General features: G+C 64.5%; 56 protein-coding genes (2 of these 56 running past the window's edge). 28 read left to right on the forward strand and 28 right to left on the reverse strand.

All coding sequences use genetic code 11. From position 1 onward, the window contains the following. The 6 genes from ileS to arfB form a co-directional block, all read left to right on the forward strand. Nucleotides 1-2418, forward strand: partial view of an isoleucine--tRNA ligase gene (gene ileS / locus BM190_RS13180; protein WP_092255128.1) — the 3' portion only. The gene continues 591 nt to the left of window position 1, outside the view; the window shows 2418 of its 3009 coding nt (coding positions 592-3009); its start codon lies off the left edge, out of view; it ends in the stop codon at nt 2416-2418. A 10-nt stretch (nt 2419-2428) separates the two neighbouring features. Further along, on the forward strand, nt 2429-2923 hold the full coding sequence (gene lspA / locus BM190_RS13185) for a signal peptidase II (RefSeq protein ID WP_092255131.1): 495 nt from the start codon (nt 2429-2431) through the stop codon (nt 2921-2923). A 95-nt stretch (nt 2924-3018) separates the two neighbouring features. Continuing rightward, nucleotides 3019-3744 (forward strand): hypothetical protein, encoded by a 726-nt coding sequence (locus BM190_RS13190; protein WP_092255207.1) that lies wholly within the window; start codon nt 3019-3021, stop codon nt 3742-3744. Between the two features lie 194 nt (nt 3745-3938). Next, nucleotides 3939-5330: a M16 family metallopeptidase gene (locus BM190_RS13195; RefSeq protein ID WP_092255908.1), complete on the forward strand. Its 1392-nt coding sequence runs from the start codon at nt 3939-3941 to the stop codon at nt 5328-5330. After that, a complete protein-coding gene (locus BM190_RS13200) occupies nt 5327-6694 on the forward strand; it encodes a M16 family metallopeptidase (RefSeq protein ID WP_177237059.1) in 1368 nt (455 codons plus the stop codon). Before BM190_RS13195 ends, BM190_RS13200 begins: the two co-directional genes overlap by 4 nt. Before the next feature lie 117 nt (nt 6695-6811). Then, on the forward strand, nt 6812-7228 hold the full coding sequence (gene arfB, locus BM190_RS13205) for an alternative ribosome rescue aminoacyl-tRNA hydrolase ArfB (RefSeq protein ID WP_018321949.1): 417 nt from the start codon (nt 6812-6814) through the stop codon (nt 7226-7228). A 62-nt stretch (nt 7229-7290) separates the two neighbouring features. On the opposite strand, the gene BM190_RS13210 is transcribed toward arfB, so the two are convergent. Continuing rightward, nucleotides 7291-7599, reverse strand: a complete 309-nt coding sequence (locus BM190_RS13210; protein WP_026202641.1) for a hypothetical protein — start codon at nt 7597-7599, stop codon at nt 7291-7293. Between the two features lie 301 nt (nt 7600-7900). On the opposite strand from BM190_RS13210, the gene BM190_RS13215 reads away from it, so the two are divergent. Genes BM190_RS13215 through BM190_RS13230 form a run of 4 tightly spaced genes read left to right on the forward strand, consistent with a single transcriptional unit; the run spans nt 7901 to nt 10870 of the window. Further along, nucleotides 7901-8287, forward strand: coding sequence for a c-type cytochrome (locus tag BM190_RS13215; protein ID WP_092255213.1), 387 nt, complete (start codon nt 7901-7903; stop codon nt 8285-8287). After that, complete coding sequence (locus BM190_RS13220) at nt 8288-8683, forward strand: VOC family protein (protein ID WP_092255216.1); 396 nt, start codon at nt 8288-8290, stop codon at nt 8681-8683. Between the two features lie 39 nt (nt 8684-8722). Next, nucleotides 8723-9271, forward strand: coding sequence for a Twin-arginine translocation pathway signal (locus BM190_RS13225; protein WP_092255219.1), 549 nt, complete (start codon nt 8723-8725; stop codon nt 9269-9271). 30 nt (nt 9272-9301) lie between these two features. After that, on the forward strand, nt 9302-10870 hold the full coding sequence (locus BM190_RS13230) for a GMC family oxidoreductase (protein ID WP_092255222.1): 1569 nt from the start codon (nt 9302-9304) through the stop codon (nt 10868-10870). Nucleotides 10871-10994: 124 nt separating this feature from the next. Here the strand turns inward: BM190_RS13230 and BM190_RS13235 are convergent, their stop codons facing one another. After that, entirely contained in the window at nt 10995-11312 is a 318-nt protein-coding gene (locus BM190_RS13235) for a ribbon-helix-helix domain-containing protein (RefSeq protein ID WP_018321943.1), read from the reverse strand. Between the two features lie 240 nt (nt 11313-11552). Between BM190_RS13235 and mutL the strand changes: the two genes are divergently transcribed. Continuing rightward, on the forward strand, nt 11553-13367 hold the full coding sequence (gene mutL / locus BM190_RS13240; RefSeq protein ID WP_092255225.1) for a DNA mismatch repair endonuclease MutL: 1815 nt from the start codon (nt 11553-11555) through the stop codon (nt 13365-13367). Between the two features lie 116 nt (nt 13368-13483). On the opposite strand, the gene rsmD is transcribed toward mutL, so the two are convergent. Both rsmD and BM190_RS13250 read right to left on the reverse strand, forming a co-directional pair. Further along, the gene (gene rsmD / locus BM190_RS13245; RefSeq protein ID WP_092255227.1) at nt 13484-14038 is read right to left on the reverse strand and encodes a 16S rRNA (guanine(966)-N(2))-methyltransferase RsmD; all 555 of its coding nucleotides are present in this window, start codon (nt 14036-14038) and stop codon (nt 13484-13486) included. A 174-nt stretch (nt 14039-14212) separates the two neighbouring features. Next, nucleotides 14213-16276: a pseudouridine synthase gene (locus BM190_RS13250; RefSeq protein WP_177237060.1), complete on the reverse strand. Its 2064-nt coding sequence runs from the start codon at nt 16274-16276 to the stop codon at nt 14213-14215. Nucleotides 16277-16396: 120 nt separating this feature from the next. On the opposite strand from BM190_RS13250, the gene BM190_RS13255 reads away from it, so the two are divergent. Next, nucleotides 16397-16855, forward strand: coding sequence for a nucleoside deaminase (locus tag BM190_RS13255; protein ID WP_092255233.1), 459 nt, complete (start codon nt 16397-16399; stop codon nt 16853-16855). Nucleotides 16856-16953: 98 nt separating this feature from the next. Here BM190_RS13255 and BM190_RS13260 read toward each other — a convergent pair whose 3' ends face one another. Next, nucleotides 16954-17856, reverse strand: coding sequence for an alpha/beta fold hydrolase (locus tag BM190_RS13260; RefSeq protein WP_092255236.1), 903 nt, complete (start codon nt 17854-17856; stop codon nt 16954-16956). Nucleotides 17857-18086: 230 nt separating this feature from the next. Then, entirely contained in the window at nt 18087-19370 is a 1284-nt protein-coding gene (gene purD, locus BM190_RS13265; protein ID WP_092255239.1) for a phosphoribosylamine--glycine ligase, read from the reverse strand. Nucleotides 19371-19914: 544 nt separating this feature from the next. Between purD and BM190_RS13270 the strand changes: the two genes are divergently transcribed. After that, entirely contained in the window at nt 19915-20232 is a 318-nt protein-coding gene (locus BM190_RS13270) for a helix-turn-helix transcriptional regulator (protein WP_143109039.1), read from the forward strand. Nucleotides 20233-20570: 338 nt separating this feature from the next. On the opposite strand, the gene BM190_RS13275 is transcribed toward BM190_RS13270, so the two are convergent. The 6 genes from BM190_RS13275 to BM190_RS13300 form a co-directional block, all read right to left on the reverse strand. Next, nucleotides 20571-21062: a hypothetical protein gene (locus tag BM190_RS13275; protein ID WP_092255245.1), complete on the reverse strand. Its 492-nt coding sequence runs from the start codon at nt 21060-21062 to the stop codon at nt 20571-20573. A 192-nt stretch (nt 21063-21254) separates the two neighbouring features. Then, nucleotides 21255-23315: an ATP-binding protein gene (locus BM190_RS13280; protein ID WP_092255248.1), complete on the reverse strand. Its 2061-nt coding sequence runs from the start codon at nt 23313-23315 to the stop codon at nt 21255-21257. Nucleotides 23316-23787: 472 nt separating this feature from the next. Further along, complete coding sequence (locus BM190_RS13285) at nt 23788-24087, reverse strand: winged helix-turn-helix domain-containing protein (protein WP_092255251.1); 300 nt, start codon at nt 24085-24087, stop codon at nt 23788-23790. 2 nt (nt 24088-24089) lie between these two features. Beyond that, nucleotides 24090-24680 (reverse strand): hypothetical protein, encoded by a 591-nt coding sequence (locus BM190_RS13290; protein ID WP_092255254.1) that lies wholly within the window; start codon nt 24678-24680, stop codon nt 24090-24092. Nucleotides 24681-24745: 65 nt separating this feature from the next. Beyond that, the gene (locus BM190_RS13295; protein WP_092255257.1) at nt 24746-25300 is read right to left on the reverse strand and encodes a hypothetical protein; all 555 of its coding nucleotides are present in this window, start codon (nt 25298-25300) and stop codon (nt 24746-24748) included. Continuing rightward, entirely contained in the window at nt 25297-26403 is a 1107-nt protein-coding gene (locus tag BM190_RS13300; protein ID WP_092255260.1) for an alpha/beta hydrolase, read from the reverse strand. Before BM190_RS13300 ends, BM190_RS13295 begins: the two co-directional genes overlap by 4 nt. A 139-nt stretch (nt 26404-26542) precedes the next feature. On the opposite strand from BM190_RS13300, the gene xseA reads away from it, so the two are divergent. Next, nucleotides 26543-28165 carry an exodeoxyribonuclease VII large subunit gene (gene xseA / locus BM190_RS13305; RefSeq protein ID WP_092255264.1) on the forward strand — a complete coding sequence of 541 codons (1623 nt, stop codon included), beginning with the start codon at nt 26543-26545 and terminating at the stop codon, nt 28163-28165. 191 nt (nt 28166-28356) lie between these two features. Here xseA and BM190_RS40390 read toward each other — a convergent pair whose 3' ends face one another. Together BM190_RS40390 and BM190_RS13315 are read right to left on the reverse strand one after the other, a co-directional pair. Further along, on the reverse strand, nt 28357-28500 hold the full coding sequence (locus tag BM190_RS40390) for a hypothetical protein (RefSeq protein WP_018321928.1): 144 nt from the start codon (nt 28498-28500) through the stop codon (nt 28357-28359). Between the two features lie 270 nt (nt 28501-28770). Beyond that, nucleotides 28771-29595, reverse strand: a complete 825-nt coding sequence (locus BM190_RS13315) for a dienelactone hydrolase family protein (RefSeq protein ID WP_092255911.1) — start codon at nt 29593-29595, stop codon at nt 28771-28773. A gap of 190 nt (nt 29596-29785) precedes the next feature. Here BM190_RS13315 and BM190_RS13320 point away from each other — a divergent pair, with 190 nt between their 5' ends. Then, the gene (locus BM190_RS13320) at nt 29786-30013 is read left to right on the forward strand and encodes a DUF2093 domain-containing protein (RefSeq protein ID WP_018321926.1); all 228 of its coding nucleotides are present in this window, start codon (nt 29786-29788) and stop codon (nt 30011-30013) included. A 130-nt stretch (nt 30014-30143) separates the two neighbouring features. Here BM190_RS13320 and BM190_RS13325 read toward each other — a convergent pair whose 3' ends face one another. Continuing rightward, complete coding sequence (locus BM190_RS13325) at nt 30144-30452, reverse strand: hypothetical protein (protein ID WP_026202638.1); 309 nt, start codon at nt 30450-30452, stop codon at nt 30144-30146. Between the two features lie 507 nt (nt 30453-30959). Between BM190_RS13325 and BM190_RS13330 the strand changes: the two genes are divergently transcribed. Then, nucleotides 30960-31157 (forward strand): hypothetical protein, encoded by a 198-nt coding sequence (locus BM190_RS13330; protein ID WP_084674967.1) that lies wholly within the window; start codon nt 30960-30962, stop codon nt 31155-31157. A 372-nt stretch (nt 31158-31529) separates the two neighbouring features. Here BM190_RS13330 and BM190_RS41115 read toward each other — a convergent pair whose 3' ends face one another. From BM190_RS41115 to BM190_RS13365, 7 genes are all read right to left on the reverse strand, one after another. Further along, on the reverse strand, nt 31530-32132 hold the full coding sequence (locus BM190_RS41115) for a GYD domain-containing protein (protein ID WP_244550644.1): 603 nt from the start codon (nt 32130-32132) through the stop codon (nt 31530-31532). Then, nucleotides 32129-33145: a tetraacyldisaccharide 4'-kinase gene (gene lpxK / locus BM190_RS13340; protein ID WP_092255267.1), complete on the reverse strand. Its 1017-nt coding sequence runs from the start codon at nt 33143-33145 to the stop codon at nt 32129-32131. Before lpxK ends, BM190_RS41115 begins: the two co-directional genes overlap by 4 nt. Further along, nucleotides 33138-34472, reverse strand: coding sequence for a 3-deoxy-D-manno-octulosonic acid transferase (locus BM190_RS13345; RefSeq protein ID WP_092255270.1), 1335 nt, complete (start codon nt 34470-34472; stop codon nt 33138-33140). The genes lpxK and BM190_RS13345 overlap by 8 nt, the downstream gene beginning before the upstream one ends. Continuing rightward, entirely contained in the window at nt 34435-35154 is a 720-nt protein-coding gene (locus BM190_RS13350) for a lysophospholipid acyltransferase family protein (RefSeq protein ID WP_018321920.1), read from the reverse strand. Before BM190_RS13350 ends, BM190_RS13345 begins: the two co-directional genes overlap by 38 nt. Continuing rightward, a complete protein-coding gene (locus BM190_RS13355) occupies nt 35151-35393 on the reverse strand; it encodes a DUF4170 domain-containing protein (RefSeq protein WP_018648410.1) in 243 nt (80 codons plus the stop codon). Before BM190_RS13355 ends, BM190_RS13350 begins: the two co-directional genes overlap by 4 nt. A 63-nt stretch (nt 35394-35456) precedes the next feature. Beyond that, complete coding sequence (locus tag BM190_RS13360; RefSeq protein ID WP_092255273.1) at nt 35457-36275, reverse strand: 3'(2'),5'-bisphosphate nucleotidase CysQ; 819 nt, start codon at nt 36273-36275, stop codon at nt 35457-35459. Further along, a complete protein-coding gene (locus BM190_RS13365; RefSeq protein WP_177237061.1) occupies nt 36262-37680 on the reverse strand; it encodes a TldD/PmbA family protein in 1419 nt (472 codons plus the stop codon). The genes BM190_RS13360 and BM190_RS13365 overlap by 14 nt, the downstream gene beginning before the upstream one ends. A 265-nt stretch (nt 37681-37945) precedes the next feature. Here BM190_RS13365 and BM190_RS13370 point away from each other — a divergent pair, with 265 nt between their 5' ends. Continuing rightward, nucleotides 37946-38464, forward strand: a complete 519-nt coding sequence (locus BM190_RS13370) for a DUF6101 family protein (protein WP_092255279.1) — start codon at nt 37946-37948, stop codon at nt 38462-38464. 103 nt (nt 38465-38567) lie between these two features. Here BM190_RS13370 and ubiA read toward each other — a convergent pair whose 3' ends face one another. Together ubiA and BM190_RS13380 are read right to left on the reverse strand one after the other, a co-directional pair. Then, the gene (gene ubiA, locus BM190_RS13375; RefSeq protein ID WP_092255282.1) at nt 38568-39521 is read right to left on the reverse strand and encodes a 4-hydroxybenzoate octaprenyltransferase; all 954 of its coding nucleotides are present in this window, start codon (nt 39519-39521) and stop codon (nt 38568-38570) included. A 141-nt stretch (nt 39522-39662) separates the two neighbouring features. Next, nucleotides 39663-40325, reverse strand: coding sequence for a hypothetical protein (locus BM190_RS13380; RefSeq protein ID WP_018321914.1), 663 nt, complete (start codon nt 40323-40325; stop codon nt 39663-39665). Nucleotides 40326-40535: 210 nt separating this feature from the next. Here BM190_RS13380 and BM190_RS13385 point away from each other — a divergent pair, with 210 nt between their 5' ends. From BM190_RS13385 to BM190_RS13410, 6 genes are all read left to right on the forward strand, one after another. After that, complete coding sequence (locus tag BM190_RS13385; protein ID WP_092255285.1) at nt 40536-41294, forward strand: 16S rRNA (uracil(1498)-N(3))-methyltransferase; 759 nt, start codon at nt 40536-40538, stop codon at nt 41292-41294. A 359-nt stretch (nt 41295-41653) separates the two neighbouring features. Next, nucleotides 41654-42805: an ATP phosphoribosyltransferase regulatory subunit gene (locus BM190_RS13390; protein WP_092255288.1), complete on the forward strand. Its 1152-nt coding sequence runs from the start codon at nt 41654-41656 to the stop codon at nt 42803-42805. 3 nt (nt 42806-42808) lie between these two features. Next, entirely contained in the window at nt 42809-43786 is a 978-nt protein-coding gene (gene hisG / locus BM190_RS13395) for an ATP phosphoribosyltransferase (RefSeq protein ID WP_018321910.1), read from the forward strand. A gap of 98 nt (nt 43787-43884) precedes the next feature. Then, nucleotides 43885-44922: a glycosyltransferase family 2 protein gene (locus BM190_RS13400; protein WP_018321909.1), complete on the forward strand. Its 1038-nt coding sequence runs from the start codon at nt 43885-43887 to the stop codon at nt 44920-44922. Next, a complete protein-coding gene (locus tag BM190_RS13405; protein ID WP_092255291.1) occupies nt 44919-45764 on the forward strand; it encodes a ChbG/HpnK family deacetylase in 846 nt (281 codons plus the stop codon). The genes BM190_RS13400 and BM190_RS13405 overlap by 4 nt, the downstream gene beginning before the upstream one ends. Before the next feature lie 115 nt (nt 45765-45879). Continuing rightward, complete coding sequence (locus tag BM190_RS13410; RefSeq protein WP_018321907.1) at nt 45880-46704, forward strand: DUF2076 domain-containing protein; 825 nt, start codon at nt 45880-45882, stop codon at nt 46702-46704. Nucleotides 46705-47347: 643 nt separating this feature from the next. On the opposite strand, the gene BM190_RS13415 is transcribed toward BM190_RS13410, so the two are convergent. Then, nucleotides 47348-48157: a L,D-transpeptidase family protein gene (locus BM190_RS13415; protein ID WP_092255294.1), complete on the reverse strand. Its 810-nt coding sequence runs from the start codon at nt 48155-48157 to the stop codon at nt 47348-47350. Nucleotides 48158-48474: 317 nt separating this feature from the next. On the opposite strand from BM190_RS13415, the gene BM190_RS13420 reads away from it, so the two are divergent. Further along, nucleotides 48475-49260, forward strand: coding sequence for a protein phosphatase CheZ (locus BM190_RS13420; protein WP_026202637.1), 786 nt, complete (start codon nt 48475-48477; stop codon nt 49258-49260). Between the two features lie 190 nt (nt 49261-49450). On the opposite strand, the gene BM190_RS13425 is transcribed toward BM190_RS13420, so the two are convergent. Continuing rightward, nucleotides 49451-49972 (reverse strand): hypothetical protein, encoded by a 522-nt coding sequence (locus tag BM190_RS13425; RefSeq protein ID WP_026202636.1) that lies wholly within the window; start codon nt 49970-49972, stop codon nt 49451-49453. Nucleotides 49973-50287: 315 nt separating this feature from the next. On the opposite strand from BM190_RS13425, the gene BM190_RS13430 reads away from it, so the two are divergent. From BM190_RS13430 to BM190_RS13440, 3 genes are all read left to right on the forward strand, one after another. Then, a complete protein-coding gene (locus tag BM190_RS13430) occupies nt 50288-50584 on the forward strand; it encodes a co-chaperone GroES (RefSeq protein WP_018321905.1) in 297 nt (98 codons plus the stop codon). Nucleotides 50585-50730: 146 nt separating this feature from the next. Beyond that, nucleotides 50731-52362, forward strand: coding sequence for a chaperonin GroEL (groL, locus tag BM190_RS13435; RefSeq protein WP_018321904.1), 1632 nt, complete (start codon nt 50731-50733; stop codon nt 52360-52362). A gap of 200 nt (nt 52363-52562) precedes the next feature. Then, the gene (locus BM190_RS13440; RefSeq protein ID WP_092255297.1) at nt 52563-53774 is read left to right on the forward strand and encodes a hypothetical protein; all 1212 of its coding nucleotides are present in this window, start codon (nt 52563-52565) and stop codon (nt 53772-53774) included. 149 nt (nt 53775-53923) lie between these two features. On the opposite strand, the gene BM190_RS13445 is transcribed toward BM190_RS13440, so the two are convergent. After that, a complete protein-coding gene (locus BM190_RS13445) occupies nt 53924-54322 on the reverse strand; it encodes an META domain-containing protein (protein ID WP_177237062.1) in 399 nt (132 codons plus the stop codon). Nucleotides 54323-54481: 159 nt separating this feature from the next. Next, nucleotides 54482-56146, reverse strand: coding sequence for an L-lactate permease (locus BM190_RS13450; protein ID WP_092255303.1), 1665 nt, complete (start codon nt 56144-56146; stop codon nt 54482-54484). Between the two features lie 315 nt (nt 56147-56461). On the opposite strand from BM190_RS13450, the gene BM190_RS13455 reads away from it, so the two are divergent. Further along, nucleotides 56462-56539: the 5' end (the start) of an ABC transporter ATP-binding protein/permease gene (locus BM190_RS13455; RefSeq protein ID WP_092255306.1), read on the forward strand. Its footprint extends 1683 nt past the window's final position; 78 of the gene's 1761 nt are visible here — the first part of the coding sequence; it begins with the start codon at nt 56462-56464; its stop codon lies beyond the right edge, outside the window.

The raw sequence follows: 56539 nt of genomic DNA on the forward strand, positions 1-56539 counted from the left end.
CTCTATCGCGGCTCCAAGCCGGTGATGTGGAGCGTGGTCGAGAAGACCGCATTGGCCGAAGCCGAGGTCGAGTACGAGGACTACACCTCCGATACGGTGTGGGTGAAATTCCCGGTCACCTCGCCCGCGCACGGTGCGCTCGCTACCGCAAGCGTCGTGATCTGGACCACCACGCCGTGGACGTTGCCGGGCAACCGCGCCATCTCGTTCTCGCCGAAGATCGCCTACGGCCTGTACAAGGTGACGGACGCGCCCGCCGACAATTGGGCCAGGACCGGAGATCTCCTGATCCTCGCCGACGCGCTCGCTGAAGAGGTCTTCAAGCAGGCGCGCGTGACGGCCTTCGAGAAGGTGCGCGACGTGCCCGGCGACACCATGGACGCGATCGAATGCGCCCATCCGCTGAAGGGTCTTGCCGGCGGCTACGACTTCATCGTGCCGCTGCTGCCCGGCGACCACGTCACCGACGACACCGGCACCGGCTTCGTGCACACCGCGCCCGGCCATGGCCGCGAGGACTTCGATGCCTGGATGGCGCAGGCGCGCGAGCTCGATGCGCGCGGCATCACCACGGCAATCCCCTACACCGTCGACGAGAACGGCGCCTACACCGATCATGCGCCGGGCTTTGCCGGCAAGCGCGTCATCAACGACAAGGGCGAGAAGGGCGACGCCAACGAGGCCGTGATCAAGGCGCTCGTCGAAAAAGGCATGCTGCTAGCGCGCGGCCGGCTCAAGCACCAATATCCGCACTCCTGGCGCTCCAAGAAGCCGGTGATCTTCCGCAATACGCCGCAATGGTTCATCGCGATGGACAAGGACGTGGCGCAGGGCGGCAAGACCAAGAGCGGCGACACGCTGCGCGCCCGCGCGCTGCACGCGATCTCGGTGACGCAATGGGTGCCGCCGTCAGGCGAGAACCGCATCAACGGCATGATCGAGGCGCGGCCCGACTGGGTGATCTCGCGTCAGCGCGCCTGGGGCGTCCCGATCGCCGTGTTCGTGCGCGAGAAGGGCGACGGCTCCGCCGAGATCCTCCAGGACGAGGCCGTCAACACCCGTATCGGCGATGCCTTCGAGCAGGAAGGCGCCGATGCCTGGTACGCGAAGGGCGCGCGCGAGCGCTTCCTGGGCGCACGGGCCAATGAAGACTGGCAGAAGGTCGACGATATTCTCGACGTCTGGTTCGATTCCGGCTCGACGCACGCCTTCGTGCTCGAAGACCCCGTGCAGTTTCCCGGGCTCGCTGGCATCAAGCGCAAGGTCGACGGCGGCACCGACACGGTGATGTATCTGGAAGGCTCGGACCAGCATCGCGGCTGGTTCCACTCCTCGCTGCTGGAGAGCTGCGGCACCCGCGGCCGCGCGCCCTACGACGTCGTGCTGACCCACGGCTTCACCCAGGCCGAGGACGGCCGCAAGATGTCGAAGTCGCTCGGCAACACCATCGAGCCGCAGGCCGTCATCAAGGAATCCGGCGCCGACATCTTGAGGCTCTGGGTCGCGTCCTGCGACTACACCGACGACCAGCGCATCGGTCCCGAGATCCTGAAGAACACCGTCGAGACCTACCGCAAGCTGCGCAACACCGTGCGCTGGATGCTCGGCACGCTGCATCATTACAAGCCGGCCGACGCAGTGGCGCCTGCCGAGATGCCCGAGCTCGAACGGCTGATGCTGCACGAGCTCGCGGTGCGCGCGGCTGCGGTCGACAAGGCCTATCGAGAGTTCGACTTCAAATCGGTGGTCGCGATCCTGTCCGCTTTCCTGAACAGCGAGCTCTCGGCGTTCTATTTCGACATCCGCAAGGACACGCTTTATTGCGATCCGCCGTCGTCGCCGACGCGCAAGGCGGCGCTGACGACGATCGACCTGTTGTGCGCCTCGGTCCTGAAATGGCTGGCGCCGATCCTCAGCTTCACCGCGGAGGAAAGCTGGCGCATGTATCGGCCAGATGCCGAGCCATCGGTGCATCTGACGCTGTTCCCGACCGATCTCGAAGCCTTGCGCGACGACAAGCTCGCCGCGAAATGGGAAGCGATCCGCAACGTCCGCCGTGTCGTCACCGGCGCGCTCGAGCTCGAACGCGCCGCCAAGAACATCGGCTCCTCGCTGGAGGCTTCGCCGGTGATCTACGTCGCCGACCGGGACATGCTGATGACGCTGTTCGACGTCGACCTCGCCGAAATCTGCATCACCTCGAATTACGAGGTGCGCGAAGGCGAGGCGCCCGCCGATGCGTTCCGGCTCGATGCCGTGCCCGGTGTCGCGGTCGTGGTGGAGAAGGCGGTCGGCACCAAATGCGCCCGCTCCTGGAAGATCTCCCCAATGGTCGGCGAAGACGCTGAATATCCCGACGTCACCCCGCGCGATGCACAGGCGCTGCGCGAGTGGAAGGCGTTGGGCGTGAGCGTCTGATCCCGCGGCCATGACCCCGCTCCGCGCCGGCATCCTCGCGGCCCTGGTCACCCTCGTGGCGGACCAGGCCTCAAAGCTCTGGCTGCTGAACGGGTTCGACCTCGCCCGTCGCGGCGTGGTCAAGGTGACGCCGTTCTTCGACCTGGTGCTGGCCTGGAACATCGGCATCAGCTTCGGCTGGTTGCAGAACGACGGCCAGGCGGCGCAGCTCGCGCTGATGGCCGTCAAGGCCATCGCCGTGGTCGCGCTGGCGATCTGGATGGCCCGCTCGCACACCCGACTGGCCACGATCTCGTTGGGCCTCATCATCGGCGGCGCCATCGGCAACGGCATCGACCGCCTCGCCTATGGCGCGGTGGTCGATTTCGCCCTGCTCCACATCGAGATCGGCGGAAATACCTATAATTGGTATGTGTTTAACCTCGCCGACGTGGCCATCGTTGCTGGGGTGGCGGGGCTATTGTATGATTCCTTCCTGGGGGTACCCGCCGCAAAAGCGCCCTGATCCCGGCCGATACGGACCGGCAGGTGGAACCCGGCCTTTGCGAGGGTTTGCCGCGTGCGAGCGGCGATCTGACACAATATGGAACAGGTACAGTAATGCGCAGCTCGAAGACCAGCATTTCGATGGTTCGAGACCCCCGATTGGGGCTTTGGCGGGCGTTGAGATTGTCCGCCGTCGCGCTCGGCATCGGCCTCGTCATGTCGGCCGGCGCAGCACGCGCCGGTGACGACGACGATGAAGATGACGGGATGACCTTCGAAGAGAAGATCATCGACAATCTGATGTCCGGCATCGGCGCCAAGAGCATGGAAAAGCCCGGCATCGAATACCGCGAGCGCTCGCCGCTGGTCGTGCCGCCCAAGCTCGACCTGCCGCCTCCCGCGACCCAGGCCAAGGCCGCGCCGAACTGGCCCAAGGACCCCGAGGAGAAGCGCCGCAAGGAAGCCATCGCCGCGCGCAAGAAGGCAACCAAGGAAACGGAAAACTGGCAGGCCGCCCGACAGCTGACGCCCGCCGAGATGAAGGCCGGCCAGGTCGCCGCAGCCCCCCGGACAAGCAATGACCCGATCCAGCCGGGCACCAACGGCAATCCGTCACTCAGCCCCGCCGAACTCGGCTTTTCCGGCGGCCTGTGGAATATGATGAAGGGCGGCAACGCCACCGAAGAAAAGAAATTCACCGAGGAGCCGCCGCGCCAGTCGCTGGTCGAGCCGCCGCCGGGCTATCAGACGCCGTCTCCGAACTACGCCTATGGCGCCGGGCCGGACAAGTCGCGACGGACCTATTTCGACATCATGTCCGGCAAGGACAAGGAACAATAGCGTTCCTGTTCCACAGACCCGAAATCCCGCGCCGGCGAGTCATGCACGCCGGCCGAGGCGCATAAATTGCTGATCAGTAACTTGCCATCGCGTTGAGTTCTCTGCTTCGTGACGCGAAGCCTCAGCCGCACGGTGTAGCATGCCGTGCCGTCCGAGCCGGACATCCGGACCTCGGCCTTTCACTAGGGATCATGATGTCCGCAAACCGATCGGCTGCCTGCCTCCTTGCCGCGCTGCTTTCGACCAGTGTCCTGACATCAGGCGCGGCCCTTGCCCAGACCACGGTCACATCGGCCCCGCCCGCCAGCTTCACGCTCAGCAACGGCATGCAGGTCGTGGTGATCCCCGATCACCGCACGCCCGTCGTCACCGAGATGATCTGGTACAAGGTCGGCTCGGCCGACGAGACGCCGGGCAAGTCCGGCCTCGCCCACTTCCTCGAGCACCTGATGTTCAAGGGCACCTCGAAGCACCCCGTCGGCGAATTCTCCCAGACCGTGCTTCGCGTCGGCGGCAACGAGAACGCCTCGACCTCGGTCGACTACACCAACTATTACCAGCGCGTGCCGAAAGAGCAGCTGCCGACCATGATGGAGTTCGAGGCCGACCGCATGACCGGCCTCATCCTCAAGGACGAGAACGTGCTGCCCGAGCGTGACGTCGTGCTCGAAGAATACAATATGCGCGTCGCCAACAATCCGGACGCGCGGCTGAACGAGCAGATCATGGCCGCGCTCTATCTCAATCATCCCTACGGCCGTCCGGTGATCGGCTGGCACCAGGAGATCGAGAAGCTCGACCGCGAGGACGCGCTCGCCTTCTACCGCCGCTTCTATGCGCCGAACAACGCGATCCTGGTGATCGCCGGCGACGTCGAGGCCGCCGACATCCGCCCACTGGTCGAGCGCAATTTCGGCTCCATCCCGGCGCAAGCAGCGATCCCGGCGCGGCGAGTCCGTCCGCAGGAGCCGGAGCCCGCCGCCCCGCGCACCGTCACGCTGGCCGACCCGCGCGTCGAGCAGCCGAGCATGCGGCGCTATTATCTCGTGCCCTCGGCAACCACGGCCGCGGCCGGCGAGAGCGCCGCCCTCGACGTGCTGGCGCAGCTGATGGGCAGCGGCAGCAATTCCTATCTCTACCGCGCCCTCGTCGTCGACAAGCCGCTCGCGGTCTCCGCCAATGCCAGCTATTCGAGCATCTCGCTCGACCCGACCCAGTTCGCGATCTCTGCCTCACCGAAACCCGGCGTCAGCTTTGCCGAGGTCGAGCAGGCGGTCGACGGCGTCATCGCCAATGTCGCGCAGAACCCGATCCGCGCCGAGGATCTGGAGCGGGTCAAGACCCAGCTCATCGCGGAAGCGATCTACGCCCAGGACAACCAGGCGGTGCTGGCACGCTGGTATGGCGGCGCGCTGACCACCGGCCTGTCGATCGAGGACATCAGGAGCTGGCCCGATCGCATCCGCGCGGTCACCGCCGAGCAGGTCCGCGCCGTTGCGCAGAAATGGCTCGAGAAGAAGCGCTCGGTCACGGGCTATCTGATCAAGGACACCAGTGCCGCCAAGCGCGAGGAGAAGCGTTCGTGACCTATCCCTTCCTTCGACGCGTTGCCTTCTCGTTTGTCACGGGCGCTGCGCTTTCCCTCGCCGCCATCACGCCATCGCAGGCGGCCGCAAAGATCCAGCACCTGGTCTCGCCGGGTGGTATCGAGGCCTGGTTCGTGCAGGACGCAACCGTGCCGCTGATCGCCATGGAATATTCCTTTGCCGGCGGCTCGGCGCAGGATCCCAAGGACAAGCCGGGCGTCGCCAACCTGGTCGGCGATCTCCTCGACGAAGGCTCCGGCGATCTCGACTCCAAGACCTTCCACGAGCGGCTCGACCGCCGCGCCATCGAGCTCTCCTTCAGCGCCACCCGCGACACTTTCCGCGGCAGCCTGCGCATGCTGCGCGACAACAAGGACGAGGCCTTCGACCTGCTCAGGAGCGCGCTGACCTCGCCGCATTTCGACCCCGCCGATGTCGAACGCATCCGCTCGCAGGTCGTCTCGGGCCTGCGCCGCGAGACCACCAATCCGACCTCGCTGGCGAGCCGCAAATTCCTGGAGGTCGCCTTCGGCGATCATCCCTACAGCCGGCAGAGCAACGGCAACCTCGACAGCGTGCCGACCATCACGATCGCCGACATGAAGGACTATGTCGGACGGGTGATCGCCAAGGACGGGCTGAAGATCGCAGTCGTCGGCGACGTCGATCCGGCGACCCTCGGCAAGCTGCTCGACCACACCTTCGGCAGCCTGCCCGCCAAGGCCAACCTCACGCCGGTCCCCGACGTCGAGGCCGCAAAGCCGCCGCAACGCGCCTTCGTGACGCTCGACGTGCCGCAGACCGTGATCACCTTCGGCGGCCCGGGCGTGAAGCGTAGCGATCCCAACTTCATGGCGGCCTATGTCGTCAATCACATCCTCGGCGGCGGCGGATTGTCGTCCAGGCTCTATCGTGAGGTGCGCGAGAAGCGCGGCCTGGCCTATTCGGTCTATGAAGCGCTGCTCTGGATGGAGCATTCGGCGGTGTTCATCGGCAATACCGGCACGCGCGCCGACCGCGCCGGCGACACCATCGATGCCATTGAAAAGGAAGTGCGCCGGATCGCCGAGGAAGGCCCGACGCAGAAGGAGCTCGACGAGGCCAAGTCCTACCTCAAGGGCTCGCAGATGCTGGCGCTCGATACCTCCTCCAAGCTGGCCCAGGCGCTGCTGCAGTACCAGCAGGACAAGCTGCCGATCGACTATATCGAGAAGCGCAACGCCATCGTCGACGCCGTGACGCTGGACGACGCCAAAGCCGCCGCCAAGCGCCTCTGGGGCCAGGGCCTCCTGACCGTCGTCGTGGGCCGCGCCCCCCAGGCTGCGGCGCAGCCCTCCGCGGCTCCGGCGACGAAGTCGAACTGACATCCCTCTCAGATGTCCTGAAATGGCCGGGCTCGCCCGGCCATTTGCGTTTCCACCAAGCACCATTGCCCAACGCAGACGTCCGCGATATGTCCGGACATCACGAATGGTGCCATCATGCTGCGGATATCCCGCGATCTCGTCATCGACGAGGACGACATCGAGATCGGCTTTGTCCGCGCCTCCGGCCCGGGCGGGCAGAACGTCAACAAGGTCGCGACCTCGGCGCAGTTGCGCTTCGACGCGCGCAAGCTGACCCTGCCGGAGGATGCGGCGATCCGGCTCGCCCGCCTCGCCGGTCAGCGCATGACCAAGGACGGCGTGATCGTGATCCAGGCGCAGCGCTTCCGCACCCAGGAGCGCAACCGCCAGGATGCCATTGACCGCCTCACGGAGATGCTGCGCGAAGCCATGGTGCGGCCAAAGCCGCGGCGGGCGACAAAGCCGACTTTTGGCTCAAAGCAACGCCGGCTCGAGGGCAAGAAGCGCCGCAGCGACGTCAAGGCCGGACGCGGCGGGCGCTTCGACGACTAATTAGCGCGGCAAAAAAACTCCGGCCGCTGGGCGACCGGAGTTTTGCCGTTTCACCGGCGAGACTAGTAACGCTTGGAAGGGGCTGCGCCGCCCGTCGTGGCATCGTCGGCCGTTCCCTTGTGCGCAGCGCTACCCGTGGTGCCGACCGTGCCCCTGGTGCCTTTGGTCGATTTCATGCCGGTCTTCTCGCCCGCCGCGCCCGGCTGAGCATTCATCTCCTCGTCGCCGCTGCCCATCGTGCTGCCTTGCATGGGTTTGCTCTGCACGGTGCCGCCCGGTTTGGCGGTGGGGGGCGCGCTTTGCGCGAGAACGGGCGTCGCAATGAGAGCCGACAGAGCGCATGCGATCATCGAGGTCTTCACCAACTTCATCCATTTCTCCTGGATTTTTTCGCGACGAATGGCTCGGCGGCGCACACGCCGCTGATCTGCACCGGGCCATTGCATCGCGTCGAGAGTTCAAGCGGCGCAATCGTCATGCAATGCGCATGGTGTGGTGATCGTTTAGGGATTTGACGGCGGTTTCGCGGAATTGTGCTCCGCATATAAGGCAGCGCGGAACACCGCGCATCACGAGCATCTCCGCACGCAGCGAAACAGCCCGCTACTACCACCGCCCATCTGACGCCGCCTAGAGTTTGCGCAGGTTGATGTCGATGGGCGGCTCTAGACGATGCGCGCGTTCGTGCTGGGATTGTGCACCGCGATGGTGCTGGTGGTGCGGGTTGCCGACGCACAGATGCCTTTGCCGGCCGCAAAGCCGCCGGACGGTGCGACACTCTTCAAGCAACAATGCGCGGCGTGCCACACCACGAACCTGTCGGAGCCGGTGCGCCAGGGACCGCCGCTGCTCAAGGTCGTGGGCCGTCTCGCCGGCAAGGTCGAAGGCTTTCGGTATTCGCAAGGCCTCGCCAACGCAGATTTCACCTGGGACGAAGCCCGGCTCGACGCCTGGCTGACCAATCCGCAAGCCGTCATTCCCGGTGTCGTCATGGCCTATCGGCAAGGTAAGCCGGAGACGCGCGCCGCCATCATCGCTTACCTGAAGGGGCAGAACTGAATGGCAAAGCCGGTCCATTCCATGATCCGCGTGCTCGACGAGGCGCGCTCGCTCGACTTCTACCGGCGTGCCTTCGGCCTCGAAGTCGCAGACCATCTGAAATTCGCGGACTTTGCCCTGATCTATCTGCGTCACCCCTCCTCACCTTTCGAGGTCGAACTGACGGTGAATTTCGATCGCAAGACGCCGTACCAACTCGGCGACGGCTACGGCCATCTCGCCGTCGTGGTCGAGGATCTCGAGGCCGAGCATGCCCGCTTCGAGCGCGAGAAGCTCGCGCCGGGGCCCTTACGCGATTTCAAGCACGACGGCAGGACGCTGGCGCGCTTCTTCTTCGTCAGCGATCCCGATGGCTACAAGATCGAGGTGATCCAGCGGGGCGGACGGTTCGGCTGACACAAAGGTCCAAATCATAAAAATCCACGGAGGAATGCCATGAGAGAAGTCGATCGTCGAAGCAAGCACAGCCGTCGCGTCTTTCTCAAGGGTGCGGCGACCGCCGTGCCGGTCGTAGCCGTCGCGACCAGCGTCACCGTGAGCATCGAAGATGCGTGGGCCGATGATGCCAGCGCACTCTCGCCCGCGACGATGAAGACACTGCTGAAAGTCGCGCGCGACATCTATCCGCACGACGTGCTCGGCGACAGCTATTACATCACCGCGGTCAAGCCGTGGGACGGCAAGGCGGCGAAGGATCCCGCCGTCAAGTCGCTGATCAGCGACGGCATCACGCGGCTCGATCAGAATGCGCGGGATCGCCACAAGGTGCCCTATGTCGAAGTGCCATGGGAAGCCGACCGTGTGGTGCTCTTGAAGGAGATCGAGGGAAGCGACTTCTTCCAGAAGGTGCGCGGCGACCTCATCGTCTCGCTCTACAACCAGAAAGAGGTCTGGCCGCGGTTCGGCTACGAGGGCTCCTCCGCCGAGCACGGCGGCTACATCAACCGTGGCTTCGCCGACATCGACTGGCTGCCGAAGGCTTGAGACCCACCCCAACGGTTCAGGAGAACGCATATGGCAAAATTCGATCTGAACGACTCCAGCGTTGTGGTGATCGTCGGCTCCGGTGCCGGCGGCGGCACGCTGGGCAACGAGCTCGCGCAGAAGGGCGTCAAGGTGGTCATTCTCGAAGCGGGTCCCCGCATCGAGAACCACGACTTCGTCAACGACGAGTGGGAGAGTTTTTCCCAGCTTGCCTGGACCGATGCGCGCACCACCTCGGGGACGTGGCGCGTCGCCAAGGATTTTTCCGGCCTTCCCGCCTGGATCGTCAAGGCGGTCGGCGGCTCGACGACCCATTGGGCCGGCGCCTCGCTGCGCTTCGATGAGCACGAGTTCAGGGTGAAGAGCACCTACGGCAACCTTCCCGGCGCCAATCTCCTGGACTGGCCGGTCACGCTCGCCGAGATGGAGCCGTGGTACGCCAAGGCCGAGAACAAGATGGGCGTGACCCGCACCAACGGCATTCCCGGCCTTCCCGGCAACAATAATTTCAAGGTGCTGGAAGCCGGCGCCAAGAAGCTCGGTTACAAGACGGTGCACACCGGCAATATGGCGATCAACAGCCAGCCGCGCGACGGCCGCGGCGCCTGCCAGCAGATCGGCTTCTGCTTCCAGGGCTGCAAATCCGGCGCGAAATGGTCGACACTCTACACCGAGATCCCGAAGGGCGAGGCGACCGGCAATCTCGAAGTGCGACCGAGCAGCATGGCGATCAAGATCGAGCATGATGCCGGCGGCAAGGTGACCGGCGTGGTCTACGCCGACGAGAGCGGCGCGATGCAGCGCCAGAAGGCGCGCATCGTCGCGGTCGCCGGCAACTCGATCGAGAGCCCGCGGCTGCTGCTCAACAGCGCCTCGACCATGTTCCCCGACGGCCTTGGCAATTCATCGGGCCAGGTCGGCCGCAACTACATGCGGCACATGACCGGCAGCGTCTATGCCGTGTTCGAGAAGTCGGTGCACATGTATCGCGGCACAACCATGGCCGGCATCATCCGCGATGAAGCCGCCAACAACCCGAAGCGCGGCTTCGTCGGCGGCTACGAGATGGAGACGCTATCGATCGGGCTGCCGTTCATGGCGGCGTTCCTCAATCCCGGCGCCTGGGGCCGTCCATTCACCGCGGCGCTCGACGGTTATCCCAGGATGGCCGGCATGTGGCTGGTCGGCGAGGACATGCCGCAGGAGACCAACCGCATCACGCTCGACCCTCGCGTGAAGGACAAGTTCGGGCAGCCGGTCGCGAGTGTGCATTTCGACGATCATCCCAACGATCTCGCGATGCGCGCGCACGCCTACAAACAGGGCGCTGCGGTCTACGACGCCGTCGGCGCCACCGTGACCTATCCGACGCCGCCCTATCCGAGCACCCACAATCTCGGCACCAACCGGATGAGCGAGAAGCCCAGGGATGGCGTCGTCAACAAGTTCGGACAGAGCCACGACGTCAAGAACCTGTTCGTCTCGGACGGCAGCCAGTTCACCAGCGGTGCGGCCTGCAACCCGACCCTGACCATCGTCGCGCTGGCGATCCGGCAGGCGGACTACATCGCGGGCGCGATGCAGAAGAAGGAGATTTGATCGTACGTTGGCGTCGCTCGCCAGGACGACGTTGAGGAGGGATTGCGTATCCACACTCAAGGTGTCGTCCCGGCGCCCGTGCGCAATTGCGCACTAGGCCGGGACGACCCCGAAGGTGCGGAAGCTATTCCGCCGCATCGAGAATCGGCGCCACCGTGGCCTTGAACTCCGGCACCGTCGCCATGCTCTTCGAGCGATAGATCAGACACGAGCAGCGCAGCAGCGAGGCGAAATTGTTGACCTCGCCATGATGGTCGAGCACCTCGTTGTAGAGCGTCGTCAGGAACTTGCCGAGGCTCATGGCCTCCCTGGCCGCGATCTCCTCCAGCGTATCCCAGAACGCCATTTCCAGCCGGATCGAGGTGCAATGGCCATCGATCCGCAGGGAGCGGGTCTGGGATTCGTAATCGCGTTGGGGCTGATGCGCGAAGAGATGGCACATGGCGTCCTCCCGTCCTGTTGCCATTTTTTCACGATGCTACACCGCTGCCCGGCGCCTCACAATCCGGACCGTCGTCGGATGTCGGCAGGTGCCGGCCTGCGCAATTTTCTCGAACGCTCAATGTCTTCAATGCGATAGGTAGCCCTCTTCCCCAGGCGGCCACACGGCTGTTGCCCAACACATGCTTTTGACGCAACACGGCCTAGAATAGCGCTGTCCGCGAATCCAGATCAGAACCTCATGCCCGTCCGCCAGCTTCCAGAACAGGTCGTCAACCGCATCGCCGCCGGCGAGGTGGTCGAGCGTCCGGCGAGCGTGGTCAAGGAGCTGGTCGAGAACGCCATCGATGCCGGCGCCAGCCGGATCGACGTCTTCACCGATGGCGGCGGGCGGCGCCGGATCGGCATCACCGACGACGGCGGCGGCATGACCGCGAAAGACCTCGCGCTCGCGGTCGAGCGCCACGCCACCTCCAAGCTCGACGACGAGGATCTGCTCCAAATCCGCACGCTCGGGTTCCGCGGCGAGGCGCTGCCCTCGATCGGCTCGGTGGCACGACTGTCCATCACCACCCGGCATGCGGGTGAGCCGCACGCCTGGGCGCTCACGGTCGAGGGCGGCGAGAAGTCCGAGATCATGCCGGCGGCGCTGGCGCATGGCACCCGCGTCGAGGTTGGCGACCTCTTCTATGCGACGCCAGCCCGGCTGAAATTCCTCAAGACTGACCGCACCGAGGCGGAAGCGATCCGCGAGGTGGTCAGGCGCCTCGCGATGGCGCGGCCTGATATCGCCTTCACGCTCGCGGGCGAAGAGCGCGCACCGGTGACCTGGGCTGCCGCGCTGCCCGGCGCCGCCGGCCGCCTGACGCGGCTCGGCGACATCCTGGGCGCTGAGTTTCGCAGCCATGCCTTCGAGATCCACGCCGAGCGCGAGGGCGTCGTCGTCGCCGGCTATGCCGCTGCACCTGCGCTGACCAAGGCCAACGCGCTCGGGCAGTATCTCTTCGTCAACGGCCGCCCGGTCCGCGACAAGCTGATCCTCGGCGCGGTGCGCGGAGCCTATGCCGACTATTTGCCACGCGACCGGCATCCCGTGCTGGCGCTGTTCGTTACGCTCGACCCACGCGAGGTCGATGCCAACGTCCATCCGGCCAAGACCGAAGTGCGCTTCCGCAACGCCGGCCTGGTCCGCGCGCTGATCGTGCACGGGCTGAAGGAAGGTCTCGCGCGTGAGGGGCGTCGCACCGCTGCCAACAGCGGCGAGAGCGCGTTGTCCGCGTTCCGGCCGGCCTTCACGCCGCCGCGTCCCGCAAGCTGGGACTGGCGGGCTTCGCCGTCCGCCCCAGTCGCGCCGATGCCGTCCTTCGAAGGATCGGCCGCACCCGCTTTCGCCGAGCGTGCGCAGGCCACCTTCGACGTCGGTGCGCCCAGCGCGGACGTGCGGATCGAGTCCCAGCCCGTCAGCGATCTGGTCGATCGTCCGCTTGGCGCCGCGCGCACGCAGATCCACGAGACCTATATCGTCTCGCAGACCCGCGACGGATTGATCATCGTCGACCAGCATGCCGCGCATGAGCGCATCGTCTATGAGCGGCTGAAGGCCTCGCTGGCGGCGAACGGCGTGCAGCGGCAGATCCTCTTGATCCCCGAGATCGTCGAGATGGACGAGGCGACGGTGGAGCGCCTCCTGGAGCGCAGCGAGGAGCTCGCATCGTTCGGCCTCGCCATCGAATCCTTCGGCCCCGGCGCGGTCGCGGTGCGCGAGACGCCCTCGCTGCTCGGCAAGACCAATGCCGGCGGCCTCTTGCGCGATCTCTCGGAGCACATGGCCGAGTGGGACGAGGCGCTGCCGCTCGAGCGCCGCTTGATGCATGTCGCGGCGACCATGGCCTGCCACGGCTCGGTGCGCGCCGGCCGAAGGCTGCGGCCGGAAGAGATGAACGCCCTGCTCCGCGAGATGGAGGACACCCCGAACTCCGGCCAGTGCAATCACGGCCGGCCGACCTATGTCGAGCTGAAGCTCAGCGATGTGGAGAAGCTGTTCGGGCGGCGGTGAGCCGTGGTGAAGGTGCCGTAGGGTGGGCAAAGCGAAGCGTGCCCACCACCTATCGCGATTGTGCAGAGTGCGTGGGCACGGCGCGACGCACCTTTGCCCACCCTACGGCAGTGCAGCTACGGCCGCTTCAAAAACACGAACTCCGTATCGTCATACGCCCGCCGCTCCAATTCCTCGTACCCTTCCGGCGTCACGAACTGCGCGGCCTTGGCCTCCTCGACCACCAGCAGCGCGCCGGGCGTGAGCCAGCCTCCGTCGCGCAAGCTCGCCAGCGCCTTCTCCGCAAAACCCTTGCCATAGGGTGGATCGAGGAACACCAGCGAGAACGGCTCGACGGGATGCGCGGGCCCGAGATCGGTGGCATCGCGGCGGTAGACCTTGCTCACGCCGCCGAGGCCGAGCGACTCGACATTGTTGCGCAGCAGCGCCCGCGCCTCGGCGCCATTGTCGACGAACAGCGTGAACTTCGCGCCGCGCGACGACGCCTCGATGCCGAGCGCCCCGGTACCGGCGAAGAGATCGAGCACGCGCGCGTCCGCAATCGGATCATCATAGGCGTGCACGAGGATGTTGAAGACGGACTCGCGCAAGCGGTCCGCCGTCGGGCGGATGTCGCGCGAGGACGGTGAGGCGAGATTGCGCCCCTTCAAACGACCGCCGACGACGCGCATTATGAGACTCGAATAGTAGAGGAACGGAAGGTGAGCTCCCTTCCCCCTTGTGGGGAAGGGTTGGGGAAGGGGGTGCCACAAGCAGCGACCTCTCGTGGGGTACCCCCCTCCCTAACCCTCCCCCACAAGGGGGGAGGGAACGAGAGAGTGCGGAGCGAATGACCGCGCTCCACCTCAGTCCTCCCGCGGCGTCAGGTCGCGCTTGCCGTGATAGCCGCGCTTGGGACGGCGCGGCGGGCCGTAGCCGTTGGCCTCTTCCTCGTTGCGCTCGCGCGCCTCCTCGCTGCCGGTGCGCTGCACCAGCACGCGGCGGCCCTTGCGGTCGTTGATCACGGCACGCTTGCTGGTGGGCTTCTTCTCGTCATCACCTGCAGAAGATTTCTGCGGCACGTCGAACTGCGCACCCGACTTCTCGATCACCTTGTCGCCGAGCTGGTCGCGCAGCACGCGCGAGCGGATCTCCTCGACCTGACCTTCGGGCACCTCGCCGAGCTGGAACGGACCGTAGGAAACCCGGATCAGGCGATTCACCTCGAGCCCGAGATGAGCGCAGACATTGCGCACCTCGCGGTTCTTGCCTTCGCGGATCGCGAACACCAGCCAGACATTGGCGCCCTGATCGCGCTCCAGCGTCGCTTCGATCGGACCGTATTTGACGCCCTCGACCTCGATGCCGTTCTTGAGCTCGTCGAGCTGCGCCTGGGTGACGTCGCCATGGGCACGAACGCGATAGCGGCGCAGCCAGCCGGTGTCGGGCAGCTCGAGCGTGCGCGCGAGCCCGCCGTCGTTGGTCAGCAGCAGCAGGCCTTCGGTGTTGAAATCGAGCCGGCCGATCGAGATCAGGCGCGGCAGGCCTTCGGGCAGGTTGTCGAACACGGTCGGACGACCCTCGGGGTCGTCATGCGTGGTCATCAGTCCGCGCGGCTTGTGGTAGAGGAACAGCCGCGTGCGCTCGCGCTCCGGCAACGGCTTGCCGTCGACCAGGACGACGTCGTTCTTTGTGATGTCGAGCGCCGGCGAGTTGATCACCCGGCCGTTGACGGTGACGCGGCCCTGCGTGACCATCTCCTCGGCATCGCGGCGCGAGGCAAGCCCCGCGCGGGCCAGCGCTTTCGCGATGCGCTCGCCGGCCTTCTTCGGCTTCGGCGCTTCTTCGCGGCGCGGACGGCGGTCGAAATCGCGGTCCCGCTCGCGATAGGCGCCGCGGCCGCCGAAAGCGGGACGCTTCTCGAAAATCCTGCTGTCGTCCTCGTTGTCACGGCGCGGGCGATCGCCGAAACGACCTTCGCTGCGCGGATGCTCGTGCCAATCGGAACGGCCTTCCGAGCGCTCGCGCGGACGGTTGAATTTCGGCCGGTCGCCGCCACGCCCGCCGCGGTCGCCATCGCCGTCGCGACGGGGCCGATCGAACTTCGGACGATCCTCGCGCGGGCGATCGAATTTGGGCCGCTCGCGGAACGGACGGTCGCCCGACGCGCGATCGTCGCGGGAGCGCGAGAAGCGCGGACGGTCCTCGCCGCCTTCGCGCTTTTGCCAGGGCTTGTCCTCGCCGCGATCACGGCCACCGAAATCCTTGCGCGGGCCTTTGCCAAAATCCTTGCGCGGCGGACGATCGCCACGCGGACGGTCGTCGCGCTTCTGCCACGGCTTGGAATCACCGCGCTCGCCGCGGTCGCGATCAGGACCGCCCCGCGAAAACTTCCGCTCGCTGTCGAACTTGCGTTCCGGACGATCGCCATGCGGCGCGTAGGGACGCTTGTCACCGAATTTCTTGTCGCCGAACCGGCCAGCGGGACGGGAATCGTCACGATCCCGGCTGCGCGGCGGACGGTCGTCACGGCCATAGGACGGACGATCACCACGCGGCTTGAACGGCCGCTTCTCGCCATCGCGCGAAGAGCGATCGGAAAACGGACGGTCGCCGCGCGGCTTGAAGCTGCGCTCGCCACGACCCTCGCTGCCGCGGTCATCGCGCTTGAAGCGGGGACGGTCGGAAAAATCGCGGCGCGGGGCATCGCCCTCCTCGCGGCGGCGGAACGGTTTCCCCTCGCGCGGCGCGCGGCTGTCACGGTCGCCACGGGGCGGGCGGCTGTCGCGATCGCCCCTGCGCTCGCTCTTGCCCTCAAAACCGCGCTTGGCGAACTTCTTCTCGGGGCCGCGTGCCTTGCCGGAACGGCCGCCTTTGGCCGGGCCTCGCCGGCCGCGGGAATCGTTGTCTTTGTCGCTGTCGCGAGGCATGAATGATCTCACTCAAGGGGGTGGCCATTAGGCATTGTGCGCGCTCGTTCCGAGCCGCATGCCCAGGCAAAACCGGTAAGCACTTCTGCTGAAGGCGCAGCTACTAGCAGGTTTCTTCGGATGATACGAGGCTTGAAAGCCCCCTCCTTCATGGATTTGGCGCTCAAAACGGCCGAAAATGCCGGAAAAGCGGGCGAAGTTCCGATCGGCTGCGTGGTGGTCCGCAATTACGAGGTCATCGCCACCGCGGCGAACCGGACGCTGACCGACCATGACCCCACGGCCCATGCCGAACTTGTCGCGCTGCGCGAGGCGGCGAAAAAGATCGGCAGCGAGCGCCTCGTGGACTGCGACCTCTACGTGACGCTGGAGCCCTGCACCATGTGTGCGGGCGCGATCTCGTTTGCAAGGGTGAGGCGCCTCTATTACGGCGCCGCCGATCCCAAGGGCGGCGCGGTGGAATCCGGCGTGCGGTTCTTCGCCTCGCCAACCTGTCATCACGCCCCGGACGTCTATTCCGGGGTCGGCGAGAGCGAGGCGGCGCGGCTGCTCAAGGAGTTCTTTCGGGAGCGAAGGTAGGGCAGTCGTAGCCCGGATGGAGCGAAGCGCAATCCGGGCCAGTGTCGCGGCGTTGACAGACCCGGATTTCGCTTCGCTCCATCCGGGCTACAAGATCGTCAGCCCGAAAAGAACTCGCGCAGCGCCTTTGCCGTCACGTCGGGATTCTCCTCGGTGAGGAAGTGGCCGGAATCCACCGGCATGCCCACGACGTTCGTCGCCCATTGCTGCCAGGTGTCGAGCGGCGTCGCCGCGGCCTGGGCGACGCCGGCATTGCCCCACAGCGCCAGCATCGGAATGGTGATCTTCTTGCCGGCTTCGAAATCGGCCTTGTCGAGGTCGTAGTCGAAATAGGCGCCGGCGCGGTAGTCCTCGCACATCGCATGCACGCGGGCGGGATCGCGGAACGGGGCGAGGTAATGCTCGAGCGCGCGCGGGTCGATGGCGTCCAACGTCCTCGACTTGGTCTGGCTCGCCATCTTGAAGCGCAGGAAGAACTCGCCATTGCCAGAGATCAGGGTCTCCGGCAGCGGATAGGGCTGCGCCAGGAAGGTCCAGTGGTAGATCTTCAGCGCGTAGGCGCGGTTCATCCGCTCCCAGTAATTATAGGTCGGCAGGATATCGAGCACCGCGAGCTTCGACAGCCGGCCGGGATGGTCGAGCGCGAGGCGGTAGGAGACGCGGCCGCCGCGGTCGTGGCCGGCGAGCGCGAAGTGCACGTGACCGAGCCGCTCCATCACTTCCACCATCGCCTTGGCCATGGCGCGCTTGCTGTAGGGGATGTGCAGCGCATCGCTCTCGGGCATGTCGGACCAGCCGTAGCCCGGCAAATCGGCGATGATCAGCGTGAAGTGCCTGGCCAGCTCGGGCGCGACCTGGTGCCACATCACATGGGTCTCGGAGAAGCCGTGCAGGAGCAGCAGCGGCGGCCCGCTGCCGCCGACGCGGGCGAAGATGCGGCCGAAGGAGGTATTGATCCATTCGGCGGCAAAATCCGGATAGAGGTCGGCGAGATCGGACATCTTTCTGCATCCTTTAAAGGGTCAATCGTGAGGCCGCCCCGACACCTAAAATTGCGAAAACAACCCCATGCACAGTAGCGGTATCATCAGCGGGGCTACTAACCCCAACAGCTGATTGCACATTCTGGAATGTCGATATGGCGGCGCGGTGACACAAGCCCTCGAGATTCTCGGATTGGCGCGCTTTACGCGCCGTCCGGGATCGCGAGCCGGTTCTTGTCAGCTGCTTGTTAGCCCTTGGCCTTCTCCGCCTCCACCGCCTGCCAGCCGATGTCGCGGCGGCAGAAGCCCTCGGGCCAGCTGATGCGGTCGACGGCCTGGTAGGCACGGCTCTGCGCCTCCGTCACGGTCTTGCCGAGCGCGCAGACATTGAGCACACGGCCGCCATTGGCGAGGATCGCGCCGTCCTTCTCGACCGTGCCGGCGTGGAAGATCTCGACGGTGTCCACCTTCGCCGCGTCATCGAGCCCGTCGATCCGCGTGCCCTTCTGGTAGTCGCCGGGATAACCCTTGGCCGCCATCACCACCGTGAGCGCGGAGTCCGGATGCCAGCGCAGATCGAAATTCTTCAGCTGGCCGTCGCAGGCGGCGAGGAAGGCCGGCACGATGTCCGACATCATGCGCAGCATCAGGACCTGGCACTCGGGATCGCCGAAGCGGACGTTGAACTCGAACAGTTTTGGCCCCTGCGTCGTCAGCATGATGCCGGCATAGAGAATGCCGCGGAACGGCGTGCCGCGCTGCTTCATGCCTGATACCGTCGGCAAGATGATCTTCGCCATGATCGCGTCGTGGATCGCGGGCGTCACCAAAGGCGTCGGCGAATAGGCGCCCATGCCGCCGGTGTTCGGGCCGACGTCGTGGTCGAACACGCGCTTGTGGTCCTGGGCGGAGGCCAGCGGAATCGCCGTCTCGCCGTCGCACAGCGCAAAGAAGCTGATCTCGCGGCCCGGCAAGAACTCCTCGATCACGACTTCAGTGCCGGCCTCGCCGAACGCGCCCTCGAACATCATGGCGATGGCGTCCTCGGCCTCGCGCACGGTCTTGGCGACGACGACACCCTTGCCGGCGGCGAGCCCGTCGGCCTTCACCACGATCGGCGCGCCCTGGCTCTGGACGTAGTCGCGCGCGTCCTTGGCGTTGGTGAAGCGCTTGTAGGCGCCGGTGGGAATGCCGAATTCGGTGCACAGCGCCTTGGTAAAACCCTTGGAGCTTTCGAGCTGGGCGGGAATCCTGCTCGGGCCGAACGCCTTGATGCCGGCAGCGGCGAGATCGTCGACGATGCCGGCCGCCAGCGGCGTCTCCGGCCCGACCACCACGAGCTCGACCTTGTTCGTCTTGCAGAACTCGATCACCGCCGCATGGTCGGCGACGTCGAGCGCCACGCATTCCGCCTCCCGCGCGATGCCGGCATTGCCGGGCGCGCACCAGAACTTGGTCACCAGGGGGGAGGCCGCGATCTTCCACGCCAGGGCATGTTCGCGGCCGCCGGAACCGAGCAGGAGAATGTGCATCGAGGGCTCGAAATGAGGGGTTTTGCTTGGGGGCGGAGGTCGCACGAATCGCGGCGGGTCTCAAGGGGGCGGCCCGAACTTCCCGTCATTCTGTGGGCGCGGCGCCTGCAAGCGGCGCACCGAGGTGATCGGCATTTTCCCAACGAGGATGGCGTCGTGCGCCTCACGGAAGGGATCCTGCTCAAACAGAACTATGATTAGACGGTCCGGCGCGCCCGCTGCATGAAACTCGAAACCATCGCGCCATTGAGACGATCCGACCGTCGGCCTTCCGGCAATCGCCAGCTTTCCTGCTCGGCTCTTGGCGGCGAACGCATTGGTGCACCGCCGGCTATACCAAGATTGGGGACACGATCGCAGTGGCGAACCGCCCGGTTTGCGGACCAAACGGCGGCGTACGGTATGGACGAACCTATCCACTCATGCCGTTACGGTCACGTGAGCCACCCGGAACACTTTGCCCGATGGGTAACGCTTTCTTCAACTTTGCATGGGTATGGTCACAGTGCCGATATCCGTAAACAGGCGAATTTTTGAGGCATCCATGACTAAATCTTTTGAAGATGTGGCGGATTTAGACATCCAAGATCCGACATACTTGGCCAGTCCGGGGATCAACGGAACTGATCTCAAGGCTTGGCGCAAGAAGCATGGGTTTACCCAGGAAATGCTGCGGCTCGCCCTTCAGGTCGGATCGCGGCAAACCATTATCTCTTGGGAAAAGTCCGAACAGCGACTGCCTCGCTACATCTACCTTGCCTTGATTGGACTTGAGCACTTGGACCACGGTCACGGCTTCATGACCGGGTATCGGTTTACTGCTGCTGAGGCGCGGGCGGCTCGGAAAAAAGCAACGTTTTGAGACTTGCTATGACGGCTGCGAGCCATATTTCATTGGGTAGGCCCCCCACCTACGCCCTGTCGGTGGATATTGGGGTCTGTGTCTTTGATCTATGGAAACTACGGGGTGATGCCCCGTCCTGCCAGACGTTAAAGTGGCGACATTCGATCTCTCGTGCCCTGACAAGCACCGCGTGGTGGGCCAAAGGCCACGCAAAGCGATCCCTGAAACTGCAAACAGCCCCATGGGCTGAGGGATCGCTATTATGAAGACCATTGGTTGGGCCGCTATCGTTTACTCCGTTCATGATGCCTACACGTTCGGCGCGCTTGTCGCGCTTATCGTCGGCGAACTTGCCGTCACGCAATTGGCGAAGAAGCGTCGCCTTGGGCGCCCTTAACTCGACTTTCGAGGGTCGCAATGAAGCCGCCGCAAGTCGAGCACGCCATCATAGCAATGTAGTCATCGGATTGATCCTCCATTGCGGCGGCATTTTCTGGCGTCATCGTAGCCAGATACTTCTCTTTCAGATCAGCCATTCGGCGATCGATTTCGTCCAGGTCGAGGTTGTGGGCAATCGTGTTGCGCAAGCTGTTGGCTGCGTTGAGAACGCCCCACCACGGCTCATTCTGTTCGCCCTTAGCGAATACCTTGCACTTCTCCATTTTGTCCGAGAACTTCATCCGGCGCAGTCTGCGCTTCGACACACCATTCGCAGAAACGTAGGAGTTCATTATTTGCTCGGCTTCCAAATGATTGCGGAGAATAGAGAGCGTGAGCGTGTTCATATTCTCATTGCGTTCACGTATTTCCGCAATCCGCGCCTGGACTTCCGAGTCGTCAATATTCATTGTTTCCCTCCGTGAACTCCGAAGCCAAAGCATCAGTGGAGATGGTTTAGTGCATTGTCACCGTAATCCTCCGAGTGAATCAGCAAATTGGGAGTGACAGTCCACTAAGTTCTTAAGTCAAAACATCGGTTGACACGATTGAGTGCACCGTCGCCTTAATCGCAATGATACTCTAAGAGAATCGAACGGGCGTCACGGAGCCGGTGGAGACGAGTCGTCTGACTTGCCGGCTGGCTTGCGGCCGGCTTTCCCTGCTTCTTCAGATGTCTCCCCTAAGCGCTCCCCAAGCTCTAGAGCCTCGCTCTTGAGAACGGAAGCCTTCAATTCAGCTATGCGTGTCTCGATCTCCTCGTCGGAGACTTCGATACGAAGCTGGTCTTGAACAAACTTTAGCCTGCCCTCGGCGTCGCGGAGCAACTCGGACCAAGACTTCACCCACACCTTGTGGTTCGGCTTGTCGATGAAAAGACCGACCGCTCTATTTTCCTGAGTGATGCGTGCCTTTACAACATCATCGTATTCACTCGTCACCAAATAGAAGTTCCAGCTCGTTGAAGTGTTTATGAAATCCGGCTGCGCCAAAATCGAATTCACATAATCTTCCAACTGATCGAGCTCCTTGCGCCCAATCGTAAGCGATGGACGCTTCAGCTCTATCAACAAAAACTCACGGTGGTTCTCATCTCCGTGCGGGACAAGACGCCCCATGAATGAGTCTATCCTACCGATCTTGCCATCGGGCTTCCTACCCTTTGCACCTTTGGAGCGTTTAAGCGCCAATTCCTCAGAGACGCGCTGCATAATCTTGGTGAGGCCAGCCTCGGCCATCGTAAAATGAAAGCCTTCACCGAACAGCCAGGTATTGTCTCGCACGAGCACATCAAGCTCGCCCCGCTCCTTAATAGTTCGGCGGTGCTTCGGTTCAAACACGATTTCCTTCAGTACCTTGAGCGCAACTATTCGGTTGGCGACAAGGTTTGATGCCGCGATGATGTTGCCCAGCTCCGTCTTTTCAAGGAGCTGTGAGAATTCATCTTGCCGAAGCTTTGGGAGATTGAATACGGCCTTAAGAATGCGCGACACCGACTCGGGATTGTTCCTCACGGCCTCCCTAAGTAGCCCTAAAGTGATCTTCTTAAGTGGATTGTCGGCCTTCTTGAAGTCGCGCGAGTACGAGGCGACCGCATGGGTGGTGATATCGAATACTTGCCGCTCACGACGCTCGACTTCGTCTTTTGGTTCCCCCTCGTACGGGTACACTCCAGCCGCCCTTAGCTCTTCAATCAGTTCGCCAGACTTTTCGGCTTGGCGAAAACGGAAATAGTCCGTCAACGTATCTCGAACGTATTCAAGTACCCGAGCGAAGTCAGGATCAGTCAGGCCATCAAACTCAAGGAGATTGGCTTGGGCGATCTCACCAAAAAATGGAGTGTAGGCGTACGCCGAGAACTCGAATTCTGGAGCAGTCACATTGGCTGGCAGCGAGCCAAGGACAACTCCGCTTTCCCCTCCAAAATATATCTTTCGTGCTGTGACGCGCGGTCTCCACTCGATCACGCGGAGAGTCAGGTCCTTGACGACGCGACCCGGACAGATAATTGCCTGCTTCGGAAACTCATGAGAACGTTCAATAGTTCGCTTCGGATCAACTGCTTTACCGTCATATATGATCTCGACATCAGGATATTGAAGTATATATGGCGCGAAGATCGCGTCGAACTCTGAGCGTGCTTGATCGCCGGTCAGCCAATCGAACGTTTCTTTTAGAGGGGAGAGTTGGACGACTGTCCCTTTTTCGGCGTTCGCATCGGCTGGAGTGGGATCAGATACGTTGCTGATCTCCAGCCGATCCGCGTCTATATCGATCGTCAATTTCAACAGCGAGTTGTTTTGCTCATAGACAGAATCCCAGTGCGCTCGTCGCGCTAGCGAGAAGAAGCGCAATCGGCCTTGGCCTTCCTTTCCATGAATCGCGCGAGCGAGAACGAGCGTTCGAGCGTTGGTCCTCTTCCATGACTCGCCTAGACTTTCGAAATCATGTTCGGCTCTCTCTTTGCTGATGCCGGTTCCGTTATCTCGAATGATAATGCTCTCCAGGCCTCCCAAGGCATTCCGTTCGAATTCGACGGATGTGCGCTTGGCGTCGGCGTCGAGGGCGTTCCATACGAACTCTGAAATCGCCTTCACGTGGTCATGCGTGCTTGCCACCTTTTGCAGGTGGTCATGTTTAGCCTTGAGAGTGAGTACGACCATCTCTTAAACGCATTGCGGATGAAAACGAGGGAATATGGCGAAGCTAGTCTAGCCAGATGAGTACGCTATTTACAACCTCAAGTCTGCGCGGCGGACTGGCGTCAGTCAGTCGAGCTAACCGAGCTTGGCGCTTGGGAAGCAGCCGAATCGGCTAAGCCTCCAATCCAATAGTCAGTCAGTGTAATCCTCGAACGTGTTCACCTGAGGCAACGTGGCTGATGAAGCGGCCGCCTCCGATCGCCGCGCGCTTATTCACGATTTGCTTGCTTTGCCGAGTCGCGAGCAGACCTAAACTCGAAAAACCTCGACTCCGGCCGAAATGTCGAAAAGTGCCTACACTGTTTTCCGCACAGTCTATCTGATGGCTGGTTATTACAGTAAAATCAGATAGTTATAATACTCTAAACTCCCTCAAAATGGGGAGGGCGCCGCAATTCGCACCGCGATCAAACGTAACTGCGTGGCAGTGCCCCTACCCCTGCTTCCCCGCAATGATCTCCTGCAACGTCGCGACGTGCCGGGCGAAGGCGCCGCGGCCGGCGGCGGTGGCGGTGACCGTCGTCTGCGGCTTCTTGCCGACGAACGCCTTGTCCACCTGGACGTAACCCGCCTTCGCCAGCGTCTCGATATGCGCGCCGAGATTGCCGTCGGTGGCGCCGGTCAGCTTCTTCAGCCGCGAGAACTCCAGTCCCGCGGTCGCAGGCAGCGCGTTCAGCGCTGCCATGATCTTCAGCCGCAGCGGCTGGTGGATGATGTCGTCGAGATCCGCCACGCCTAGCCCCGCCGCATCCAGAGGGTACCTGCGATCAGAGCACCGCCATTGACGGCCGCCATCCACGGCAACAGCGGCACACCCGGGATATAAAAATATCCGATCAGCGTCAGTGCGATGATGGTCGCGCCGAGCGGTGCAAAGGCGTAGCCGAACCGAAGGCCCGCCGTCAGGTAGACCAGTGTGATGTAGACCTGCCAAAACACCGTTTGCTGGCGCGGCGAGAACCTGCCGAAGTAGCAGCAGACGAGGCCAAAGGCGGCGATCAGCAGGAGCGCCAGCAGAGTGCGCCTGTCGAACAGGCGGATGCCGTTTCTCGAAAGATGATAGGCGCCGAGAACAACGAGGCCGAGAGCCGAGACGACGTAGAGTGCAAACCAGAAATACAGCCCGTCATTCACCACGAACCAGCTGTTCCAATAATAGGCCCCGTAGCGCGGCCAGAACCACATCAGCATATCGTCGGCAAACGGCATCACGGCCCATATCAGCAGGACGAGACCCGCGACCAGGTAGACCTGCGACCGCTGCCCACGACGAACGGCATGCTCATTGGCGTTCAGTGCTTCAGGAGCCTGATGGCTGTCGATCACGGGCGCGCTCCTTCCTGGGTATTGGCTGCAGGCTGGTGGATGATGTCGTCGAGCCCGGGCATGCGCTAGATCCGCCGCATCCAGAGGCCGCCGAGGATCAGGCCACCGCCATTGACGAAGGCCATCCAGAGCGGGAACGCCTCGCCGATGTAGAAAAAGCCGATCAGCGTCAGCGCCGTGATGCCGAGGCCGATCGCAACGAAGGCGTAGCCGAACCACAGCCCGGCGAGTGTGTAGAACAGCATGAAATAGATCGGCCAGAACGTTCCCAGCTGGCGCGGACCAAAATGACCGACGACGTTGGTGACGAAATAACCGAAGGCGAAGAACAGCGCGAATACCAGGAACAGCCTGATGCCAACGCCGGCGCCAAAGGGGTGGCTTTTCGGATCGAGCACGCGAAGTGCAATCAGACCACCGACGCCGAAAACATCCGCGGCAACCCAGGCGTAGGCCGCGTAGATCGGCCAAAGCCAGGTCACGAGATTGGCTGCGAACACCAGCACGCCCCACCAGACCGCGGCGAGGCTCGCCAGCTCATAGAGCTGCGATTGCTTCACGCGCTGGACGATATCGTCGATATCGGCCAGCGCTGCGGACGCCTCCCTGCTGTCGATCATGACTGCCCTGCCCCGCGCGTTGCCACGTCCTCGGCGATCACCGAAATCGCCTTCGGATGGGTGACGATGCCCATATGATTGATGCCGTCAATGACCTTGACGTCGACCGACGGCTTCACCGCCTGCACGGTCTGCGCATATTTGTCCGAGATCATCATCTCGTCATCAGTGCCGCCGAAGATGGTGACCGGACGTGTGGTTGCCGGCAGATCGAGGCGATAGCCGCGCGTCGCGAAATTGCGCGTCAGGCGATCGGAATAGGTCGAGACGAGGTACTTCGCCGAGCTCGGCGGCACCGCCAGGGCCAGCACCGGAAGCTGCGAGCAGCAGTCGATGCCGAGCTTGCGCAGCGCCGTCAGACCGAAGAAGCGCGGGACATTGAAATTGGCCCAGCCGCCCGCGTTCGGCCGGTTGGTCGGTGCGTCATGGCCGAGATAGGGCGCGAGCAGCACGGTGCGCACGAACATGTCCTGCATGATCGGCGTCGCGGCGACTCGCAGCGAGAAGCCGGCGCCGGCGGAATGGCCGATCAGAGTGAGCGGCAGATCCGCCGCGGTCTTGCGAACTTCGGCAACGAAATCGACGAGATCGTCCTCGAGCTGGCCGACATAGCCGATATCGCCGCGGGTGCCGGAGCCGCCATGCCCGCGGATGTCGAGCGCCCAGGTCTCCACCCCGCGCGCGGCGATCGCGTGGGTCAGCGCGTGGTTAACGGTGCCGCTGGAGCCGGAGGAGCCATGGATGAAGATCGCGCCGCGGCCCGCCGCCGGGCCCCCGGAGCCATTTCCGTTCCGATGGGATCGGGCTCCGGATTCTTGTTTTGACGCGTTTTCTTCACGCGAACCGGCTTCCACTTCGCTTGAAAACGCTTTGGCCGCATAGTGGCGATAGCCGATCCAGGTGCCGTCGCGGGCCTGGAAGCGCTCCAGCGGCGGCAGCGTGGTCCAGTCGATCCCCTTGGCGGAGTCGGAGACCGACCGCATCTCGGGTGGCCGCTCCAGCGGCGTTGCGATCATCGCAGTCAGGATCAGCGCCACGCCGCCGACCGCACACAGGGCCCATTTCAGACCGCTCAAGACGCCGCGCAGCAACCGGACCGCCATGACCGTTCTCCCTCAAACACATCAATCAATAGAGAACTCTATAATACAGAGTACTCTCCCAATCAATCCCTCGATTGGCGCCGCGCGGCGAAAATCCTTAACGTCGGGTCTGACCCCAAAATGCCGAATCGTTTGCTAGATGCCGCCTGCGGAACAACTGAACAACGCGTTTGAATTCACCGTCTCCGAGCTCTCCCAATCCCTGAAGCGGACGGTGGAGGACACCTACGGCCATGTCCGGGTCCGCGGTGAGATCTCGGGCTTCCGCGGCGCCCACTCCTCCGGCCATTGCTATTTCGCGCTCAAGGACGAAAGCGCCAAGATCGAGGCGGTGATCTGGAAGGGCGTGCACGGCCGGATGCGCTTCAAGCCCCAGGAAGGGCTCGAGGTCATCGCCACCGGCAAGCTCACGACCTATCCGGGCTCCTCGAAGTACCAGATCGTGATCGAGGCGCTGGAGCCGGCCGGCATCGGCGCGCTGATGGCGCTGATGGAGGAGCGCAAGAAGAAGCTCGCCGCGGAAGGGTTGTTCGATGAAGCGCGCAAGCAGCTGCTGCCGTGGCTGCCGGAGGTGATCGGCGTCGTGACCTCGCCGACCGGCGCCGTCATTCGCGACATCCTGCACCGGCTGGAGGACCGCTTCCCCCGCCGCGTGCTGGTGTGGCCGGTGAAAGTTCAGGGCGACGGCTCGGCCGAGCAGGTCGCGGCCGCCATCCGCGGCTTCAACGCGATTGCCCCGGGCGGCAGGATTCCGCGCCCCGATGTGCTGATCGTCGCGCGCGGCGGCGGCTCGCTGGAAGACCTCTGGTCGTTCAACGAGGAGATCGTAGTGCGGGCAGCAGCCGAGAGCATGATCCCGCTGATCTCGGCGGTGGGGCACGAGACCGACATCACGCTGATCGACTTCGTCGCCGACAAGCGCGCGCCGACGCCGACGGCGGCGGCGGAGATGGCGGTGCCGGTGCGCAGCGAATTGTTCGTCGAGGTCGCCGACCTCGGACGCCGCACCCGCGCCTATTGGCAGCGCGCCCAGGAAAGCCGTCGCAGCGAGTTGCGCGCCGCCGCACGCGCGCTGCCCGCGGCCGGCGATCTGCTCGCCATTCCCAGGCAGCGGCTGGATTCGGCGGGCGCGTCCCTGCCCCGCTGCCTCAAGGCCAACACGCACGCGCATTTCCGCAGGTTTACCGCCGCAAGCTCAAAGCTGACGCTGCGGGTGCTGCACGGCCAGATCTCTCAGGCCGACCACCGCCTCACCGTGTGCGGCGAACGGCTTGGCCTGTCCGCGCGCTCGTTGCTGCGGCGTCGGCGCGACCGCTTTGCCGGACTTGAGGTTCGCTTGCGCGCGTCAAAGCTCTCCAATGCGCAGGCGCAGCGCAACACGATTGCCCGCCAGCGCGAGCGCACGCATCGCCTCAGCGAGCGCGCCGGCCGCGCGCTCGTCACGTTGCTGCAGCGGCTGGAGGCCCGCGTCGAGAACAGCGGCAAGCTGCTGTCCGCACTGTCCTACCGCAGCGTGCTCGCGCGCGGCTTCGCGCTGGTGCGGGACGAGGCGGGGCATCCCGTGCATGCGGCCGACAGCATCGGGCCGAATGCGCGGCTCGAGATCGAGTTTGCGGATGGACGCGTGGGCGCGACCGCGGATGCGGATCGCCCGGCGCCAACGGCCAAGCGCACGCCCGCGCAGCCAAAGTCGGCTGCGGCGGATACAAAGCCCGCGCCGAAGCGTGTGGCCAAGCCGGTGGATCAGGGCAGCTTGTTCTGAGGTGTGAGGCGCCTCTGCGATCGCAGCGCTCCCAATGCTAACCCGTCATCCTGAGGTGCGAGGCTTGCGATGCAGACGCATCGCAAGGTGAGCCTCGAAGGATGTACGGCCGCGATGCAGCCGGGCCGTCGCCCTTCGAGGGCCGCTGAAGAAGCGGCCGCCTCAGGGTGACGGTGTTGGACTGATGTACTTCACCGGCACGACAATCCCGCGTCGATCGTGGTCCAGAAGCCGCAATGCTCCGGTGCGCGCTGTGGGGCGCCGGCGTGGGCTTCGTAGAGGAAGATCGCGACGGTGAAGACGGCCAGTGCGGAGGCGAAGAGGACGATGCGCATGAGGACTGCGTTTAATCGACATCGTGGTCGAACTAAGGCGCCCTCACCTGCTGAAACCGGCGCCGCGCGCGATCCGTAGATTCCCGGTCGGCCATCACAGTCCGTGCAGGGCGGTGGTCGATGCGGGGCTGTCCGCCTGAATTTGTTCCTCGGACGGCCCCGCTTTGGAAGACCCGTAGCCCGGATGGAGCGAAAGCGTAATCCGGGTTCGTGCCACGCGCTGCGCTGCCCCGGATTGCGCTGCGCTCCATCCGGGCTTCGGCACTTCCATTACCGCGCCAGCCACTGCGCGACGTCCTTTTGCGACTCCGCGCGCGCCTCGGCATCCGTGCCGAGATGGCCGCGCTCGGGCACGGCGGCATCGTTGCTGCCGCCGGCGGCGTGCAGCGGTGTGTTGGCGCGGTCGAAATCGTGATAGGCGTCGGGATAGACCACGATGCGTGCGAGCGCGCTGCGGCCATGCGCGCCCTCGACCATCTGGCGGCAGGCCGGCGGCGAGGAGACGTCGTCATTGGCGCCGATCAGCACCAGGGTCGGCACCCGCGTGCTCCAGCCGAGACCGGCGGAGATCCGGCAGTCCGGATAGAACGCGATCGCGGCGCGGAAATCGGGCGCCAGGTCGCGCGCCGCGCTCTGCGGCCGCACGGCCCACAGCAGCGCGCTCGCGCCGTTGGCCCAGCCCATCAGGCTGACGCGATCGCGCGCCACCCAGGACTGCTTCATCAGCCAGGCGCGCGATGCCGCGACGTCGGTGACGCGCTCACGCCGCGCCTTGACGTGCATCTCCTTGACGCGGCATTGCGGCCCGAGCTCACGCGAGCCGTAGCTGTCGGGCAGCAGCACGGCATTGCCTGCCCTGAGCAGGCGCTCGGCCCAATCGCGGTAGCGCGGCAGCACGGAATCGGAATGGCTGCTGAGGCCGTCGCAACCGTGCAGCGCGATCACGGCCGGAAATGGCCCCGCCCCTTCAGGCTTGTAGAGCTGCGCATGCAGCACGCCGGACGCCAGCGGAATGTCGACCTGCTGCGGCGCCGGCGCGGCATGCGCGGCGGACATCAGCAGCGTCAGAAACAGGGCGGTCAGTCGAAGGCGCATCGGACTCTGCCACAGGAGATGCCGGAACCAGCGATCCTTCACCCAAGCACTATCACGCGGAAACGGCGGCAAAACATCACAAACCAGTGGGTTTACCGGGCGGACAAGCCGCCCTATCTGTGCTACATCCCGTCCAACACATCGTGCCCTCCAGTTTCGACGGAGCGGCCTTCCACGGAGACTTTCGACCGTGCTGAACAAGTTCGGCCCCTCGGGCCATGGCGAAGCGCAAGTGCAATATCTCGACGGCGACTTCCGCGTGATCTCGCCGGGGACCTTCGTGCGCTGTGCCATCACCGACACGCGGATTCCGCTCGACGAGCTGAAGTACTGGAGCGTGGATTTGCAGGAGGCCTACGCCACACCCGCCGCCGTGCTGCAGCGGCATTTCCCCGGCGCGCCGAAACCGCAGCAATGAGCCTTCGGCTCTCGTAGGGTGGGCAAAGGCGCTAAGCGCCGTACCCACCATCTCTCCATGACCGCGATGGACAAGGTGGCCACGCGTTGCTTTGCCCACCCTACGAGAGCGGGTTCGTGGCGTCGTTCTGCTATTGCTGCTCGGGACCATCCGCCCCCACACAAGTCTTGATCGCGCTCTTCCTGGCTTCGCCGACGACCTTCTGATCGATCGCCTGCTTCAGGCAATCGAGCCGCGCCTGCGCCATGCAGAGCTGCAGCTGGTCGCGCTTGTCCTGTCCTTTCAGGCTCGCGGTCGTGGCAAGGCACGTCACGCGCTTGGTCGCGGGAACCGGCACGGTGACGGTCGGGCTTGCTGTCGGCGCGGGAGTTTGCGCGAAGACGGGCGCAACGATCAGACACACAAGGCTGGCGGCAACGGTCGCAGACGGCAGTTTCATCGAATTCTCCTGATCGTCGGGAACCGATAGGCGTTTTGCGATGAATGTCGCCTGAATGGCGGGCTGCTGCGGGTTAGGCAAAGCGCAGCCGTGTGGCGTGGCACGAGCGGTGCAACTTTTGGCGCGTCATGGGATGGAGACGATGTTCGCGTGCACCTGAACCGCGAGTCTCACCGAGGAAAAGATCTCCGTCGTGCCGATCCGCGTTGCATCGAAGAATACTTGCACTCCGTAGTTAGTCATTTCGCGTTGTGGTTGGATTCTTTGTTGCAATCCGGCGCCCTTAAGTTGTTTGACGAAGTCTTGTTGAAACAGAGAGCTGCTACAGTGTTCGTTAGGTAATTGGCCCTGTTCCTTTTATCGCACAGACAATCAAGTCAACCAAACAGCCATCGAGCTTTGGAATTGGCGCAGTCTGTGAACGGGCTCATATCGAAAGAGCCATCCGACGGGCTACGATCACCTCGAAAATTTGCGGTGGAATATCTGTAAATCGAGAGTCAAACGATGGGGGTGATCATGCCCACCATATTGGACTTGCTCTATCGTGAATATTGTCGCGCCCGTCTCGCTGAAATGCGCAAACAGCTTCTGATCGCAGCTGAACGCTCCGAAGCTCTCGAAGCGCTTCGTCATCCTGCGGATCAGGTTGACGATGAGAGGACGGACGCACATCGCAAGACCGTTCACGGCCTGCCGCATTGAAGTGGCCCGCGACCGGCGATCTCTCCCGCGTAGCAGTGACCAAGCAATTGGCAACAGTTTGGGAGTGAGCAATGAATACACCCGAATGCTATACCGTCGCGGTAGCCTGCGTCTCGTGCCTGACCATTATTGGATTAATGGCCGTCGGGGCGTGGTGAGCACGACTGATTGCTGAACTGCGATACCGGTACGCGTGAAGACGACGCGCCAAGAACGGGAATCCAGAGCTCCGGTTCTGCTTCAATCAGAACCGAAGCTCTAAAGCATGATCCGGAAAAGTGCGCAGCGGTTTTCCGAAAAGATCATGCTTAAACAACAACCTAAAGCGCGATGACGATTCATCCTCATCACATCGCGCTTCAGATCCTGATGTCAGCTTCCGGGCGGGGTATACGAAGAACGCAGCTTCGCCGCGTTCTGGCGGACCTGCTTGATCTCGTCCTGCGTGAACAACCTGGTCAGTTTCACATTCTGCAGGGTGCCTGCGGTGACGGTCAGGCCGGAAATGGCCGGCGCCGCACCCGGATCAGGCACATCGAAAATCACCAAAACGCCCGGGCCGTCGGCCGCAACGCTGTACATCGAAAGCAGCTTTCCGCCGGCCGCTTCGATGAGCTTTCGTGCCGCCTCCTGGCGATCGGTGGTGGGATTCTCCAAAATGGCATTGAGAGCGCGTGGGGTGTATTGTCCGGTGAGGCAAAAATGCATGGCATGTTCTCCTCTGGTTTTTGGCAATGATTTTCCCTGCCGTTCCGAACTGATCGTTACGGCCGCTGCATCTGAAGTGATGAAGGTACTGCCCGCCGTGGGCATAAACGCCGTCGATGATTTCCGGGAGGTCGGCACGTCCCGGTGACGGCTCTCATCAAAGGCTACATCAACTCCCGAACGTGCGGAAGAGAATTCATCAGCCGCGACATGTCGCCCGATCAGTTGTCGAATACCGCATGGCGCTGGATGACCAAACGAGATCATCGCCTGCTGAACCGCCGCTCGCGCGCCTTGTAGAGATGATCGCTGATCAATTGCCGGAGCGCTGTCGGATCATCGAATTCGAGCTGCACAGCGAACGGCACGATGCTAGCAGGCAGGCCCTCGCGGCCGCGGAGGCGCGCGAGATCCTTTTCCGTCGTCACCAGTGTGTACTGCTCGCGCTGCGCCTCCGCTGCGAGCGCTGCGATCTCGTCGTTTGAAAACATGTGATGATCGGCGAAGGCGCGCGTGCGCGCGACCTCGATGCCACAGGCGCGCAAGCTGCGGAAGAATCGTTCGGGATCGCCAATGCCCGCGAACGCAAACACCGGCTTGCCCAACAGTCTTGCGACCGCCCCGGCGTCCGGCCTCAGACGCGCGCGCAGCTCCGGCTTGTCGCGCTTGGCAAGCTCGGCCGCGACATCGTTGGCGGCACGGCCGTCGCCGATCAGCACCAGCGCATCGGTGCGCGCGAGCTGCGCGTTCAGCGGCGCGCGCAGCGGGCCGGCCGGAAACACCTTGCCATTGCCGAGGCCACGTTCGCTATCGATCACGATCAGCGAAGTGTCCTTGACCAGGCGCGGGTTCTGGAAACCGTCGTCCATCAGGATGACGGTGGCGCCTTGCGACTTCGCCAGCGCGACACCCTCGAGGCGATCCCGCGCGACCGCGACCGGGACGTCGCGCGACATCATCAAGGGCTCATCGCCGATGTCGGACGCGGTGTGGCGCGCGCGGTCGACCATGACCGGGCCCTGCAGGCGTCCGCCATAGCCGCGACTGAGCACCACCGGGGTCTCGCCGAGCTCGCGCAAAAGCTTCGTCAGCGCCAACACGGTCGGTGTCTTGCCGGCGCCGCCGACATGATAATTGCCGACGCAGATCACGGGGATGCCGGCATCCACGCCTTTGCGCAGCATGCGCCGTTCGGTGATTGCGCCGTAGAGCGCTCCGAGCGGCCATAACACGCACGACTGGAGAGAACGTGGCCGGTACCAGAAGGCCGGCTCACGCATTGGCGGCTCCCATCTCGATCCGTAGCTGCAGCAGATACGGCTCGAGCGCGATCATGGTGCGATCGAGTGCGCCGCCGAGCTCCTCGACCACGCCGCTGCCCGCGCGCTGCATCTTGTCGCGCAAGGCGGGATCGGCCAGCAGCTGGCCGAGCTGCTTGACCAGCGCTTCCTGCGTGTCGGCCTGGCGCGCACCGCCGCTGCCGTCGAGCGCCTCATAGACATCGGCGAAGTTGAAGACGTGCGGGCCATGGACGATCGCGGCACCGAGCTTGATCGCCTCGATCGGGTTCTGCCCGCCATGGCGGATCAGCGATCCGCCCATGAACACGATCGGCGACAGCCGGTAGAACAGGCCGAGCTCGCCCATGGTGTCGGCGACATAGATGTCGGTGGTCGCGGTCGGCAGCTCCTCGCGTGAGCGCAATGCCGGCTTCAGGCCCGAGGCGGTGATCAAGCCAGCGATCGAGGAGCCGCGATCGGGATGGCGCGGCACGATCACGGTGAGGAGCTGCGGGAAGAAGCCGGCGAGGCTGCGATGCGCCGCGACCAGCATCTCGTCCTCGCCCGGGTGTGTCGAGGCCGCGACGATGATGGGGCGCCCGCGCGTCATCGCCATCAGCCGTTCGAGCTTGGCGGGATCGGCCGGCGGTGCCGGCACGTCGAGCTTGAGATTGCCTGTCGTGACGACGTCGCGGCCGCCGAGCGCGGCGAAACGCTCGGCATCGGTCTTCGACTGCGCCAGGCAAATGTCGAAACGCGACAGCAGTGCCGAGATGGTGCCCTGCATGCGGCGCCAGCGCGGGAAGGAGCGCGGCGACATCCGCCCGTTGATCAGCACCATCGGCACCCGGCGGCTAGCGCCCGCCAGGATCAGGTTCGGCCACAGATCGGATTCGATGAACAGCGCCAGCGACGGCTTCCAATGATCGAGGAAGCGCGCGACATAGCGCGGGGAATCATACGGCACGTATTGATGGATGACGTCGGGCGGAAACCGCTTTGCGACCACGGCGGCCGAGGTGACGGTGCCCGAGGTGAGCAGGATGCGCAGATTGAGATCGCGCAACCGCTCGACCAGCGCCGCAGCGGCCAGCACCTCGCCGACACTGGCGCCGTGGATCCAGACCAGCGGACCATGCGGCCGCACGTCCCTGGACAGGCCGCGCCGCTCGCCGACGCGCGCGGGATCCTCCTTGCCCTGCTTCAGCCGCCGCTTGATCAGCGCCGGCGCAAACGGCACCAGGCCGGAGGCCAGCCGCTGATACATCCGCAGCGTCATCGGCAACGAATTAGGCATCTTCCGGTCCCGGGCGGCCGAGTTGCGCATAGGCGCGGCGGGTCGCCTCGTTCAACGTGTCTTCCAGCTCCTGCCGCAACGCTTCCATCATGGCGGCGTCGGCATCTGCGGGAACGTGGATTTCCTTGATGCCGACCAATGCGCCCCGCCCGAATGGCAAATTGATGGTGGTGCGGTCCCAGTTCTTGAGCCGGACGAAGCGGCTGGTCGCCATCGCGAAAGGCATGATCGGCCGCCCCGATTCCCGTGCCAGCATGATAATGCCTAGCCCGGCCACGCGCGAGCGCTTGGGGACATCGGCGGTCAGCGCGACATTACAACCGGTCTGGAGCGTGCGCACCATTTCCTTGAAGGCGCCGACCCCGCCCTTGCGGTGGAAGGCGCCGCCATGATCGCCGGAACCGCGGATGGTGCCGATGCCGAGCCGCTCGGCGGCGATCGCATTGAACTCGCCGTCGCGGTGGCGGGAGATCAGGACCTTGGCGCGATAGGACGCCTTGTTCTGGTTCTTGATGAAGGGCGTGAGGAAATGCTGGCCGTGCCAGAACGCGAAGATCGCAGGGAGCTGCGGCTCAACCTGCGCATAGACGTCGGGCGGATCCAACGTGAATTTGTTGGTCCGCCAGACCAGACGCAGATATTCGGCCGCCAGGACCCCGACGGCACGCTGAACGAAGCTGCTTCGCAGCGTATTGCGAAGCAGTTTTTTCAACGCGCCGGTTCTTGATTCGGGTCGAGCAACCGGTGGAGGTGGACGATGAAATAGCGCATCTGCGCGTTGTCGACCGTGCTCTGCGCCTTGGCCCGCCAGGCGGCATGGGCGGTCGCATAATTCGGATAGAGGCCGACGATCTCGACGTCGTCGAGGTTCTTGAAGGTGTTGTGCTCGAGATCGACGAGCTCACCGCCGATGACGAGGTGAAGCAGTTGTTGCGGGGCACTATCTGGCATGAGTTCTGTTCCTAACGGGCTGCCCGGCAAAAGCAGTGTTCGACGAGCACGACGAAAAGCGCTTTAGGCCAAGGGGCGGTTTCGAAAATGCGCGACAATGCCCGCATGACGATCGCGCCCCGCTGCCACCAGCACCCCGTGCGCCACTTCCCGGCGGTTATAGAGGATGGGTTCTCCGGAGAGGTCGCTCATCCTACCATCGGCTTCCTGCACGATCAAATCGGCCGCCGCAAGGTCCCAATCATGGCTGTTGCCCCCCGCAAAAGCCGCATCCAGCGCGCCATGGGCGACCCGGCACAGGCGCAGCGCGAGCGAGCCGATTCGCGGATGCAGCTTGATCTCGCCGTCTGAGATGTTGAGCCGCTCGACCATCGGTTTCGGGCCGGCGATGCGGGAGAAGTCGAGCGCCGATCCGGGCGAAGCCTGCACGGCTGCGCCGTTGAGCGTGGTGCCCTGGCCGCGTGCGGCGAAGAAGAACTCGCCACTCGTCGGCGCGAACACCGCGGCCAGCACCGGCGCGGCATCCTCGACCAGCGCGACGCTGACGCACCAATCGTCGTGGCCGTTGAGATAGTTGCGCGTGCCGTCGATGGGATCGACGATCCAGGTCAGCCGCCGCGACAGCCGCGCCGCATCGTCGGCGCTCTCCTCCGAGAGCCAGCCATAATCCGGCGTCGCACTGCGCAGGCGCGCTTCGAGCAGGTCGTTGACGGCGATGTCGGCTTCGGAGACCGGCGAGGATGCGCCCTTGGTCCACTTCTTCAGTTCGGTACGAAACATCGACTGCGCCAGCGCACCCGCCTCGCGCACCGTGTCCCGCAGCAGTGCCGCGTCGCGCGTCAGGATGGTTTCGCCCGGGGCGTTCGCCTCAACGTCCGCCAAGCGTCAATCCCTCGATGCGCACCGTCGGCGCATTGATGCCGTAGCGGAACTCGAGATTGTTCGCGGGCTGCATCGACTTGAAGATCTCGAACAGATGCCCCGCGATCGTCACCTCGCTGACGGGATAGGTGATCTCGCCGTTCTCGATCCAGAAGCCGGAGGCGCCGCGGCTGTAATCGCCGGTGACGCCGTTCACGCCGGAGCCGATCAGATCGGTGACGTAGAAGCCCTGCTTGATGTCGGCGATCAGCTCGGCCGGGCTCGGTGTGCCAGGCTCGAGATGCAAATTGTACGGCCCGGGCGAGGGCGAGGAGGAGACGCCGCGATGGGCATGGCCGGTGGTGGCAAGGCCGAGCTCGCGCGCGGTGGCGCAGTCGAGCAGCCAGGTCGTCAGCACGCCTTCGTCGATCAGCGCGATCTTCTTCACGGCAACGCCTTCGGCGTCGAAGGTCTGCGAGCGCAGGCCGCGCTTGCGCAGGGGATCGTCGATGATGCGGATGTTCTTCGCAAACAGCTGCTGGCCGAGCTTGTCCTTGAGGAAGCTGGTCTTGCGCGCGATCGAGGCGCCGTTGATGGCGCCGACGACATGGCCGACCAGGGAGCCGGCGACGCGCGGATCGAACACGACAGGCACCTTGCAGGTCTCGACCTTGCGCGGATTGGAGCGCGCCACGGTGCGCTCGCCGGCGGAACGGCCGACGATTTCCGGCGACAACAGGTCCGCACCATGCGGCGCCGAGGTGAAGTCGTAATCGCGCTCCATGCCGGTGCCTTCGCCCGAGATGGCGGTGGCCGAGATGCCCTGGCTGGAGCGCAAATAGGAGCCGTGGAAGCCGGTCGAGGTGACCAGCACCATGCCGCCCATGCCCGCGGAGGCCGAGGCACCGCCGGATTTGGTGACGCCCTTCACGGCGAGCGCGGCAGCTTCGGCCGCGAGTGCGCGGCGCTCGAGCTCGCTGGTGGCAGGCACATCGGGATCAAGCAGATCGAGATCGGGGAAGTCGCGCGCGAGCAGCGCGGGATCGGCGAGCCCGACATATTTGTCGTCGGGCGCAACGCGCGCCATCGCGACCGCGCGTTCGGCGAGCTTGGTCACGGCATCGCCGCTGACGTCGTTGGTCGAGACCACCGCCTGGCGCTGGCCGACCAGTACCCGCAGGCCGACGTCGTCACCCTCGGAGCGCTCGGATTCCTCGACGCGTCCGTCGCGCACCTCGACGCCTTGCGAGACGCCGCGCACCGCGACCGCGTCGGCCGCATCCGCGCCGGCGCGCTTGGCCGCCTCCACCAGCCGCTGCGCCAGATCCGACAAAGCGGACTGGTCGAACAGGTCGCGGCTGGCCTTTGACCCCTTGGAGGAATCCTTGGACGAAAGCGTCGAGCTTGCGGATGGTGAAGAGTTCACGAACGAAATCCTGTTGGGGCGGGGGTTCGGGACCGGAACCCACAGATGTGCCCTGATCGCGCGGACTTCAAGCATTTTCAGCCCGCCAAAAGCTCAGATTCGCACCTTTGGCGCAACGTCTCGTCAATCATGCGCGCCAAGGTCTTGTCAATCATGAGCAGCAGTGACGGTGGGTTAACCAGCCTTTTTAAGCGGTTTCGGAAGGCGGCGCGCTAAGGTCCTCGCATCGACCGGGAACATAATCCCGGCGGGGAGAACTAAAGCCGTGAGGCGTCAAACAGCAACATGCGGGGTCGCTCCCGCCGGGTCGAGCCGCTCTCTGCGGCTCGACCCCCTTTCCCTTCCGGTCCGCTTCGATGCGCACGATCCGCGCGCCGACGGACATGTCAGGCAGATCGAGCTTCATCGCGAACGCGTCGTGCTTCGCCGTGCCGTTCGCGGCATGCAGATGGCGATCAACGTCCGCGTCAGCGACTTCACAGGCGTCGCACTGCGCGGCAATGACGAAGCGCAGGCCATCGTCCTGGTGCATCGCGATCCCTCGCTCTCCGTTCCGCTGCTCGTCGGCGCCGACGGCGAGGAGCTCGTCGAGGCCTTGGCGATCTGGAGCGAGCTGTTCGCGCTTCCGCAGCTCGACGAAGGCGCGCGCAAGCCCGCGGCCCGCCGCCGCCGCGCCAATGCGATCCGCGCCCGCCGTCCGAAATTCCTGATGCGCCGCCGCACCGGCATCGCGCGGAAGCTGTCGGTTCATCGCGAAGAACGCGAGATCATCGCGAGGAATTGAAGGTGCCGTAGGGTGGGCAAAGCGCAAGCGTGCCCACGTTCTTTGTCGATCATTGAGAGCTCGTGGGCACGGCGCAAGGGCGCCTTTGCCCACCCTACGGGAGCTACGCCCGCATCACCGCGTCGGCGAGCAATCCTGCAAACAGCAACAGACCCGCATCCCTGTTCGACTTGAACAAGCGCAGACACAGCTCGGGATCATCAATCCGCAAGCGCACGATCTGCGAGGCCAGGTGCGCGGCGAAGGCGGCAAGCCCGAGCCAGGCCGGCCAGCGCGCATCGCCTGAGGCCAGCGCGACACCGATCAGCATCACAGCGAGCCCGTAGAACAGGATCAGCGCCTGGTGCGTATGCGCGCCGAACAGGCGCGCGGTGGACTTGATGCCGATCAGCGCGTCGTCGTCGGCGTCCTGATGCGCGTAGATCGTGTCATAGCCAATCACCCATGAAATCGCGCCGGCATAGAGCACCAGCGCGGTGACGTCGATGCGGCCGAAGGTGACGGCAAATCCCATCAGGGCGCCCCAGGAGAAGGCAAGACCGAGCACGATCTGCGGCCACCAGGTGATGCGCTTCATGAAGGGGTAGATCGCGACGATCAGGAGCGAGGCGATGCCTGTCGCAATCGCGAAGCGGTTGAACTGCAGCAACACGATAAGGCCGATCAGCGCCTGCACGACCATCCAAGCCAGCGCCTGCTTCGTGCTCACCTGCCCCGACGGCAGCGGCCGCGAGCGGGTGCGCTCGACCTTGTCGTCGAGGTCGCGGTCGGTGATGTCATTCCAGGTGCAGCCCGCTCCGCGCATCACGAAGGCGCCGATGAAGAACAGCACGATGGTGAGCGGCAGTCCGCGGACGTCATGCGCCATGCCGCTCGCGAGCGCCGCCGACCACCAGCACGGCATCAACAGCAGCCAGGAGCCGATCGGACGATCGAAGCGGGACAATCGCAAATAGGGCCGCGCCCATGGCGGCGCGAGCGTATCAACCCAGTTGCCGGTGGAATCGGCAACGCGGGCGGATGTGCTAGTGTCCAGTTTTCGAAGTTCGTATTCCATCGCGGCGTATCCCGGTACGAACTTCGAAAACTACAAGGGCACTAGCAAGAAACTATAATTCACGTGCCGCTTATCGATTTGAAGTTCTCATGAGGATCTCGCGGCAAACACCGTAGGAACTTCAAATCGGCGGCACGTGTATCATCGGGTCAGGACGTTGCCGTTGAGCGTGTCGAAGGTGCTGCCGCCCTTCTTGCCGGCATTGGCCTCAGGCGCCGAGCCTGAACCTAGCACCTCGCTCAACGACGGGCCGGCCGGACCGCGCGGCTGGTTCTGCATCTGCTGCGCGACGTTGCAGACCTTCGTCGCCATGGCCTCGGTATTCTTGTGACCGTCCTTCATCTGCGCGCCGATCTGCGGCGGGATTCCGCATTTGGCGGCGTGGGACTCGATGTACTTGATCATCTTGGTCTCAGCCTGGCTGAAATTGCGGATCAGCTTGCAGGCTTCGTCCGGCGGCGCATGACGGTCGCTCGCGGCCTTGATCAGCTTGCCGCGCTTCTCGGCTTCCTCGCGCAGAGGAATGAAAGCCTTCATGCAGTCCTCGCCGGGGCCGCCCTGGGTCGGCGGGGCCGCGCTGAACGCGCCAGCGCCGCCGACGGGCGCGGCGCCGTTCACGGGAAAGGACGATTGCGGTGCCGTGCCGACCGAAGCGGTCGGCGCCGAGCCGTTCACCGGGGGAAACGCGGAACTGGTGGCGGCCTGGTTCGGCAGCGGCGCCGGGAAGGCGCTTTGCGCATAGGCGCCCGCGGTGCTCAGGGTGACCATGGCGGCAGTGATCGGAACCATCAAATGACGGATCATCAGGATAGTCTCTCCGGCAGGAGCTACGGGGTTCAGCGTCTTCCCAATTGAAGCGCAACCAGCGTGTTCGCGTTTTTACGATTCCCGCCGGCGCTTAACAACCCGTTGAATAGGGCAATAGCGCGGCGCGGGGACGCACTATTTCGGCAATATTTACCCCCGGAATGGCTGCTTTCGGTTAAGAACGGCCCCAAATCGGACCCTTGAACGATGCCCTCCCACGATTTTCGCGCTCCCCGCCTGTTCGTCGACGCTCCCCTTGCCCAGGACGCCAGGATCCCGCTCGACCGCGACCAGAGCAATTATCTCGGCAATGTGCTGCGGCTTGCCGCCGGGGCCGAGGTTTTGGCCTTCAACGGCCGCGACGGCGAGTGGCAGGCCGCCATCGAAGGTCGCAAGCGGCCGGACGGCCTCGTGATCCTGCAGCAGACCCGGCCCCAGGACAGGCTGCCGGACGTCGCCTACGTTTTCGCCCCGCTCAAGCATGCCAGGCTGGATTACATGGTCCAGAAGGCCATCGAGATGGGCGCCGCCGGCCTGCAGCCGGTCCTGACCCGGTTCACCCAGGCCTCCCGGGTCAACACCGAGCGGATGCGCGCCAATGTCGTCGAGGCGGCCGAGCAATGCGGCATCCTGAGCATCGCCACGGTCGCCGAGCCGGTGCCGCTGGAGCGGTATCTCAGTCAGCGCCCCGCGGGCCGCCTGCTGATCTTCTGCGACGAGGCGGCGGAGCTGCAAAACCCGGTTCAAAGCCTGCAAAACGCCCGCGAGGCCGGACAGGGGATCGACGTGCTGATCGGCCCCGAAGGCGGCTTTGCCGAAGAGGAGCGCGCCCTGCTGCTGCGGCAACCCAGGATCCTCCGGCTGGCGCTCGGCCCGCGGATCATGCGGGCCGACACCGCCGCCGTCGCCGCGCTGGCGCTGGTGCAGGCGGTGCTGGGCGACTGGGGTGGCAAGACCGGCACCTGACAAGGCTCGATTGGCAGCCGCAGGGGAGACGCGCCCCCTCTCCCGCTTGCGGGGGAGGGTTGGGGTGGGGGTGCCTCCGCGTCGGGATTGTCTGAGGCTTAGGGAGAAATTCCCCTAGCGGAAAGAGCCCCCACCCGGCGCTTCGCGCCGACCTCCCCCGCAAGCGGGAGAGGTTGAGCGAGCCCGCGGCGGCCCAGGTGGCTCCCCTAGCGCGCGTCGAGAACGTCCATTGCCCGTCCATTAAGCGATTGATCCTTTGGAGGTCGAAACCGCGCATCGACCATGCTAAGGGCTGCGCAATTCGCTTGCCTCCCCTTGCCCTTGCCTGCCCGGTTCCACCGGGACGATGGACCCCAGTTATGACCGCGACTGCCACCTCAAATGCTGCCGGCTCCGCCGCCTGGGCGGATACGCTGCTGTTGTCGTTCGCGCAGGCCGGTTACGTCAGGGCCGAGCCCGCCATCCTGCAGCCGGCCGAGCCGTTCCTGGACCTCTCCGGCGAGGACATCCGCAAGAGCCTATATCTGACGACGGACCTCACGGGCGAGGAGCTGTGCCTGCGCCCGGACCTGACCATTCCGGTGGCGCGCGACTACCTGAGCTCCGGTCGTGCCGGCCAGCCGGCCGGGTTCAGCTATCTCGGCCCGGTGTTCCGCTACCGCAGCGGCCAGGCCAGCGAATTCCTGCAGGCCGGCATCGAATCATTCGGCCGCCAGGACCGCGCCGCCGCCGACGCCGAGACGTTGGCGCTCGGGCTCGAAGCGACCGCGGCCTTCGGTGTCCGCGACGTCGAGATCCGCACCGGCGACGTGGCGCTGTTCAACGCGCTGCTCGATGCGCTCGACCTCTATCCGGTCTGGCGCCGCCGCCTGGTCAAGGACTTCAATCGCAAGATCAGCCTGGAAAAGGATCTGGAACGGCTCGCGGCCGCGACCACCGCGACCCGCAGCGAATATGAGGGCGTGCTCGCCGCCCTCGCCGGCTCCGACCGCAAGGCGGCGCTCGCCTTCGTCACCGATCTGATGTCGATCGCCGGCACCACCAATGTCGGGGGACGCACCACGGCCGAGATCGCCGATCGCTTCCTCGAGCAATCGACGCTGAAGGGCGGCGCATTGCCGCGCGAGGCGATCACCGTGCTCAAGCGCTTCCTGACGATTGCAGGCAATCCCGACGACGCCATCGCCGAGCTGCGCGCGCTCACTGCCGACGCCAAGCTCGACCTCACGGCAGCGATCGACCAGTTCGAGAGCCGGGTCGGCTTCATGGCGGCGCGCGGCATCGACGTGAAGCAGACGCGCTTCTCGACCGCGTTCGGGCGCGGGCTCGACTATTACACCGGCTTCGAATTCGAGCTGCATCACCGGGGCAACGGCGCCGAGCCGCTGGTTGCCGGCGGCCGCTATGACGGGCTGATGACCCAGCTTGGATCGACTGAACCGATTCCCGCGGTCGGCTTCTCGGTCTGGGTGGACGCGCTGACGAAGATCGGCCGCAAGGTGGGAGCTTAAGTCATGAGCGCGCCATTCGTTCTGGCCGTTCCCTCCAAGGGTCGCCTTCAGGAAAACACCGAAGCCTTCTTCGCCCGTGCCGGCCTCAAGCTGTCGAAGGCCGGCGGCGCCCGCGACTATCGCGGCACGCTTGCAGGCCTCGACCATGTCGAGGTCGCCTATCTCTCGGCGAGCGAGATCGCCTCGCAACTGTCGCGCGGTCTTGCGCATCTCGGCGTCACCGGCGAAGACCTGGTGCGCGAGAACATCGCGGACGCCGACAAGCGCGTGTCGCTGATCGATGGGCTCGGCTTCGGCTATGCCGACGTCGTCGTCGCGGTGCCGCAGGCGTGGATCGACGTTCGCACCATGGCCGACCTCGACGACGTCACCACCGGCTTCCGCGAGCAGCATCACATGCGGATGCGGGTCGCGACCAAGTTCATCAACCTCACCCGCACCTTCTTCCAGAGCCACGGGATCACCGATTACCGCATCGTCGAAAGTAGCGGCGCGACCGAAGGCGCGCCGGCGGCCGGCAGCGCCGAGCTGATCGTCGACATCACCACCACGGGCGCGACGCTTGCCGCCAACGGCTTGCGGGTGCTCGACGACGGCGTGATCCTGCGCAGCCAGGCCAATCTGGTCGCCTCGAAAGAGGCCGACTGGACGCCGCAGGCGCGGGAGACCGCGCGCGTCATCCTCGATCACATCGCAGCAAGGGCGCGGGCCAACAAGTATCGCGAGGTCCGCACCCGCTTCCGGCAATGCGACGCCGCCCTGCTCGGCGAAGCCCACAGCCGGTACGGCGTCGAGGCCCCGTTCGGCGGGCCGACCTCGTCAGGCATGCTGACGCTGCACTGCCCACCGGGGCAGCTCTATGCGCTGGCAAGCTTCCTGCGCGAGCATGGCGCCGAAACCGTCTCGGTGGTTTCGCTCGACTACGTGTTCGACCGGGAGAACCCGCTGTTCGCCAAGCTCGAGGCGTTCCTGCGGCGGTGAGCCCTGGGACGTTCGGCCTTTCGTTCAGCTTTGCGACAGCAAATGGCGGCTACCATATGCTGTTGAGATGACTTTGAACGCTTCTGGAACCTTGATCGATGACGCTGGGCTCTGACGTTTCCGGCATGACGACGACCGCAGGCACCGCAGCCGCGAAGGGACTGTCGATCGTCGTCCCCGTCTACAACGAGGCGGCGGGCCTCGCCGCCCTGCACCAGCGCATCTGCGATCTCGCAAAGACTTTGCGGGAGCGCTATCGGCTGGCTTGCGAAGTCGTCTATGTCGACGACGGCAGCAAGGATGCGACGCTGGCGATCGCCCGCTCGCTGCCGGCCGACGCGATCGATGTCCAGGTGGTGTCGCTGTCGCGCAATTTCGGCAAGGAGGCGGCGCTGATGGCCGGCCTCGACCATGCCCGGCTCGGCGCCGTCATGTTCATGGACGGCGACGGCCAGCATCCGCCGGCGCTGATCGAACAGCTGGTGCGGCACTGGATCGATGACGGCTATGACGTCGTCTACACCGCCAAGGCGCATCGCGACAACGAGACCTTCCTGCGCCGGGTCGCCGTGCACGGCTTCTATGCGCTGATCAATTGGGGGGCCCGGCAGAAGATTCCCGAGGACGCCGGCGACTTCCGCCTGCTGTCACCGCGCGCGGTCACAGCGCTCAGGCAGCTGCCCGAGCGCAACCGGTTCTTCAAGGGCCTCGCCAGCTGGATCGGCTTCCGCCAGATCCGCGTCGACTACGAGCCTGCCGCACGCGCCCACGGCGTCACCACCTTCAACGCCGCAAGCCTGCTCGGCCTGTCGATCGAGGGCCTGACCTCGTTTTCGGTCGCCCCCCTGCGCTTTGCCAGCCTGCTCGGCGTCATTCTCGCCGGTGGCGCCTTCCTGTTCGGCCTTTCGATCCTCTGGGAGGTGTTCACGACCGGCAAGCAGGTGCCCGGCTATCCCTCGCTCGTGATCGGCCTGATGACGATCGGCGGCGTGCAGCTCATCATGATCGGCATCGTCGGCGAATATATCGGCAAGATCCTGTCCGAGCTGAAGGCGCGCCCGATCTACTTCGTCGCCGAGCATAGTGAAAAGCACTTCGAAGCCGACGATGCCGCGAAGAGGACGGCCGCCGAATGAGCGCGGCCGCGGGCCTGCGGCGGATCTGGCTCTGTGCCGACGATTACGGCATCAGCCCGGGCGTCAACCGCGCCATCCGCGACCTGATCGAACGCGGCCGTCTCAACGCCACCTCGGTGATGATGGTGGGGCCTGCGATCGCGCGCAGCGAGGTCGAGGCGCTCCAGGCCTCGGCGAAGACGAGCCCGCGCTGCGCGATCGGATTGCACGTGACGCTGTCGGCGCCGTTCCGCCCCCTCACCATGCATTTTCGTCCGCTCGACGGCGACATGTTCATGCCGTTTCCGAAGCTGCTGCGCGCGGGCATTTTGCGGCGGCTCGACCGCGAATTCTTCCGCAACGAGGTGAAGGCGCAGCTCGCCGCCTTTGCCGAAGCGTTCGGGCGCGCGCCTGACTTCGTCGACGGCCATCAGCATGTGCAGCTCTATCCGCAGGTGCGCGACGGCTTCGTCGATGCGGTCAGCGAAGGCGCGCCGAACGCCTGGGTGCGCCAGGGCGGCCGCGACCTGCCGCTCAGGCAGCGGCTGGCCGCACCCAAGGCCATCGTGCTCGACATCCTCAGCGCCCAATTCCGCCGCCGTGCCGGCAGCGCCGGCCTCAGCTTCAACCCGGGCTTTGCCGGCGCCTATGACTTCACGCGGGCGGCCGATTTTGGCGAGCTGATGCGGCAATTCCTGGAAGGCTTGCCGGATGGCGGCCTCGTGATGTGCCATCCCGGCTTCGTCGACGATGTCCTCGCCGGCCTCGATCCGATGACCGATGTCCGCGAACGCGAGCACGCCTATCTGGTCGGCGACGCCTTTGCGCGTCTGCTGGCGGACAGCCGCACCACGCTGGGATGACAGCAAGCCGCGGGGCAGCTTGTCGCATACCGAAATTTAATCCGGCCGGCACTGTTGGGGCCATAATGGAACCCTACATCTGCTTCGCGCTTGTTTTGCGCGAGGGAGACTGATCATGACGCCGCAGGAACGCCAGCTCGTCGACGACCTTTTCGACCGGCTTTCGAAACTGGAAAACGCACCGCGCGATCCCGACGCGATCGCCGCGATCTCGGACGGGCTGCGCAAGGCACCCGGCGCGATCTATGCGCTGGTGCAGACCACGCTGCTGCAGGACGAGGCGCTGAAGCGCGCCCATAACCGCATCCAGGAGCTGGAAGCGGCCCATGGGCCCGAGCAGGCGCAGTCCGGCGGCTTCCTCGACACCATGCGCGACACCTTGTTCGGCGGAGGCCCCTCGCGCGGCTCGGTTCCGAACGTGCCGCCGCGTGACGCGCGGCCGGTCTGGAACAGCGGCGGAGCGATGCAGCAGACGCAACCGGGCTACGGTCAGCCCCCTTACGGCCAAGGTCCAGGTCAGGGCCCAGGCCAGGGTTATGGCGCACCGCCGATGGGCGGTGGCGGCGGCTCGTTCCTCGGCACCGCGGCGGCAGCTGCCGCCGGCGTCGTCGGTGGCTCGCTGCTGCTCTCGAGCATCCGCGGCATGATGGGCGGATCGCATCAGCAGGCCTTTGGCGACACCAATGCCCTCGGCGACCGCGGCGCTGGTGGAAGTCCTTGGGGCGGCAGCGATCAGTCCGGCGGCTCGCTCGCGCGCGATGCCGGCCTCAACGACATCGGCTCGAACCGCGAGTCTCGCCAGAGCTTCTCCGACCAGGCGAACAACGATCGTAACGACAACGACCAGAACTACGGCGACAACAACGACGACGGCAATATGGACGTGGCCGACGACAGCGATTTCGGCGGCGACGACGATGGCGGCAGCGATTACGCGTGAGCAATTCGCCCGAAAGATGCCAACGGCCGCCTCTCGGCGGCCGTTTTCTTTAGAGCGTGCCCCGAGCGCCTTTTGTGCGACGGCAAGCAGCCGGGACGTTCGATATAGTATGACTAATGTGCAGCGTCATTGGACTGGCTGAACGTTACCCGAGGCGCCTGAATTCACCATGACAAATCAAATCGGCATCTGACACGCGCAGCCGTAGACTCCCGGATTTCCAAATGCGGACATGGGTGTTCAACTGGAAGAACACGTTGCTCATGCCACACACCGATGTGGTTGCCTCTCTTGGTTATAGTCGGGGTTTTAAAAATGAGTCCACTTCAGCAGCGCATCGCCACCCTGACCAACGTGACAACTCATCTCATCACCGAGTTGTCGGAGTTGGAGGGACTGCACGAGCTCGTCAAGAAGGCCGAGCTGTCGGCGCGGCGATTGAAGCGCTCCGCTCGCGCATCGCTTTCCCATTCATCAACGCGTCGTCGCTGCTCTGTTGCCCCTCGTCTCGCTTCGACGGGGCATCGTCGGCCAGCCTAGACCTTAGCCGGAGGACGTACGCCGGCGGCACGCAACGCCTTCGATGCCGCGCGTCGCGAGCCGGCGCGACACGCGGAGTTGACGGCTCGCAGCGAGCGCCGGGCTACATCACCACGACCTTGGTGCCGACATTGACGCGGCCGTAGAGGTCGATGACATCTTCGTTGCGCATGCGGATGCAGCCGGAGGAGACGTTGGTGCCGATGGTCCAGGGCTCGTTGGAGCCGTGGATGCGGTACAGCGTCGAGCCCAGATACATCGCGCGGGCGCCGAGCGGGTTCTCCGGGCCGCCTTCCATGTGCCGGGGCAGATCGGGGCGGCGGGCGAGCATTTCGGCCGGCGGCGTCCAGTCCGGCCATTCGCGCTTGGCCGTGATCGCCTTCACGCCGGACCAGGTGAAGCCGGGACGCCCGACGCCAATACCGTAGCGCATCGCCCTGCCATTGCCCTCAACGAGATAGAGGAACTTGTTCGGGGTATCGACCACGATGGTGCCGGGACTTTCCTTGCCGCTATAGTCAACAGATTGCTTCTCGAACCTCGGATCGAACGGACGCTGCCGCGGGTCGACCGTCTCCTGCTGAACCGCGCCTTGCTGATATCCACCCTGCTGCGGCTCGCCCATCGGCGGCAGGCGGCGCTGGTCGTAATAGCCGGGCTGCTGTTGATAGACCGGCCGCTCGGGCGCGTAGGCCGGACCGCGGCCGGGACCGTCGCCGAACAGGAACTCGATGAAGCCGCCGCCCATGTTCGCATTGGAGGCGACGCGCACCGGCGCCGGCGGCACCTGCGGCTGGTAGAGCACCGCGGGCGGATCGTTCGGCACCGAATTGTCGAAGGCGCTGGCACTGTTTGCGCCGGCAATGAAGGTGCAAGCGCTGCCGAGCAGCGCGACAGACATTTTCTTGAACATCGACGTACTCTGTACTGTTTCGTCTAGATCACATGCGCCGTGGAGAGCTGATGGCTGGTCCGCGCCCCTCGACGTGGTCAATAAAAGGCAAAAGCCGTTTTGTTTGGTAAACAGAAACGGCGTTTGGATTCACCACGTCGTCAGCAGCGGCGCAATTTGGCGATCAGCGTTTATTTTCGATGAACGCCGCGCGCGCATGGTTAATCGCTTCTTTGCGCGCCGTCGCGCGCAGCCGCACAACAGTTCCTGCCGTGAACTTCGTGTTAAATCGCTTCTGCCTACAAAGACGCGTGAGTGAGGTGGGGGGGAGTATCCTGATGGCTGTTCACCGCAAACGTTTTCGCGTCGAGGATATCGCTGGTGGCGAGATGCCGATTTTGGACGTAACCGAAGAGGCAATCCCGATGCATAGCGAGATCATGGCCGAGCTACGTGCGATCCGTGCACAGATGGCGAAAGGCGCTGCGCCCTTGCCCTTGTCCGGCAGCGCAGCCATGGCGGCGATCGACGCCTCCACCGCCCACGAGCTCTCCGAGGCTCGTACCATGCTCGAAACCTATCGGGCCCAGATCGAGCAGTGCGAAAAGCTGAAGGTCGAGCTCGACCTCATCCATGACGCCATCGACCGCACCAAGCGCGAAATCGCGACGCTGCACGGCAAGAGCTTTGACGGCGGCGAAATGGCCAAGGTCAATGGCGAGCTCGGCGCGGTGGTCGGCGGCACCGAGCAGGCGACCCAGCAGATCCTCGAAGCCGCGGAATCGATCGACCAGGCCGCCAGCGCAATGTCCAAGGTGGACTCGATCGACCAGCAGAAGCGGCTCGCCGACGACATCCAGGAACGCGTCATCTCGATCTTCGAGGCCTGCAACTTCCAGGACCTGACCGGCCAGCGCATCAGCAAGGTCATGACCACGATGAAGTTCATCGAGCAGCACATCAATGCGATGATGGAGATCTGGGGCGGCGTCGACGCGATCAAGTCGCACGTCGTGCCGCCGGTCGACAATCGCAGCGAGGACGACAAGCTTCTCAACGGCCCCAAGCTCGCCGGCGACGTCGGCCACGCCTCGCAGGACGACATCGACGCGCTGTTCGACTGAGCGGACGCCAGATAGAGAAAAACAAAACGCCGGCCTTTGGCCGGCGTTTTTGCTTTTTGGGACCATCCTCTCCGCTGTCATCGTCCGGCTTGACCGGACGATCCAGTATTCCAGAGGCAGCAGTGATTGAACCGAGAAGCCGCGGCGTACTGGATGCCCCGCTGTCGCGGAGCATGACGTAGGCGAGAAGCTACGCCCGCGGCGCGCAGCGGACGTAGACCATGTTGCCGTAGCGGGTGGCGGCGTCCTTGTCGATGAAGCGGGTGATCAGAACGCGGCCGTCGAAGGAGATGATTTCGCGGTCCTGCTCGCCGGGGGTCGGACCGGCCGGTCCGATGTAGTTCTTGCCGCTCGGCGAGCCCTTCAGCCGCAGCTCCTGCGGCGTCGCCTGGTCGGCCAGATGCATGATCACGCCGCCGGAGGAGCCGGCGGTGATCACGTAGGGATTTTTGCACTGGGCCCGGGCGGCAGCCTCGGTGCGGGCGCGGTCGGCCGGGTTCTGGAACGAGGCGAGGCCCCAGCGTCCGACGATCTCGTCGGCGCGAATGGTCGCAGGCATTTCGGGCGCGACGCCCGGCTCGGCTTCGGGCGGCGGCGAGGACGACGAGAAGGACGGCAGGCTCATGCCGCCGCCGCAGGCGCCCAGCAGCAGCGCCAGACAAGAGGCGGCGGCCAGATTGGCAACCGTGCGCGCGTGAGCTGAACTGATCATGGCATTCCCCCGAACAAGACCATGGCCGCACCCCTCCTGCAGCCAAGCGCAAAACCGCTGCCGGAGCAATGACGTCCTTTAATACGTCGGCGCCCCGAACAAGTTTCCAGTGCCACCATCCTATATCCGCCTCACCAATCGCTTAACCACCTTTGCTTGACAGGATCGCGGCCAAGCCATATTTCCGGGCCCACTATTAGCACTCGGAAAGCCCGATTGCTAAGCACGCCGTTCGATCCTCGGGATAGGGGGCGGACGGAAGCGCCGCCCCACCCACTTCACTACTTCCGAAGCGAGCCTCCAAAGGGAAACGTCATGGCTAAATCCAAATTTCGTCCGCTGCATGACCGTGTCGTGGTCAAACGTATCGACGCCGAGGAAAAGACCAAGGGCGGCATCATCATTCCGGACAGCGCCAAGGAAAAGCCGTCCCAGGGCGAGGTCGTCGCCGTCGGCCCCGGCGGCCGTGACGAGACCGGCAAGCTGACCCCGATCGACCTCAAGGTCGGCGACCGCGTGCTGTTCGGCAAATGGTCGGGCACCGAGGTCAAGATCGACAACGAAGAGCTCCTGATCATGAAGGAGTCGGACATCATGGGCGTACTGGCCTAAGGCCATCCGCCTGAACAGCCGCTGAATGTCATGCCCGGATCCAGGCGATCCGGGCATCCATCATTCCGCCGGGTTCGGTCCACGAATCCGGGATTGATGCGACGGGCGAGCGGCAGACACATCACCACACACGAGGGATTGCTAAAATGGCTGCCAAAGACGTCAAGTTTTCCGGAGACGCGCGCGATCGCATGCTGCGCGGCGTCGACGTTCTTGCCAACGCCGTCAAGGTGACGCTCGGCCCGAAGGGCCGCAACGTCGTCATCGAGAAGAGCTTCGGCGCACCCCGCATCACCAAGGACGGCGTCACCGTCGCCAAGGAGATCGAGCTCGAGGACAAGTTCGAGAACATGGGCGCCCAGATGGTGCGTGAGGTCGCCTCCAAGACCAACGACCTCGCCGGTGACGGCACCACCACTGCCACCGTGCTGGCCCAGGCCATCGTGCGCGAAGGCGCCAAGGCCGTTGCCGCCGGCATGAACCCGATGGACCTCAAGCGCGGCATCGACAGCGCGGTTGCTGCGGTCATCAAGGACATCGAGAAGCGCGCCAAGCCGGTCGCCGCCTCCTCCGAGGTCGCCCAGGTCGGCACCATCTCGGCCAACGGCGATGCCGCCATCGGCAAGATGATCGCCCAGGCGATGCAGAAGGTCGGCAACGAAGGCGTCATCACCGTCGAAGAGAACAAGTCGCTCGACACCGAAGTCGACATCGTCGAGGGCATGAAGTTCGACCGCGGCTATCTCAGCCCCTACTTCGTCACCAACCCCGAGAAGATGACCGCCGAGCTCGAGGATGCCTACATCCTCCTGCACGAGAAGAAGCTCTCGGGCCTGCAGGCCATGCTTCCGGTGCTGGAAGCCGTGGTGCAGTCGGGCAAGCCGCTCGTCATCATCGCCGAGGACGTCGAGGGCGAGGCGCTGGCCACCCTGGTCGTCAACCGCCTCCGTGGCGGCCTCAAGGTCGCCGCCGTCAAGGCGCCGGGCTTCGGCGATCGCCGCAAGGCCATGCTCGAGGACCTCGCCATCCTCACCGGCGGCCAGCTCATTTCCGAAGACCTCGGCATGAAGCTTGAAAACGTCACGGTGAAGATGCTGGGCCGCGCCGGCAAGGTCGTGATCGACAAGGAGAACACCACGATCGTCAAGGGCGCCGGCAAGAAGCCGGACATCGAGGCCCGTGTCGGCCAGATCAAGGCGCAGATCGAGGAGACCACCTCGGACTACGACCGTGAGAAGCTCCAGGAGCGCCTCGCCAAGCTGGCCGGCGGCGTCGCGGTGATCCGCGTCGGCGGCGCCACCGAGATCGAGGTCAAGGAGAAGAAGGACCGCGTCGAGGACGCCCTCAACGCCACCCGCGCCGCGGTGCAGGAAGGCATCGTCCCCGGCGGCGGCGTCGCGCTGCTCCGCGCCAAGAAGGCGGTGGGTCGTCTCACCAACGCCAATGCCGACGTCCAGGCCGGCATCAACATCGTGCTGAAGGCGCTGGAGGCCCCGATCCGCCAGATCTCCGAGAACGCGGGCGTGGAAGGCTCGATCGTCGTCGGCAAGATCCTGGAGAACAAGTCCGAGACCTTCGGCTTCGACGCCCAGAACGAGGACTATGTCGACATGGTCGAGAAGGGCATCATCGATCCCGCCAAGGTGGTGCGCACCGCGCTCCAGGACGCCTCCTCCGTGGCCGGCCTGCTGGTCACCACCGAGGCCATGGTCGCCGAAACGCCGAAGAAGGAAGCCCCGCCCGCGATGCCCGCCGGCGGCGGCATGGGAGGCTTCTAAGCCTCCGTTCCGTTACAGTGTTGCGAAGGCCGCCTCCGGGCGGCCTTCTTTTTTGCCGACCCTGCCCCTCCGCTTTCCGATTCAACCGTCGGCCAAAACCCACTACGGTGACGCGCCGATTCGAATTGTTTGGGCATGATCCTCTCGGAAAACCGCTTCACACCTTTCCGGATCATGCCCGTTGCGCGAGGATTTCATCGATGCGTGCGCTTCTGGTTTGTTCGACAGCCGTTTTGGCGGCTCTGCTTGCAGCTTCTCCGCATCCCGCCTCCGCCCAGATGAAGCTGTCGCCGAAGGCCACGATGCCCGGCGGTCCGGAGACGCGCTATTTCACCTCGATCGACGGGCTGATGGACGGCAATGCGGACGTGATCCTGAAGGAGACGCGCCAGGGCAAGACGGTGACGGCGGCCGTGCTCGACGTCTGCTATCCCGTCGCAAAGAATTCCGACCGCAAGGACCGCTTCGTCGTCAATCTGCAGGTCGCGGGCCAGACCCTGACCGGCACCACGCAGAGCATCAGCGAGAAGTCGCCCGTCAGCGTCAAGCTGCTGCGCAAGCAAGCCGGGGACACCTTCGAATTCCGCGGCCAGATCAGCATTGGCCAGGTGGTGACCGAGGTGACCTCGCCCGACAATTCCGATCTCAGCGAAAAGGAATTTCAGGACAACCAGACCTCCGACGACGGCATCACGCCGCAGCCGAAGGATTTCACCGACGTCTCGCCGGAAGCGATCGCGGTCAAGGTCAAGCTCGACGCTGCAACCGACTTCCTGAAGAGCCTGAAGGGCCAGGCGGTCGAGGTGACGCTGGCGAGCCTCACGGTTGGCTGCGATGCCCTGCGCGCAGGCGAGCAGACCATCAACATGTCGGTCGATCCCGAGCGCGCCGGCGCGCTGCTGGCGAAATTCAAGGCGACGCCGGGCGTCACCGCCGCGGGGTGGACTGCGGGCATGACCGAGATGGACCGCACCATCCGCTTCGCCGCGGCCGACTGGCGCGACGGCGACAAGATCAGCAAGGACAAGCTCGCGGCGGCCGTTTCGAACGTTTTGAGCCGGACGCTCGCGGCAAAGCCGATCTCGCAGAGCTTCAACCCCGCCACGGGCAAGCTCAAGCTGGTCTTCAAGCGGCCGAACCCTGACTTCCCCGCGCTCGATCTCACCGACACGATCGAGGTCGCAGGGCTCGTCTCGCCCGACAAGCCGGGCACGACCGACAAGCTCATGCTCTGGATCGGCAGCCCCGCGACGACGACCGCCGACGAGAGCAGCGGCGCTAAGCTCAATCTCTCCGACGACACCTCGGTCGACGAGGAAGGCGAGCAGCCCGACGACAACGGTTCAATCGAGGCGCTCACCAAGGAGCTTAAGGGCCAGCGCTGGGATGCCGACAAATCGGTGTGGAAGTAGGCTTTCGTGCCCCGGACGCTGCGCAGCACGTCAGTGATGCGCTGCAGAGCCGGGGCCCAGAGGCCCCGCGCAGTCGCCGATCGAGTTTGGGTCCCGGCTCTGCGCAGCAGCGTTGCACGCTGCAGCGCGTCCGGGACACAAGAGCGGAGCTAATTCCCCGTCGTGCGAAAACGCAGCGGCTTGGGGCCGATCAACGTCAGCACGTCGCCCTGACGCTTCCAGGTCTCGACGCTGCTGAGTGCCGCGACCAGATCGTCGTCGGCCTGCGCCCTTGCCGGCGGGCAGGAGCGATCCTGGATCTGACCGGGGACGAAGATCACGGTGTTGCCGGCGACCGAGAACTGGCCCTTGCCGCCCTTGCACCAGAGCTCCAGCACGACCTCGCCATGGTCGCCGATCTCGATGTTCGGGATCCGCTTCGAGCCTGCTTGCGGCAGCGCTTCCAGCGTCATCTCGGTGCCGAACGGGAAGCCGTCCTCGGCACGCGCGACAATGGTCATCGCGAGCATTGCAACCGCAGCACACACCAATCGCTTGAGCGAAACCATGAGACCTCTCGTCCGACCTGATTTGCCGCACCTTCTATAAGACGGCGGCGCCATTGAGAAGGTTCGCGCCACCTGGAGCGCGATGAGATTTGATTGGACGCAAAAATCCCCGCGGGGCGGAACCTCGCGGGGATTTGCCTTCGAGCCGGAGTTGGCCTGCTACTTCAGGACCATTGCCGTGAACGGCCAGACATAGGCCTGCAACGTCACGAGCACGCCGACGAGACAGGCCAGCACGATCGAGTGCCAGAACACGAAGCGCAGGATCGTGCCCTCGTGGCCGTACCAGTTGGTGGCAGTGGAGGCGACCACGATCGACTGCGCGTCGATCATCTTGCCCATCACGCCGCCGGACGAGTTCGCCGCGGCCATCAGGACCGGCGACAGGCCGAGCTGCTCGGAGGTGATCTTCTGCAGGTTTCCGAACAGCACGTTGGAGGCGGTGTCCGATCCCGTCAGCGCCACGCCCAGCCAGCCGAGCAGCGTGCCGAAGAAGGGATAGAGCACGCCGGTTGCGGCGAAGGCGAGGCCGAGCGTCGCGTCGACGCCGGAGAGCCGCGTCAAGGTGCCGATCGCCAGCATCGCCGAGATCGTGATCAGCGAGATCGCGCAGAGCCGGATGGTGCGGCCGTACTCGGTTACGAGCTTGCCGGGACCGACGCCCATCAGGACACCGGAGATGATCGCCGCGATCAGCATGCCGGTGCCGGTGAAGGACAGGTAGGTGAAGCCGAACACCGCGCTCTCTTTCGTCGGCGCTGGCGCGACAGGCGGCATCTTGTTGATCATCTGGTGCAGCTCGGGCACGGGATAGTTCCAGACGAAGATCGAATTCGCCCAGGCCTTGAACGCCCCGTTACCCCAGATCAGCATCACGATGCAGACGATGATCCACGGCAGCAGCGCGCCGAACAGTTCGCTCTGCGTCAGCGGCGTCTTGTCGAGCGGTTTGGCCGCCGCCATGGTGGCTGCCGATTCATCGCGGCCGCGCAGCGCCGGCGACAGCCAGAGCTGCCTGGGCTGCCAGACCTTGAGGAACAGAATCAGCGCGCCCATCGAGATCAGCGACGCACCGATGTCGACGATCCAGGGGTTGATGAAGTTCGAGATCACGAATTGCGGAATCGCGAACGACACGCCGGTGACCAGGATCGCCGGCCAGACATCCTTCATGCCCCTCCAGCCCGCGAACGCCCACACCACCCAGAACGGCACGATCAGCGAGAAGACCGGCAATTGCCGGCCGACCATGGCGCCGAGGATGTAGGGATCGAGCCCGGTGACCGAGGCAAGGCCCTGGATCGGCGTGCCCAGCGCGCCATAGGCGACCGGCGCGGTGTTGGCGATCAGCGACAGGCCGGACGCCGCGAGCGGCGAGAAGCCGAGGCCGATCAGCACGGCACCGGTGATGGCGACCGGCGTGCCGAAGCCCGAGGCGCCCTCGAAGAACGCGCCGAAGGAGAACGCGATCAGCAGCAATTGCAGCCGCCGGTCCTCGGTGACGCCGCCGATGGCGCGCTTGAGCAATTCGAAGCGTCCCATGCTCACCGTCACCTGATAGAGGAAGATGACGTTGAGCACGATCCAGCCGATCGGGAAAAAGCCGGTGACGATGCCCAGCACCGAGGCGCGGATCGACATGTTCGCCGGCATGGTGAAGACGAAGATCGTGATCAGATTGGCCACGATCACGGCGATGACCGCCGCGATATGCGCCTGGACGCGGCCGCTCGCGATCAGAACCAGCAGCGTGACGACGGGCACCGCCGCCGCAATCGTCGACAGCACCGGGCTGTTCAGCGGATCATAGACTTGATTCCACATGGTCTTCCTCCCCACGCATGTTTGCGGCAGACGGCCCGCGTGGAGAGCCGATCCTGCTTGACGCTGGAAGCGATAACCCTCGAGCTGGACGCGAATTCCTCGCGAATGCGGCGGTTCCCGTCCCGCTCACAAGCTCGCGAAATCCCCGAGCACCCCTACCCCGCGCCGTCGAACCCCATGCTAGGGTTGCGGGGTGCGACAAGACAACGCAAATTGCAGACCTTGCGACTTTAGTCTAAGCGCGCCGCTTTTCGCCATTGCCTCAAGTGGTTGGCTCAGGGCATTTGTGCACATCCCCCCAGGAGACCCCGCTCTGTGAAGAACATCAGCGCCACGCTCGCGATCGTCTGGCGAATCGCCGTCCCCTATTTCCGGTCGGAAGACAAATGGGCC

Source organism: Bradyrhizobium sp. Rc3b, from assembly GCF_900114915.1.
Lineage (GTDB): Bacteria > Pseudomonadota > Alphaproteobacteria > Rhizobiales > Xanthobacteraceae > Bradyrhizobium.

Coding starts and splice junctions, on each gene's coding strand:
- lspA (WP_092255131.1), top strand. CDS start 2,429: ATGACCCCGCTCCGCGCCGGCATCCTCGCGGCCCTGGTCACCCTCGTG.
- BM190_RS13190 (WP_092255207.1), top strand. CDS start 3,019: ATGCGCAGCTCGAAGACCAGCATTTCGATGGTTCGAGACCCCCGATTG.
- BM190_RS13195 (WP_092255908.1), top strand. CDS start 3,939: ATGTCCGCAAACCGATCGGCTGCCTGCCTCCTTGCCGCGCTGCTTTCG.
- arfB (WP_018321949.1), top strand. CDS start 6,812: ATGCTGCGGATATCCCGCGATCTCGTCATCGACGAGGACGACATCGAG.
- BM190_RS13210 (WP_026202641.1), bottom strand. CDS start 7,599: ATGAAGTTGGTGAAGACCTCGATGATCGCATGCGCTCTGTCGGCTCTC.
- BM190_RS13215 (WP_092255213.1), top strand. CDS start 7,901: ATGCGCGCGTTCGTGCTGGGATTGTGCACCGCGATGGTGCTGGTGGTG.
- BM190_RS13220 (WP_092255216.1), top strand. CDS start 8,288: ATGGCAAAGCCGGTCCATTCCATGATCCGCGTGCTCGACGAGGCGCGC.
- BM190_RS13225 (WP_092255219.1), top strand. CDS start 8,723: ATGAGAGAAGTCGATCGTCGAAGCAAGCACAGCCGTCGCGTCTTTCTC.
- BM190_RS13230 (WP_092255222.1), top strand. CDS start 9,302: ATGGCAAAATTCGATCTGAACGACTCCAGCGTTGTGGTGATCGTCGGC.
- BM190_RS13235 (WP_018321943.1), bottom strand. CDS start 11,312: ATGTGCCATCTCTTCGCGCATCAGCCCCAACGCGATTACGAATCCCAG.
- mutL (WP_092255225.1), top strand. CDS start 11,553: ATGCCCGTCCGCCAGCTTCCAGAACAGGTCGTCAACCGCATCGCCGCC.
- rsmD (WP_092255227.1), bottom strand. CDS start 14,038: ATGCGCGTCGTCGGCGGTCGTTTGAAGGGGCGCAATCTCGCCTCACCG.
- BM190_RS13250 (WP_177237060.1), bottom strand. CDS start 16,276: ATGCCTCGCGACAGCGACAAAGACAACGATTCCCGCGGCCGGCGAGGC.
- BM190_RS13255 (WP_092255233.1), top strand. CDS start 16,397: ATGATACGAGGCTTGAAAGCCCCCTCCTTCATGGATTTGGCGCTCAAA.
- BM190_RS13260 (WP_092255236.1), bottom strand. CDS start 17,856: ATGTCCGATCTCGCCGACCTCTATCCGGATTTTGCCGCCGAATGGATC.
- purD (WP_092255239.1), bottom strand. CDS start 19,370: ATGCACATTCTCCTGCTCGGTTCCGGCGGCCGCGAACATGCCCTGGCG.
- BM190_RS13270 (WP_143109039.1), top strand. CDS start 19,915: ATGACTAAATCTTTTGAAGATGTGGCGGATTTAGACATCCAAGATCCG.
- BM190_RS13275 (WP_092255245.1), bottom strand. CDS start 21,062: ATGAATATTGACGACTCGGAAGTCCAGGCGCGGATTGCGGAAATACGT.
- BM190_RS13280 (WP_092255248.1), bottom strand. CDS start 23,315: ATGGTCGTACTCACTCTCAAGGCTAAACATGACCACCTGCAAAAGGTG.
- BM190_RS13295 (WP_092255257.1), bottom strand. CDS start 25,300: ATGATCGACAGCAGGGAGGCGTCCGCAGCGCTGGCCGATATCGACGAT.
- BM190_RS13300 (WP_092255260.1), bottom strand. CDS start 26,403: ATGGCGGTCCGGTTGCTGCGCGGCGTCTTGAGCGGTCTGAAATGGGCC.
- xseA (WP_092255264.1), top strand. CDS start 26,543: ATGCCGCCTGCGGAACAACTGAACAACGCGTTTGAATTCACCGTCTCC.
- BM190_RS40390 (WP_018321928.1), bottom strand. CDS start 28,500: ATGCGCATCGTCCTCTTCGCCTCCGCACTGGCCGTCTTCACCGTCGCG.
- BM190_RS13315 (WP_092255911.1), bottom strand. CDS start 29,595: ATGCGCCTTCGACTGACCGCCCTGTTTCTGACGCTGCTGATGTCCGCC.
- BM190_RS13325 (WP_026202638.1), bottom strand. CDS start 30,452: ATGAAACTGCCGTCTGCGACCGTTGCCGCCAGCCTTGTGTGTCTGATC.
- BM190_RS13330 (WP_084674967.1), top strand. CDS start 30,960: ATGGGGGTGATCATGCCCACCATATTGGACTTGCTCTATCGTGAATAT.
- BM190_RS41115 (WP_244550644.1), bottom strand. CDS start 32,132: ATGATCTCGTTTGGTCATCCAGCGCCATGCGGTATTCGACAACTGATC.
- lpxK (WP_092255267.1), bottom strand. CDS start 33,145: ATGCGTGAGCCGGCCTTCTGGTACCGGCCACGTTCTCTCCAGTCGTGC.
- BM190_RS13345 (WP_092255270.1), bottom strand. CDS start 34,472: ATGCGCAACTCGGCCGCCCGGGACCGGAAGATGCCTAATTCGTTGCCG.
- BM190_RS13355 (WP_018648410.1), bottom strand. CDS start 35,393: ATGCCAGATAGTGCCCCGCAACAACTGCTTCACCTCGTCATCGGCGGT.
- ubiA (WP_092255282.1), bottom strand. CDS start 39,521: ATGGAATACGAACTTCGAAAACTGGACACTAGCACATCCGCCCGCGTT.
- BM190_RS13380 (WP_018321914.1), bottom strand. CDS start 40,325: ATGATCCGTCATTTGATGGTTCCGATCACTGCCGCCATGGTCACCCTG.
- BM190_RS13385 (WP_092255285.1), top strand. CDS start 40,536: ATGCCCTCCCACGATTTTCGCGCTCCCCGCCTGTTCGTCGACGCTCCC.
- BM190_RS13390 (WP_092255288.1), top strand. CDS start 41,654: ATGACCGCGACTGCCACCTCAAATGCTGCCGGCTCCGCCGCCTGGGCG.
- hisG (WP_018321910.1), top strand. CDS start 42,809: ATGAGCGCGCCATTCGTTCTGGCCGTTCCCTCCAAGGGTCGCCTTCAG.
- BM190_RS13400 (WP_018321909.1), top strand. CDS start 43,885: ATGACGCTGGGCTCTGACGTTTCCGGCATGACGACGACCGCAGGCACC.
- BM190_RS13405 (WP_092255291.1), top strand. CDS start 44,919: ATGAGCGCGGCCGCGGGCCTGCGGCGGATCTGGCTCTGTGCCGACGAT.
- BM190_RS13410 (WP_018321907.1), top strand. CDS start 45,880: ATGACGCCGCAGGAACGCCAGCTCGTCGACGACCTTTTCGACCGGCTT.
- BM190_RS13415 (WP_092255294.1), bottom strand. CDS start 48,157: ATGTTCAAGAAAATGTCTGTCGCGCTGCTCGGCAGCGCTTGCACCTTC.
- BM190_RS13420 (WP_026202637.1), top strand. CDS start 48,475: ATGGCTGTTCACCGCAAACGTTTTCGCGTCGAGGATATCGCTGGTGGC.
- BM190_RS13425 (WP_026202636.1), bottom strand. CDS start 49,972: ATGATCAGTTCAGCTCACGCGCGCACGGTTGCCAATCTGGCCGCCGCC.
- BM190_RS13430 (WP_018321905.1), top strand. CDS start 50,288: ATGGCTAAATCCAAATTTCGTCCGCTGCATGACCGTGTCGTGGTCAAA.
- groL (WP_018321904.1), top strand. CDS start 50,731: ATGGCTGCCAAAGACGTCAAGTTTTCCGGAGACGCGCGCGATCGCATG.
- BM190_RS13440 (WP_092255297.1), top strand. CDS start 52,563: ATGCGTGCGCTTCTGGTTTGTTCGACAGCCGTTTTGGCGGCTCTGCTT.
- BM190_RS13445 (WP_177237062.1), bottom strand. CDS start 54,322: ATGGTTTCGCTCAAGCGATTGGTGTGTGCTGCGGTTGCAATGCTCGCG.
- BM190_RS13450 (WP_092255303.1), bottom strand. CDS start 56,146: ATGTGGAATCAAGTCTATGATCCGCTGAACAGCCCGGTGCTGTCGACG.